This window comes from Streptomyces sp. NPDC040432 (genome assembly GCF_055595445.1).
Window position 1 is genome coordinate 1 of sequence record NZ_JBVIVP010000014.1, and the last position, 55,947, is coordinate 55,947.

The window sequence follows — 55,947 nt, forward strand, 5'->3', positions numbered from 1 at the left end:
AAGCCCGAGTACGTCCAGTACGCGGGCTTCCGCCCGGCACGCCGGGAGCACGCACCGGACACCGCGAGGCCGCCCTCCGGGCGACGACGGGACTTTGACGACAGGCCCAGCACCTAAGGTGTCCCCATGCCCAGCGTCCTCGTCGTGGAAGACGACCCCAGCATCCGCCAGTCACTCATCGAGGTCCTGGCGGAACACGGGTATGCCGTACGGAGCGTGGGCGACGGTTTCGGCGCCCTGCGGGAGATCACCCGAATACCCGTCGACGCGGTGGTCCTCGACCTCGGACTGCCCGACCTGGACGGAGGGGACGCCCTGCGGATGATCCGCGGGATCTCCTCCGTCCCCGTCCTCGTGGCCACCGCCCGCGACGACGAGACGGAGATCATCAAGCTCCTCAACGCGGGCGCCGACGACTACCTCGTCAAGCCGTTCTCCGGCGGTCAGCTCATCGCCCGGCTCTCCGCCGTCCTCCGGCGCACCAGCCACGCCGCCCCGACCCACCCGACCACCGGACCCGGACCGGCCCCGACCGCCGAACCGCTGCGGGCGACCACCGTCGGCGAACTGAGCGTCGATCCCGCCGCCCGCACCGCGCACCTGGCCGGCCTGGAGCTCCACCTGACCCGCAGGGAGTTCGACCTGCTGGCCTTCCTCGCCCACCACACCGGCCAGGTCATCTCCAAACGCCGACTGCTGAGCGAGGTCTGGCGCGAGCCGTACGTCGACGACCAGACCGTCGACGTCCACCTGTCGTCCCTGCGCCGCAAGCTCGGCGAACGGGCCTCGGCCCCGCGCTACCTGCTGACCGTCCGGGGCGTCGGCATCAAACTGGTGGCCCCCCGTTGAGACGCTCCCTGGCCGGAGTCGCGCTCGCCGTGACGTCGATGGTCGCCCTCTCCTTCCTGATCCCGTTGGCCGCACTCGTCATGTCGCTGGTCAAGGAACAGAGCGTCACCGCCGCCGAACAACGCGCCGCAGCCCTCGCCCCCGTACTGACGCTGACCACCGACCCGTCCGCCCTGCGCGAGTCCGTCGCCGGACTCGACGCGTCGGAACACCTGGTGATCCACCTGCCGGACGCCCCGCCCCTCGGCACCTCCCACGCCCCCGCGGAACTGCTGCGCCGCGCCCAACAGGGGCGCGAGTCCATCTCCCGGGAGATCCCCACCGGGTGGACGTCGTTGCAGCCGGTGGTACTGCCCGGTGACCGGGTCGCCGTCATCGAGAACTTCGTCCCCGAGGCGGACCTGACCCGCGGGGTCAAGGCCTCCTGGGCCGTCATGGTCCTCCTCGCCGTCGGTCTCGTCGCAGGGTCGGTCATGGTCGCCGACCGGCTCGGTGCCAAGGTCGTCCGGTCCTCGCGGCGGCTCGCCCAGGCCTCCCGCGCGCTGGGCGCGGGCGACCTCGACGCACGCGTCGACCCGATGGGCCCCCGGGAACTGAGGGACGCGGGAGTCGCCTTCAACGCCATGGCCCACCGGATGACCGAACTGCTCGCCGTCGAACGCGAACTGGTCGCCGACCTGTCGCACCGGCTGCGCACCCCGCTGACCGCCCTGCACCTGGCCTCGGAACGCATGGCCGGTACGCCGGAGTCGGCGAGGGTCGAGGCCGCGGTGGCCGAGCTGGAGACGGAACTCGAAGCCATCATCACGGCCGCCCGCACGCCGCTGGCCGTGGGCCCGATGGCGCAGGGCCTGCTCGGCACGGACAGCCACACCTCGCACGGCGACGCCCCGCGCTGCGAGGCCTCCGACGTGGTCCGGCGCAGGACGTCCTTCTGGGCGATCCTGGCCGAGCAACAGGACCGCCCCTGCGCCGTCGAACTCACCCAGGAACCCACGGCCGTCGGCCTGTCCGACGACGACCTCGCCGCCGTGGTCGACGCGCTCATCGGCAACGTCTTCCGGCACACCGCCTCCGGGACGCCGTTCGGCGTCCGTGTCGCACGGACCGCGCAGGCCGTGGAACTCGTCGTGGAGGACTCCGGTCCGGGCATCCCGGAACCGGACCGGGCGCTGTCCCGCGGCGGCAGCAGCGGCTCCTCGGGGCTCGGCCTCGACATCGCCCGACGGGCCGCCGACGTCACCGGGGGCTCACTGCGCATCACCCGCGGTCCGCGCGGCGGCGCCCACATCACGGTGACCCTCGCCCTCGCCCCGCCGCTCCCCTCCGAACGCGGCCCCCGCGCCTCGCGCAGACGCCCGGGCTGGCTCCGCAGGCGCTGACCGTACGGGGGAACCGGGGGTTCGACGCGGTCCCGCGCCCGCTCCGGCGGCCTCCCCGATCGCCCTCAGACCTGGCCGAGGTCCGAGCTCACCCACCGCTGCGGTCGCATGTGGATGACGATCTGCTCGCCGCGGTCCTTCCACGCGAAGTCGACGTAACCCTCCACCTTCTCCGCCGGCAGGTACCGGGCGGCGATCTCCGTCAACCGCTCGCGCGTCGCGGGTTCCGTCGACAGGACCGGCCCCTCCACGGCGACGTAGCGGATCGACGGCTCGACGCGGTCGACCATCAGGCTGAACCGGCCTGCGGCCGCGATGAGCGAGGCCTTGCGGGAGTCCCGGCCCGTCATGATCCAGATGTCGCCGCCGGGGGAGTACTGGTACCAGGTCGGGACCGTCAGCGGGGCCCGGTCGCCTTCGGAACCGGCGTCCACGGCGAGCGCGGCGATGTGTGCTTCGGCGAGGAACTCCTCGCGTTCGGTGGGGGACAGCGGCACGGAAACGCTCCTTCGGAAGTGAGGAACCTGCGCCCGGACGACCGCCCCGCCCCGGCGCGTTCCGGCGGCGCGCGAGCGGACCGCCCCGGCGGCGGACGGTTCCCAGGATGCCACCCGGAGGAACCGCGCACCCTCACCGCGCCGCCGCCGGCGCGCCGTTCGTCGCGGCCGGGCGCCGCCGGCCCCGGACGGGACGACCCCGCCCGGTACGGCCCCCGCCGCCCACGTGGGGCGGCGGGGGAAGTGGTTCACCGACGTCGGACGGGGAGCTCGTCCACGGTCGCGACGACCGTGCCGAACAGATCGGTGACGGTGGTCAGGGCGGCGACCTGGAGCGCGGCGGCGGGCACCACGGTCCCGTCGGGGGCGGTGAGGGACCGGGTGGCGGTGGTCTCGGCGACGACGGTGGGGCGGTAGCCGAGGTTGAACGCCCCCTGGGCCGTGTGGTTGACGCACATGTGCGTCATGAAGCCGCCGATGACGAGGTCCTTGCCGCTGCCCGGGGCCGCGCCCAGCCCGGTGAGGGTCCGCTCCAGCTCGGTGAGGTGGAAGGCGTTGGGGAACTGCTTGACCACCACCGCCTCGCCGTCCACCGGCGCGACCTCGTCGCTGATGGCGCCGATGTGGGCGCGGATGTCGTACGGGGTGTTCTCGCCGCCATCGTTCAGGACGTGCACGACGGGCGTACCGGCGGCGCGGGCGCGCTCCAGCAGGCGGGCGCCCGCCGCGAGGGCCTCCTCGACGCCGTCGAGGGCCATGACACCGGTCCGGTAGGTGTTCTGGAAGTCCACCATGATCAGGACGGAATCGGCGAGCTCGGGCGGCCGGTTGTCCAGGCCGCTGAGGTCGCGCAGGGTGGTGGAGGGCTTGGGCGTGCTCATGGGATGCCTTTCATGGCGGTTCGGTCAAGGAGTGGTCCGGGGCATGGCGGAGCAGTCCGCCGGGCCCGGGCAGGAGCGTCCGGTCGAAGGGAAAGGACGGGAGGGAGAGGCAGGGGGACGGGTGACCCGTACCGGGTCAGGTACCCGCCCCGGTACGGAACCGGCGGCGATAGGCGGCCGGGGTGGTGGCGAGCTGCCGCCGGAAGGCCCGGTGCAGGGTCTCCGCCGAGCCGAGGCCGGCCGCGGTCGCCACGTGCTCGACCGGGCTGTCGGTGGTTTCCAGCAGGCGCCGGGCCACCTCGACCCGGGCGGCCTCGACGTACGCGGCGGGACTCGCGCCGGTCTCCTGTTTGAACACGCGGGCCAGGTGCCGCTCACTGAGGCACATGCGGGCCGCCAACACCTCCGCGGACAGGTCCTCGTCCAGGTGCTCGGCGATCCACAGCAGCAGCTCGTCGATGTCACGACGCGCGGACGCGGGCCGGCTGAGCGGTACGGAGAACTGACTCTGCCCGCCCTGCCGTTTCAGGTACATCACCAGCTGCCGGGCCACCGCCAACGCCACCTCCTCACCGAGGTCCTCGGCCACCAGCGCGAGCGAGAGGTCCAGGCAGGCGCTGATCCCGGCGCCCGTCCAGAGCCGGCCGCGGTCGGTGCGGACGAAGATCGGATCCGGGTCGACGGTGACCGCCGGATGCTCGGCGGCGAGTTGGGCGGCGGTGGACCAGTGGGTCGTCGCGGTCCGCCCGTCCAGCAACCCGGCCGCCGCCAGCAGGTGCGCCCCCACGCACACCGACGCCACCCGACGCGCGTGCGGGGCGGTGTCCTTCACCCAGGCCACCACATCGGGATCGATGCGGGCCCGGGGTCCGTCGTCGGCCATGTCCACCGCACCGGGCACCAGCAGGGTGTCGACCTGCTCGCCCACCTCGTCGAAGGCCAGGTCGGCGAGCAGTCGGACACCGGCCGAGGTCCGGACCTCGCCCGCCGTGGGACCGGCGAGCCTGACCCGGTAGCCGGCGCGGCCCGCGGTTTCCCGGTTGGCCAGCGCGAAGACCTCGGCCGGGCCGGTGACGTCGAGGAGGTCGACATCGGGGAAGACCGCGATGACGACGCGGTGGGTGAGGGGCATGCACCCATCCTCGGGGCCGCCACCGATGACCGCAATGACGGCTTCCTGTCACATCCGGACATCGGGTGTCCGGCCCCTCCGACGCGGCGACTCGATCCGGTCCCGGTGCGGCGGACCTTCACCACGCAGCGGTGCGCGGCCCCATGCGGGACCGCGCACCGTTCCTCTACGGGGTGGAGTCAGTAGTCGCCGTGACCGTGACCGTGACCGCCGTAGCCGCCCCAGTCGTCGTCATCGTCGTCCCAGCCGCTGTTGTACCAGCCGCCGTGGTCGGAGTCTCCGCCGCAGCCGCCACCGGTGAGGTAGCTGACCGAGTGCGACGGGGTTGCTGCCGAGGCCGTGCTCGCGGTCCCGATCGCGGCGCCACCTGCCATGAGCAGGCCGGCAGCCGAAATCGCGAACAGGCGCTTCGCTCTCTGTGCATGCATGGGAATACCCTTCCTTCCACCCTCCCACCACGCCTTCGGGGCAGGAACGGGTGGCCGCGGCCGCATCCGAACACTCTGCGGCGCGGATCGTGGCGTTGCCTCCGTACGTCGGCACGTCTGCCCCGGCGACGCGTCCCATGCGACGTACCTCCCCGAGACGGGCACGCGACAGAGCCTCGGTCCCCGTCCATGGACGTGCGGGAACTCCGGCCGCCGGGGGCGTGCCCCGTAGGGGCGGCTTTCACCCCACATACGCTAGTACCGCTCGCACCGCTCGGCACCTCGGGAGAACAACCGTCCGAGTGCGTCGGGTCCCTTCGTCGGACTCCGGACGCCGCGCGCCCACGGCCCTCCGGGCGACGACGGGAGATCCGACGGCAGGCCCTAGGCTGACCGCATGACTGTGCTCGTGTATGAAGACTTCGGTACCGGACGCCACCGCGAGGCCTCCCTGATCCGGCACGCCCTGGGGAGCACGCACCCGGAGGAACTGGTCGCGGGCCTGGCCGGAGGCGTCGGCTTCATGTACTTCGTCTTCGAATACGCCGGCCGCAACCCGATCGCCACCATCGTGGCCCAGGCCCACCCCGAACCCTGGGTCCAGGTCGCGCTCGGCCGCCTGGGAGTTCCGTACGACGCCACGCGCGCGATGAAGCCCCGCTGGGGCCGCGTCCGCGCCGCCCTCGACGAGGGGCAGCCCGCCTTCTGCGTCGTCGACCGGTCCTCGCTGCCCTGGCACGAGCCCGACCCGGACGCCGAGATGACCGGCGCCGACCCGTACACCGTCGTCATCGCCGGCTACGACGGCGACGACCTGCTGATCGAGGACGGCGCCGACACCCCGCACCGCATCGACCGCGAGGAGTTCGGGGCCGCCTGGACGGCGCACCGCAAGGGCAGGCACCAACTGATCGTCCCGACCGGTCCTCCCGAGGGCGACCCGGACGTCGAAGGGGCCATCGCCTCCACCGTCACCCACCTCACCGGGCCGGTCCTGGGCAACCAGTTCGACGTCAACTTCGGTTTCAGCGGCATGGAGAAGTTCGCCGCGCAACTGCGCGACAGGACCACGAAGACGGGCTGGGAGCGCCGCTTCGGCAGTTCCCCGGAAGCCTTCCGCGAGGGCACCGGGCGGCTGTACGCCTGCCTGGAGGAGGAGTGGACCGCACCGGGCGCCACCCGCCCGCTCTACGCCGACTTCCTCGACCTCGTCGACCGTCCCGAGGCGGCGGAACTCTTCCGGGAGTCCGCCCGGCACTGGTCCGGTCTGGCGGCCCTCGCCCTCGCCGTCGACCCGAATGCCGGGGCGGAGGAGCGCCGGACCCTGTTCGAGGCCTGCGCCGAGCACGTGGACCGCAGCCTCGAACTCGAAGGGCAGGCGGTCGTAGCGCTCCGCAAGTAGCGCCCCGAACCGCCGCGCCCCCGAGCGGCCCGGCGCCGCGGCCGGACCTCCCGGGTCAGCCGCGGCGCGCCCACTCCTCGGCCAGCAGCCGGTAGGAACGGACCCGGTCCTCGTGGCCGTGCGTGATCGTGGTGATCAGCAACTCATCGGCGCCGGTGGCCTCCTGGAGCCGTTCCAGGTGGTCGGCGACCGTCCGCGCGGACCCCACGAACCGCGTGTCCACCCGGTCGGCGACCAGGTCCCGGTCGGCGTCCGTCCAGGGCAGTCGCCGCGCCTCCTCCGGCGTCGGGTAGGGGATCGCGCCCTCGGCGGTACGGATGCTGCGCACCCAGGGCCCGTAGCCGGCGGCCAGCTCCCGCGCCCGCGCGTCGTCGGAGGCGACCACCACGTCGGCCGACACCGTCAGGTACGGCCGGTCCAGCTCGTCCGACGGTTTGAAGGCTGCCCTGTAGCCCTCCGCCGCCTCCAGCACCGAGGCGGGGCTGACGTGGTAGTTCGCCGCGAAGCGCAGCCCGTTGCGGCCCGCGGTCTCCGCACTGACCCCACCGCTGCTGCCCAGGATCCACACCTGCACCTCGGCCCCCTCGCCCGGCACGGCGTGCGCCTCCACGCCCTCCGGTGAGCGGTACTCGCCGCGCAGCAGCGCCAGCACGTCGGCCACCTGCTCGGCGTAGTCCTGGGGGTGCGCGCCCGGCAGGTTCAACAGCCGCTGCTGGAGGGCCACCCGCGGGTGCCCCAGCAGGTGCGAGAAGGAGAAGCGGGGCGGGATCAGCAGCCCGTTCGGAGTGTGCCCCTCGAAGGGCGGCGGGGCGTCCGGGGCGGGCTGCGGCGGCCGGCCGGCCGAACGGCCCAGACCCAGGTCGAGGCGGCCCGGGTGCAGGGCGTCGATCAGGCCGAACTCCTCGACCGTGGACAGCGCCGTGCGGTGCCCGAGTTGGACGGCCCCGGAGCCGATCCGGATCCTGGTGGTCGCGGAGGCGGTCAACGCGAGCACCACGGCGGGTGAGGTCCCGGCCACACCGGGGTTGAGGTGGTGCTCGGCGAACCAGTAGCGGGCGTACCCGAACCGTTCCGTCCGTCGGGCCAGGTCGACGCTGCGGTGCAGGGCCTCGGCGGCGGTCGAACCGGAGGTGATCGGGACGAGGTCGAGGACCCCCAGGGGTATGCCGGACATGGCCGTGCTCCTTACAGGTCGGGGGAGGCGGGAACAGTGGAGGCGGGGAGGACCGGTCCGGGGGAGCCCACCCCGGGGAGAGCCGCGCCGGGACCGGCCGCATCGGGAAAGGACGGATCGGGGATCGAGCGGCGCAGAGCGGGCGCGACCCGCGCCTGGAACAATTCGAGGGACGCCCGGTGCTCCGCGTCGCTGAGCCCGCCGGGTTCGGCCTGCAGGTGCAGCACCGTGTGGCCGAACTCCTCGTGGTAGCGGTGCACCTTCTCGATCACCTGCTGCGGGCTGCCGATCAGCGCCGAACTGCGCTCGACGAAGTCGTCCAGCGTCGGGAAGACCGGCTCCACGCCCTGCGCCCGGTGGGCCGCCAGGTACCGGGCGAACGCCGGCCGGTAGCCGGCCACCGCCCCCTGCGAGGTGGGCGCCGTGTGGAACCCCGCCGTGCCCGCGCCCACGACCGCGTGCGCCGGATCGTGCCCGTGGTGCTCCCAACGCTCCCGGTAGTGGCGGATCAACTCCGCGTACGGGCCGATCGGGTGGGTGACGTTCGCCGAGAACAGCGGGTCGCCGTGGCGCGCCGCGAGGTCGACGGACTCCCGGCTCGTGGCACTGCCGTGCCAGACCCGCAGCTTCCGCTGGTACGGCCGGGGCAGCACCTCGGCCCTCGTCAGCGCGGGCCTGAACCGGGGCCGCGCGGTCACCTCGTCCTCCTGCCAGATCCGCCGGAACAGTTCGTAGCCCTCGGAATTGCGGTCCCACTGGTCCTCGGGACTCACGTCGAACAGTTCGCGCTGCGCCTTACCGTTCCCCTTGCCGATCATCAACTCCAGTCGGCCGTCGCTGAGGTGGTCGAGCGTCGCGTAGTCCTCGTACGCCCGTACCGGGTCCAGCAGGCTCAGCGTCGTCACCGCCGTGTACAGCCGGATCCGGCGGGTCAGCGCGGCGATGTGCGAGAGCACCACGGGGGGCGACGAGGAGAGGAAGGGGCGCTCGTGGCGCTCGCCCACCCCGAACCCGTCGAAACCGAGCTCCTCCGCCAGCAGCGCGGCGGACACGACCTGGCGGAACCGTTCGCGGGTGGGGGTCGGGGTCTCCGTCAGGGGGTCGGCCGAGTCCGTGATCAGAGTGATGGCCAGGAACTTCACGAGGCGTCGGCCGCCCGTCCGGCCTCCTGCCGCGCGGCGGGTACGGAGATCCCCAGGTGTTCGCGCAGGGTGCTGCCCCCGTACTCGGAGCGGAAGACGCCGCGCTCCTGGAGCAGCGGTACGACCGTGTCGGCGAACACGTCCAGGCCACCGGGGGTGATGTGCGGGACCAGGATGAACCCGTCGGCGGCGTCCTGCTGGACCAGGGAGTCGATCTGCCCGGCCACCGTGGCCGGGGACCCGACGAACGTCTGACGGGCCGTCGTCGCGATCACCAGCTCGCGGATCGACAGGCTCTTCGCCTCGGCGAGCTCCCGCCACCGACGCGCGGTGGCGAGGGGGTCACGGAACTGCCGCACGCTCGCCCGCCCCAGGGCGATCGTGTTCTCCCCGACCTCCGGATCGATGTCGGGCAGCGGGCCGTCGGGGTCGTGGTCGGACAGGTCCCGGTTCCACACGTGCTCCAGGTACTTGATCGCCGTCTGCCCGCTGACCTGGAGACGACGGACCTCGTGGGCGCTCTCGTGGGCCTCGGCGTCGGTATCACCGAGCACGAAGGTGGCGGCGGGCAGGATCTTCAACTGATCGGGCGTGCGACCGTACTTGGCCAGCCGGCCCTTGACGTCGGCGTAGAACGCCCGGCCCTCGTCCAGGGTCCCGTACCGTCCGAAGATCGCGTCGGCCCCGGAGGCCGCGAACTCCCGCCCCTCCTCGGAGTCACCCGCCTGGAAGACCACGGGCCGGCCCTGCGGGCTGCGCGGCACGTTGAACCGGCCCTCGATGTCGAAGTGCTGCCCCCGGTGGGCGAAGGCCCCGGCGCGGGCGTCCCGCAGGAACGTGCCCGTCGCGGGATCCGCCGCGATCTCCGAGCCGTCCCAGGAGTCGAACAGCTCGATCGCCGTCGACAGGAACTCCCGTGCCCGCGAGTACCGTTCCTCGCGCGGCAGGAAGCCGCCGCGCCGGAAGTTCTCCCCGGTGAAGGCGTCCCAGGAGGTCACCACGTTCCACGCGGCCCGCCCCTCGGAGAGGTGGTCCAGGGAAGCGAACTGGCGGGCCACCTCGTACGGCTCGTTGAACGTCGAGTTGATCGTCCCGGTCAGTCCGAGCCGCTCGGTCACGGCCGCCAGCGCCGCCAGCACGGTGAACGTGTCCGGGCGCCCCACCACGTCCAGGTCGTATATCTCACCGCCCTGTTCGCGCAGTCGCAGTCCCTCGGCGAGGAAGAGGAAGTCGAACTTGGCGCGCTCGGCGGTGCGGGCGAAGTGGACGAACGAGTCGAAGTCGATGTGGCTGCCCGCCGCCGGGTCGCTCCAGACGGTGGTGTTGTTGACACCGGGGAAGTGGGCCGCGAGATGGATCTGCTTGAGCGGCTTGGTGCTCATGGTTCGTCCTTCCGATCGTTCGCGTCAGGCTGCGGGGCCGGACGCCGCGTAGCGGTTGGCCGGGTGCCGGTCCAGGCCCAGGAGCCCGCGCAGGGTGTCCGCCCCGTACGCGGTGCGGAACAGGCCGCGCCGTTGCAGCTCGGGGACCAACCCCCGGGTGATGGCGGGCAGGTCGTGCGCGATGACGGCCGGATGGAGCCGGAAGCCGGACAGGCCCGCCGTCCGCCGTTCCTCCAGCAGGTCGGCCAGCCGGCCGGGGCTCCCGGCGAACACCTCGACGGCCCCCTCGTACGGGCCTCCCGCGAGCGCGTCGAGGCGTTCCCGGCGGCCGGTCGCCGCAGGGCCGTCCTCGTCCAGGAACACGATCAGCTCCCCGAACAGGTGCAGGGGCTCCCCGGCGCGCCCGATCTCGTCCTGGGCCCGTCGCACCGCCTCCACGGCGGCCACGGACTCACCGAGGCCGCGGACGGAAAGGTGTCCGATGTCCGCGGACCGGGCCACGAGGCGGTACGCGGCGTCGACGTCGCCCGGCGCCACGACCGCGCTCACCAGGGGCTGCCCCTGCGGCGGGCGCGGGGTGATCGAGGGGCCCCGGACGCGGAAGTGCCGCCCCTCGAAGTCGATGTGGTGCAGCTTGGCGCGGTCCACGAACCGACCGGTGGCCACGTCACGGATCTCCGCGTCGTCCTCCCAGCTGTCCCACAGCCGCCGGACCACCTCGACGTGGTCGGCGGCCTCCTCATACGCCTCCGCCGCGGACGGCGCCGCCGTGCGACGGCCGAAGTGCCGCTCCTCGTGGGGCAGTGCGGAGACCTGGACGTGCACACCGGCCCGGCCCCGGCTGACGTGGTCGAGGGTGGCGACGGCCTTGGAGACGTGGAACGGCTCGGTATGGGTGGCGGTGACGGCCGGCACCAGGCCCACGTGCCGGGTCAGCGGGGCGACACGGGCCGCGGTCAGTACGGCGTCGAGCCGGCCGCGGACGCGGTCGGTCCGCCCGTCGGGTCCGTCGGGTTCGGACGACTGGAGGACGAGTCCGTCCTCGAAGGTGACGAAGTCCAGCAGCCCGGCCTCGGCCTCGGCGACGATTCCGGCCCAGTACCGGGCCGTGAAGAGGGCTCGCGGCCCCGCCCCCGGCTCGCGCCAGGCGGCAGGATGCCGGCCCGCGCCGTCGAGTGCGACGGCGAGGTGAAGGGGTCCGGCGGCGGGGGGAACGGAACGGGACGGGAATGCGGACACGTCGGCATGCGCCTTCCTGATGGGCGTGCGGGAATCGGCGGGACGGGATCTCGAATTCGGCCCGTCGGCAACCTCTCCGAAACGCTACGACCGGCGGAGAGAGCATGCAATTGCCGTCATATGAAAAGAACTTGGCGGCGATGTAACACCTCCCGGAAACACCTCCCGGAAACAATTTCCGGCCGGGCGGCCCGGCCCGCCCGGCCTCAGGAGTTCGTCGTGGGCAGTCCTGGCGGGTTGACCTCGGAGGTGGGCACCGCCTCGTCGGACAGGTTCCACGTGGTGAGCAACTGCCCGTACAGGCCGTTCTTGATCAAGTGGTTGATGGCCTCCGCGATCGGAGCCGCCAGTCCACTGTCCTTCTTCGCCGTCGCGGCGATCAGCCCTTGCAGGGAGTCACCGGCCCCTGAGAACGAACCCGCCTTCCGGGTCGGGGCGTTGGTGCTCGCGGTCTGGGTGATGTGGTAGGCGATCGAGGGGCTCGGGCCGAAGTTGAGGTCGATCTTCCTGCCGCTCAGCGCCAGGTTGGCGCTGTTGGAGTCCGGGAAGTACTTGACCGTCAGGTCCTTGCCCTCGGCGCGGAGCTTGTTCTGCCACTCCAGCAGGATCTTCTCCTGGTTGGTGCCCGAGCTGACCGCCACCGTCCTGCCCGCGAGATTGCGGTGGTCGCCGTCGAAGTTCCAGGTGCTGTCCTTCAACGCCTCGAAGGCCAGGTTGTCCTGCCGGTAGGAGGCGAAATCGTACTTCTTCTTGCGTTCCTCGGTGACCGTGACGTTCGTGAAGGCCACGTCGACCTTGCCGCTGTCGATGCCGACGAAGAGGTTCTCCCACGTGGAGTTCTTCACGACCGGCTTCAGCCCCAGGGTCGAGGCGACGAGGCGGCCGAGGTCCGGCTCCGCACCCGTGAAGGTCTTCTGGTCGGTGCCGACGTAGGCGAGCGGCGGGAATCCGGCGGGGAGGGCGCCGACCCCGATGACCAGCTCGCCGCGTTCCCGTACGTCCTTCGGAAGTCGTGCGCGCAGTGCCTCGACGACCGGCGCGGACACTTCGGCGGGCTGGGCCGCGCCGTTGGAGACGGCACCTATGGTGACCTTGCCCGGCGTCGCACCGGTGGCCTCCGCGTCACCGCCGCAGGCGGTGAGCCCGCCTGCGAGGACGGCGGTGACGGCCGCCGTGCCGACGCTGCGGGTGAAGGCGGTGCGCAGAGTGGATGGGCGTCGCATGGTGATCCTTTTCGAGGGTTCGTCGAGCGGGTGGAAGGACGGTCGGTAGGGGGAGTGACGGCACGGCCGGAGGGGGGAGAGAGCTCAGAGCACCTTGCTGAGGAACTCCCGGGTCCGCGGGTGCGCGGGGTGGTCCAGGACCTTTGCCGGCGGGCCCTGTTCGACGATGCGGCCCTCGTGCAGGAAGACGACCTCGTCGGCGACCTCCCGGGCGAAGCCGATCTCGTGCGTCACGATCACGAGGGTGGTGCCTCCGCCGGCGAGGTCCTTGATGACGGACAGCACCTCGCCGACCAACTCGGGGTCGAGTGCGGAGGTGGGTTCGTCGAAGAGGATGACGCCCGGCCGCAGGGCCAGGGCCCGGGCGATGGCGACCCGCTGCTGCTGCCCGCCGGACAACTGCCGCGGGTAGGCGCCGGTCCGGTCGCCGAGGCCGACGCGTTCCAACAGCTCGCGGGCCTGGGCCCGGGCCTGCGGACGGCGCAGCCTGCCCGTCGCGACCGGGGCGGCGGCGACGTTGTCCAGCACGGTCAGGTGCGGGAAGAGGTTGAAGTTCTGGAAGACGAAACCGATCCGGCTGCGCTGGGCCAGGATCGCCCGCTCGCGCAGTTCCTTGAGCCGGTGCCCGTGCCGCTCCACGCCGATCAGCTCGCCACCGACGCTCACGTGTCCCGACTCGGGCCTCTCCAGGTGGTTCAGGACCCGCAGCAGGGTGGACTTGCCGGAGCCCGAGCGGCCCAGCACCACGGTGACGGTGCCCGGGGCGATGGTCAGGTCCACCCCGTGCAGGACCCGCCGGCCGCCGAACGACTTGTGCACGCCGCGCACCTCGATCGCCGGGGGGCGTTCGGCGGTGGCGATGCTGTCCGTGCTCATCGGGCCGTCTCCTCGCGCAGGCGGGTCCGCAGGTCCGACAGGCCGGCGCGGGCCCGTTGGAGGGGAGTGGGCGGGACGGTGCGCAGCGCCCCGCGGGCGTAGTGGCGCTCCACGTAGAACTGCACGACGGAGACCAGGCTGGTCAGGATCACGTACCAGACCGTCGCCACGAGCAGCAGCGGCACCACGTCCCCCGGATACGTGCTGGACAGGCTCTGCACCGAGCCGAACAGGTCGAGGAGCGACACGTAGAACACCAGCGAGGTGGCCTTGAGCAGGCCGATCAGCTGGTTGACGTACGAGGGCACGATCGAGCGCAGGGCCTGCGGGAACACGATCCGTGCGAACCGGTGGCGCGCGGGCAGGCCCAGGGCCGCCGCCGCCTCGTGCTGCCCCTGGTCCACGGAGAGCACACCGGCCCTGACGATCTCGGCCGCGTAGGCGGCCTCGCACAGGCTGAGTCCGATCACGGCGACGACGAGGTCGGTGGCGAGCCGTGACTCGTCGAAGGTGAGCAAGGCGGGGCCGAAGGGCACCCCGACGCTCAGGGTGGGGTAGAGGGCGCCGAGGTTGTAGAGGAGGAGCAGGACGACGATCAGCGGCACCGAGCGGAACAGCCAGATGTACGTCCAACTCAGCGACCGGAGCACCGGATTGTCCGAGAGCCGACCGAGGGCGAGCAGGACCCCGCCGGCCAGGCCGAGGACCGCGCTGTACGCGGTCACCTGCAAGGTGATGAGCAGCCCGTCCAGGATGACGGGGCGCAGGAACCAGTAGGCGAACCGGTCCCATTGGTAGAAGGGGTTGGCGACCAGTCCGTGCGCGGCCTGCGCGACGAGCACCAGGACGGCGGCGGCCGTGATCCACCGTCCCGGCCGACGCAGCGGGAGGACCCGCTCCGTCGGGCCGGGGGACCCGGACGGGCCGGAGGCCGGCGCGGGGAGGAGCAGCGATTCGGTCAAGGACACTCCAGCAGCTTCGACGGGCGAGTAATCGAAAAGCAGCCGTCATGCCGGACGGGAGAGGCCGCTGATGTCGTTATCTGCGGCGTAAGTCAGCCGGCTTCGAAAAAGGGTGTCAACGGCTCTTGATATCGATGCGCCGACAACGTGTCGCAATTTCATCCGCCGTACACATGAGGCGTGTTGGTGAAACAAAACCCCCGCTCGACGACGTGCCGTCGGCCTGCCGGGAAGGCCGCCGCCCGGGAGCGGACACCCCGTCAGCACGCATCAGGCGGCACCGTGCGGGCACACGCGGGGGCATGAGGAAACGGAAGCGGATCTCGTTGGAGGAAATCGGAGCGCGGCTCGGGCCGGCGCTGCCCGCGTTCCAAGAAGCGGTGCTCGCCTCGGTCCTGCGCAACCGCAGGCCCGCCCCGAAGACCGGGCCGGCCGTACGGAGGCCGGCGTGATGCCGGCCTGGGTCCACGTGGCGGTGATGGCGGCGGCCATGCTCGTCCTGGCCTTCAACCTGTCGAAGGGCCGCCGCTGAGGGCTGTCCCGTAGCGCCCGCCGGGGATTGCGGGACAGCCCTTGGGCCGTGTGGTGAACTCCGGTCAGGCGTCGAGGACCAGGTCGGACGTCGGGACGGACTGGCAGGTCAGGACATCGTCGTCGGGAAGGTCGTCGGACGGGGTGACCAGGTGCGCGGCGGCGCCCGCGAGGACGGTGCGGGCGCAGCTCTCGCACTGTCCGACGCGGCAGCCGGACGGCATGCTCACCCCGGCCGCCTCGCCGAGGCCGAGGAGCGGGCCGTCGCCCTTGCGCCACCGGGCGGTGCGCCCGCTGCGGGCGAAGGTGACGGTGAACTCCGCGCCGTCGGGCAGGGACACCTCCTGCCGGGCCGGCCGGAACGTCTCGCTGAAGATCTCGAAGCGGGGCACCCCGCGCCGCCGGAGGCCCGCCGTGACGGCGGCGAGCATGGCGGTCGGCCCGCACAGGTAGAAGCGGGCACGCCGGGCGAGCAGTTCCGGGGCCACGGCGTCGGCGTCGATGAACCCGGTGCGGTCGTGGTCGCGGCCCGCCACGTCGTCGGGCAGCGGCCGCGCGTAGTGGTCGATGACGGTGAGCTGCGGCAACTGGGCTTCGAGCGCACGGATCCGGTCCCGGAAGTGGTGGTCGCGTGAGTCACGGCTCCCGTGGTGCAGGACCACCTCGGGCACGGTGCCCCCGGTGGCGGCCAGGGTTTCGAGGTAGCCGAGGAACGGGGTGATCCCGATCCCACCCGCGATCAGCACCACCGGGTGGCGGATGTCGACGGGCACGGCGAAGACACCCCGAGGGCTGGTCAGCTCCAGTCGGTCACCGGGCCGGAGCGCGTGGACCAGCGGGGAGAAGGCGCCGCCCGGTACGTTCCGCACGGCGAGCCGGTAGGCGGTGCGGTCGGCTTCGAGCGCCGGGCCGATGAGGGAGTAGCTGCGGGCGGGGCCCGTCCCGCCGGTGCTCACGGTCAGGTGCTGGCCGGGCCGGTGGTCGGGCAGCGGCCCCCCGTCGACGGGTTCCAGCCGCAGGCTCCGTACGCTCTCGCCCGCCTCACCGATCCCGGTGACGACGAACGGGCGGGTGCCGGTCCAGGTGCCGTCGTCCGGGGCGGGGCGGATCTCGCAGACCGCCGCGCGCAGCGGGACAGAACCGCTCAGCGGGTCACTGACGCCGTGATCGACGAGCCGGTTGAAGTTGTGCCCGGAGGGGTCCGTCGCGGGGGCGCCGGGCAGGGCGAGGTCGGTGGCCTCCTGCCACCACCCGTACTCGCCCACCACGACGCCGGGGTGCAGGGACGCGTCGAAACGGGCCCGCAAGCGGATGGAACCGAGCCGGGTGGACAGTTCCACCCACTGTCCCTCGGCGATGTCGCGCTCGGCCGCCGTTCGGGGGTGGAGGTCGACGGCCGGGTCGGGGGCGCGCCGCCGCAGCGAGGTCAGGGAACGCTGCTGGCTGTGCACGAAGTAGCCGTGCTTCGCGCAGGTCAGCACGAGCGGGAAGGCCTCGTCGGGGGCGGCCGGCGCGATGTGTTCGGGCACGGGCGGATACCCGTGCTCCAGCAACCGCTCCGAGTAGAGCTCGACGCGCCGCGTCGGTGTGGCGAACCCGGTCACGGCGCCGTCGCCCGCGCCGCCTCCCGTGTCGGGGTCGGCGTACTTGCGGTACCGCCGTTCGCGGGGGACCCGTACGCCGCCGGGCCGCTCCCGCAACCCGGCGACGGTCAGCCCGAGGGGTTCCAACTGCCAGTTCCAGGCGGCTTCGACGTCCCCGTCGAAGAAGTCACCGCCCAGGCCGAGCCGGTCCGCCAACGCGAAGACGACCTCCGTGTCGGACCGCGTTCCGCCCTGCGGTTCCACCACCCGAGGCCGCAACTGGACGTGCTCCTGGGCGCGGTGGTCGATCTCGAAGCCGAAGCGCAGGGCCTCGTGCTCGTAGGCGCTGTTGACGGGCAGGACGATGTCGGCGCTCGCGCCGGTGGGGTTGTGGAACAGGTCGAGGTGGACCTGGAAGTCAAGTGCGCGCAGGGCGGCGGCCACGCGGTCGGAGTCGGGTTGGGAGACCACCAGGTTCGAACCGAAGCCGATCAGGGCCCGGACCCGGTAGGGCCGCCCCGTCTCGATCGCCGTGCACAGGTCGCCCGCGTTGACGTATCCGGAGGCGGGCGGTCCCAACGGGTGTTTGTCCAGCCCGAGCGCCTTGGCGCGCTGCTCCGGCCTGAACTGCGCGACCGACGTGGCCGGGCGGTACGGGGGCGGTGGAACGACGTGGTTGCCGCCGCGGGTGTCGTAGGAGCCCGTCAGGGCGTGGAGGGTGGCCAGGGCGCGCTCGGTCTGGGACGCGTTGGCGCTCTGCCCCACCCCGGTCCAGCCGTAGTGGGCCACCGATCGGGCGGCGGCGATCCGCCGGGCCAGCGCACGGATCTCCTCCTCGGGGATCCAGGTGGCCGCCGCGACCCGCTCCGAGGTCCACGGGGCGCAGGCCCGCTCGTAGTGCTCGAAGGCCGGGGCGCAATCGACCGGGCCGGTCCGGGTGCGGACCCGGTACGTCCCGCGCAGCGCGAAGCGCTCCGGCCGGTCGGCGGCGCGCGTCGTGTCGTACGGGCGGGGGCCGTGGTCGGATTCGTCCCAGACGACGAACGCCTGCCCGTCGCGGCCGTCCGGCAGGTCGGTGGTCCGCAGGAAGCGGCCGGTGTCGGCCCGGACGAGGAGGGGCGCGTTCGTCCAGGCGCGGACGAACGCCTCGTCGTGACCGCCCGTGGAGATGAGCAGGTGGGCGAGTCCCAGGGCGAGGGCGGCGTCCGTTCCGGGTCGCACGCGCAACCAGTGGTCGGCGCCGAGGGCGGTGGTGGAGCGGCGCGGGTCGATGACGGCCAGTTCCGTACCGCGGGCTTGGGCGGCCGAGAGCGCGGCGGACTGCGACAGCCAGGTCTTCGCCGGGTTGAAGCCCCACAACAGGACGAGGTCGGCGTGCGCGTGGTCCGGCGGGGGGAGCGGGGAGCCGAAGGTGAAGGCGTGCGCGAAGTCCTTGTGCCAGTTGCAGATCTCCGCGCTGTACACGGTGTTCGGGCTGCCGAACCGGCGCACGAACCGTTCGATCCACTCGGTGGCGTCCGATACGGAGGTGCCCGACGGCGTCGCGACGCCGAAGGCCACGGCCTCGGGGCCGTCCTCGGCGGCGATCGCGGACATCCGCGCGGCGATCTCGTCCAGGGCCTCGTCCCAGGAGATGGCCTCCCACCCGGGGTCCGGATCCGTCTTGGGCCGGGTGCGGCGCAGCGGAGTGGTGAGCCGGTTCGTGCCGTGCGCGATTTCGGGGGCCGAGCGTCCCTTGGGGCACATCGCGGAACCCGTGGGGTGCTCCGGGTCCGGCCGGACCCCGGTGATCCGACCGTCCTCGACGGTGAAGACGGCCCCGCACCGCGACTTGCACAGCGTGCAGAACCCGCGCTTCTCCTCGACCTCGGCCATGATCCGGTACCTCCGAACGGGAACGGCGGTCCTGTGGGCCCGTCGTCTCCATGGGACACCCGTCCGTGCGCGTGTTCCAGCGGCCGAAGGGCCTCGACCGCGGGCCTTTCGGCCCGGTCGTGCCCCGTGCCTCCGGGCGCGGCCGTCGTCAGCTCCCGCCGCGGAAGTCCCAGGCCTCGATGTCCCGGTAGTGGATCGGTCCGGGGCCGCGACCGATGTTGCTGCCGACCAGGTGCAGGCGCGCGGCGGGCCAGTCGCGGCCGGTGAAGCCGCCGAGGCCGGCGGCGGCCTCCACCACGCAGGAGGTCTCGTTGCGGCGCGCGCGGGCCAGCGTCAGGTGCGGGCGCAGCGGCCGGTCCTCGAAGGGGATCCCGCACTCCTTGACCACGGCCCGGACGTCGCCCGCGAGCAGGTGCAGCCCTTCGAGGTCCCCGTCGACGCCGCTCCACAGCACCCGGTCGTCGAAGTGGCCGCCGCCGCGCAGGGCCAACCGTACGGGGGCGCGCCGCGCGGCGAGCTCCGCCAGCGGCGGCCGTAGCAGGGGGACGGTCCCGACCGGGAGCTCCCCGAGGAACGCGAGCGTGACGTGCCAGTCCTCGATGCGGTTCCAGCGCATGCGCGGGTACGCCTCGTAGGCGGGCCGCAGCGCCCGCGCGAGCTCGTCCTTCGCGTCGTCGGGCGGGGCGAGCGCGACGAATATCCGAACGGTCGCGGGCTGGGTCTGTGCGTTCACATTGCACTTCGTACAGTGCGGGAGCCCGCCACGTCACCTTCGGCCCCGCACCGGGCGTCCCGGTGTCGGGCAACCGGGCGTTCACCGTTGCGGCCGCGTCGTTCCTCCCTGCCGTCCTGCACGGCCAGGAACACCTCCCGCACGCGGGTCGCCGTGTCGACGAAGCCTTCGTCGGGCGCACGCGGCGAACGCGCGGAGCCGGCCCCGACCTCGATCGCCCCCCGGAGGCGACCGGGCAGGTCACTCGGACGTGAACAGTTCCTGCCGCACGCCGTCCAGGACGAAGCCGTTGTCGAAGCGCACCCGGACCGTGACGAGCGGGCCGCGCTCCTGATGCGCCGTCCACTCCGGCTCCAGGTCGGCGATCTGCTCCTCAAGCCTGCGCCTGCTCTCCGTCGGCATGTCGCGGCCGAAGGAGTCGAGGAGGGAGGTGAGACGCCGGTACTCGCGCACGCCCTCGCTCCCGTCCGGGTCCTCGACCACGCCCTCCACCGTGCCCGCGGTCCCCGCCGCGAGCGACAAGGATCCGAAGGAGGCGCCCTGCGGCGCCGGGGAGCCGTCCGTCGGCGCGAGCGAATCGATCAGCTTCGCATCGGCTGCCAGCCGTACCCGCCGGCCTTCTGTCAGGGTCATCGCTTCGTCATCCCTCGCATCGGTGCGGGCCCCCCGCCGGGGCCCCGGCCGTCAGTATCCCCGCAGGTCCGCCCACCGCCGCGCGGCGGGCCGGATCCCGCCGGGGCGGGGCGTGGCGGCGCGTCATGGCCACGCCCATCAGGACGACCGCCATGCCGACCACGACCCGCGGGCCCAGCTCCTCGTCGAGGAGGACCGCCCCCAGGACCACGGACACCACCGGCAGCAGATAGCCCACCGTCGCCGCGTTCGTCGCGCCCTCGTCGGCGATGATCCTGTACGTCAGGTAGAAGGTGAGACCTGTGGCGAACAGTCCGAGCACGACGACGGCGAGGAGGGCCCGCGGTTCGACCCGCACCGGTGTGAGGCCACCGAAGGGCAAGGTCACGGCGGTGAGCGCGGTCGCCGCGATCAGCTGGGACGCGGCGAGCGACAGGGTGGGGACGCCGCGCCCCACCAGGTGCCGTCCCATGTGGACGAACGCGACCGCGTAGCTCGCGGCGGCCCCCACGATCGCGAGCGCGCCCCACCCGACGAGGGCCGACCGTTCCCACGGCGCGAAGATCAACGCCGTCCCCGCGAACCCGGCCGCCAGACCGATCACGCGCACCGTGTGCAGGGGCCGCTCGGCACCGAGGGCCACGCCGAGCAGCAGCGACCACAGAGGGGTGGTCGCGTTCAGCACCCCGGCCGCCCCGGAGTCGATCGTCCGCTGGCCGATGCCGAACAGGACGAAGGGCAGGGCGTTGCAGAAGAACGCCGCCACCAGGAGGCGGCCCCAGACGGCCCGTTCCCGGGGCAGACGCAGCCCCTTCGCGCGGCACAGGACCAGCAGCAGGGCCGCTCCGAGCGCGCAGCGGACCAGGGCGACCTGAACCGGTGTGAACGCGTCCAGCGCGAGCTCGATCCACAGGAAGGTCGAGCCCCACAGCAGCGAGAGCACGGCCACCCGTACGGCACTGGTCATCCTTCTGTCTCCCCTCGGTCGGTCCCTTTCTCCGCCCTGGAGAAGCAGGCCGGGACGGCCCTGTTGGAACGGGTCGGACGCGGCGTGCGGCCCACGGCGGCCGGCCGGTTGCTCGCCGAACACGCGGAGATCATCAGTCGCGACCTGGCGGCGGCGGAGGCCGCCCTGGCCGACCTGCGGGCGGGGCGCACCGGGCGGCTGGCCGTCCGCTACTTCGCCTCCGCCGGCGCCGCGTTGGTGGCACCCGCCCTGGTCGGCCTGCGCCGCACCCATCCCCGGGTCCCGATCGACCTCCGGCCGGCCGACCCGGCCGCCCCGCTCCACGAGGTGGAACAGGGACGGGCGGACGCGCCCTGGCCGTCGGACCCGATCCCCGCCCCTACGACGGCGTGCGCGTGGTCCACCTGCACGACGACCCGTACGACGCGGTCCTCCCCGCACACCACCCCCTCGCCGAGCGTGAGGAGATCGACCTCATCGACCTCGCCGGAGAACCGTGGGTCGGCAGCGAACCGCCCGGCCCCTGCCTGGACGCCGTGCTCACCGCGTGCGCGGCGGCCGGGTTCAGCCCCGGCTTCGCCGTCGAGAGCGAGGACTACGCCACCGCGCGGGGCTTCGTCGCCGCCGGCCTGGGCGTCGCCCTCATGCCGCGGATGGCGCTGGGCGGAGCCCGTCCGGGAGTGGTCGTCCGCCCGGTGCGCAACCCCCGTCCGCTGCGGAGGATCCATGTGGCCGTCCGCGAGGTCTCGCTCGCCCGGCCCGCCGTGCGCGACCTCCTCGACGCCCTGCGGGCGGCGGTCGGCTGAACCCGGCCCGCCGCCTCGGACCTCGGCGCGGAACCGGTCCAGGTCCTGGCGACCCGGGCCGGGCAGTCGACGCCGGGCCCATGGGTCCGGTCGGGGGAACGGCCGGAACCGGGCGCGCCCCGCACGGTGTCGCGGCGGGGAGCCGCGCCGGGTGCGGTGAGGATCGGGGCATGGGCTTCGTACTGCCGGTCCTCTTCGCGCTGTTCGCGGCGCTCAGCAACGCCCTCGCCACCGTCCTCCAGCGGCGGGCCGCGCTCACCGTGCCGCAGAGCGACGGCTTCCGGTTCGGCCTCGTCCTGGACCTGCTGAAGCGCCCGCTGTGGATCGGCGGGATCCTGGCGGTGATCGCCGCCGGCGTCGGGCAGGCCGTGGCGCTCGCGACCGGCGCGCTGGCCCTCGTGCAGCCCCTGTTCGTCCTGGAACTGCCGCTCGCCCTGCTCATCGGCTCCCTGATGGCGCGCGACCGGCTGCCCCCGGTGGTGTGGCTCGCCGTCGCCGGCGTGGTGGTCGGGCTCGCGGTCGTCCTGCTGGCGGCCTCGCCGGCGGGCAACCGCACGCACGTCCCGGTGGACCGCTGGCTCCTGGCCCTGGCCGCCTGCGCGGCGGCCGTGGCCGCGCTGGCCGTGACCGGGCTGCGCAGACCGCCCGGCCGGATGCGGGCCGGCTGCCTCGGCGCGGCCACCGCCGTCTGCTACGCGCTCACCGCCGCCCTCATGAAGTCGTCCATGCACGTGCTCGACGAACGCGGCCTCGGCGCCTTCCTGACCGCCTGGGAGACGTACGCCTTCGCCGCCTGCGGCGTCTGTGCCCTGCTGCTCCTCGAACACGCGATGCAGGGCGGCCCGCTCGTCGCCTCGCAGCCCGCGCTGACCCTCGGTGACGCGGGAGTCAGTGTCGCCCTCGGGGTGCTGCTGTACGAGGAACACCTGCGGGCCCATTGGTGGCTGCTGCCCCAGCTGCTGGGTCTGGCCCTGATCTGCGCCGGGGTGTTCGTCCTGGCCAGGGCCGGCGCGAAGGCCGAGGCGGACGGCCCCTGAGCCGCCGCCCTGTCGCGAGGACGGGGAAGCTGGTAGCTTGAACGCGTTCAATAATGTTCCGTCGTGAGGGCGGAGCACCGCCGCGCCCGACCAGCGATGCGAGGAACCCGCCCTTGAGCACAGGCCGCCGGCTCCTCGTCGGGCTCTCGCACCATCTCATCACCGCCGCCCTGGGTTGGACGGCCGCCGCCCTCGTCATGCCCCGGGATTCCCGCGCCGCGGTACGGGAGCGGGCGGCCGGGCGGCCCGGCGCGGTCGGCGGCGCGCTGTGAGCGGGACCGGGCCCGAGCCGTCGGAGCGGACGCCCGACCCGGTCACCCCCGACGCCCCGGCCGCGGTACCCAGGCCCCTGTTCACCCAGCAGTGGCTCGACCTCACGTTCATCCACTGGGCCGTCGCGCCCGACGTCGTCGCCGGCCTCATGCCGGGAGGAGCGGTCCCCGACACCCTGGACGGGCTCACCCACGTCGGGCTCGTCGCCTTCCGGATGCACAAGGTGGGGCTGCTGGGACTGCCCGGAGTTCCGTACTTCGGGTCGTTCCCGGAGACCAACGTACGGCTGTACTCCCGCGACGCGCAGGGGCGGCGCGGGGTCGTCTTCCGCTCCATGGACGCGTCCCGGCTGATCCCCGTCATGGCGGGCCGGTTGGGATTCCGACTGCCCTACCTGTGGTCCCGGATGGACCTCCGGGCCGAGGGCGACACCGTCCACTACACGAGCTCCCGGCGGCTGCCCGGCCCGCGCGGCGCGTCCAGCCGGATCACCGTGCGGACCGGTGCCCGCATCGAGGAACCCACCGAGCTGGAGCACTTCCTCACCGCCCGCTGGGGCATGCACAACGCCTTCCCCGGCGGCACCGGGTACCTGTCCAACGACCACCCCCGCTGGCCCCTGTTCCGTGCCGAGCTGGTCACCTGTGAGGAGGACCTCATCGCGGCGGCCGGCATCCCGACGCCCGTGGACGCCCCGGTCAGCGTGCTGTACTCGCCGGGCGTCCCGGTCCGCCTCGGCCGGCCCTCCCGCCGGCCCCGTAGGACCTGACCTCACCTCCCCCAGATCTTCCGGTACGCCTCGCGGTAGCCCGGCGGGTCCCACGACGTCGCACCGCGACTGTTCCCGGCCGTGGAGATGTGGACGGGGGCGACGTAACCGCTGGGGGGCCGACCGGCGAAGGCGCGGTTGAACTCGTCGACGATCTGCCAGCCCTGCTGGGACAACGGCTCGGGCACGGTGGCGGCCTGGAACTGCCCGCTGTCGATCCGCTGGAACGCCGACGGGTCACCGTCCCCCGCACCGATGTTGAGCGGCGGCCCCGAGCCGGGCCTGCCGGCGGCGCGGAAGGCCGGAGCCGCGTCGTCGAAGTACAGGTCGTTGATCGCGACGGAGTGGGTCCACCGGTCCCGGAAGCGCGACAGGAGGGACGACACCTCCTGCGGCGTGCGCGTGCTCGCGTCGGGGATCGGAATGTTCTCGTACGACAGCAGTTCCACACCGGCGCAGGTGGCGAGCTCCTTCTTGATCAGCTCGGACTTGTTCCTGGCGAACGGGATGGAGTCGTCGGTGAAGAGGACGACCCCGGCGTTTCCCCGGTTGCCCGCGATGACCCAGTCCGCGCTGATCCTCGCGACGTCCTCCACCTTCGTGGTGACGTTCGTCAGCAGACCGGCCTCCTCGCTGGGACCGGGTGTGCCCACCGCGTGCCAGCCCACGAGCGGGATGCCCGCCGCCCGGGCCCGCGCGACCTGCTGCGACGTCAGCTCGGGGTCGAAGCCGCCGATGACGATGCCCGACGGCTTGAGGGTGACGGCCTGACTGAGCGCCGCCTGGATGCCCGCCGGGGTCCCCTCCCCGTCGATCACCCGGACCTTCCAACCGATGGTCCGGGCGGCGTCCTGGAGCCCCTTGGCCACGCCCGCGACACCGGGGTTGGTCATCGTCTGCGCGACGTAGATCAGGGTCCTGTCCGCGACGGCGGCGGGACCGTCGGTGGGGCCGTTCCAGGCGGCGTCGCTGTTCTCGGCCTGCCGAACGGCCGCCCGGGCCCGTTCGAGGCTCTCGGGACAGCCGTCCTTCGTCGGGGCGGCGCCGGTGCCGGTGGCCGGGTCGCCGCTCCCGCAACCGGCCACGAGGACGACGGCCGCCGCCAGCAGGGCTGCGGCCTTGGCGCTGGTCTTGCGGTTCGGGTGCACGGTGCTCCTGACGCGGGTGTGCGTTCGAGGGGGGATCAGGGCCGCCCGCCGTCGGCCGGGGACGTGGCTCCCCGTCCGGCGGGCGGGCGGCCGGACGCGGGGGCGTGCGGACGCAGGCGCCGACGGGCGGACCACCCGGCCAGGCCGACGGCGATGAGCAGGGTGGCCCCGTTGAACAAGGGCGTGGCCCAGAACTGGGCGCCGAGCTGGCCGATGCCGGCGAGGCCGATGGCGAGGACCGCGACGGCGACGACGGTGCCGATGGCGTTGGCCCGCCCGGGCCTGATCGTCGTGGATCCGAGCAGGGCGCCGACGAACGCGGGCAGCAGGTAGTCCAGCCCGACGCTGGGGTTGCCGGTCTGCTGCTGTGCGGCCAGGAGGACGCCGGCGAAGCCGACGACCAGACCCGACGCGGAGAACGCGTAGACGCAGTACCGGCGCGTCGGGATGCCGACGATGTCCGCGGCACGCGGATTGGACCCGATGACGTACAGGTACCGGCCGGCCGGCAGTCGGTCCAACACCACCCAGAGGGCGACCGCGACGGCCAGCACGTAGAACGCGGGCAGCGGCAGTCCGAGGAACCGCGAGTCGTACAGGCCCGTGAAGGCACCGGGCAGTCCGCCCGGTCCGGGGACGATCCGCGCCCCGTCCGTGATCCACCCGCTGACGGCGTACATCATGCTGCCGGTGCCCAGGGTCGCGATGAAGGAGTCGATCCGCCCGAATTCGACGATGACCCCGTTGAGGGCACCGACGGCCCCGCCCCCGCACACCACCGCCAGGCAGGCCAGGGGCCATGGCCAGCCCTCGGTGACGACGAGGTCCATCACCATGACGTGGGCCAGCCCGAGGCCGTAGCCGATGGACAGGTCGAACTTGCCCGTCGCGATGGGGATCGTGGCGCCCAGTGCCAGCACGGCGGGGATCGCCTGGTTGGACAGGATCGAGGAGATGTTGTCCCGGGTGGGGAAGGTGCCCGGCAGGACGACCGAGAAGACCACGAACAGCAGGACGGCCAGGGCCAGGAGGCCGTAACTGCCGATGAAGTGCCCGCGCAGCCGCGCCGGGAGGGATCGGGGAGGGAGGAAGGGGGTCATCGGCTCGTCGCAGCTCCGGTGATGGGGGGCATGGCGGAGGCGGTCCCGGTGAGTTCGGCGACGGTCAGGGCCGCGCCCGTCAACTCGGCCGCCACGCCCCCGCGGACGAACACCAGGGCGCGGTGGCACACGCCCGCCACCTCCTCGAAATCGGTGGAGATGAGCAGGACCGCCAGACCGTCGGCCAGCGCTTCGTCGAGCAGGCGGTACAGCGCCGACTTGGCGCCGACGTCCACACCGGCCGTCGGCTCCTCCAGGACGAGCAGGCGCAGGTCGCCCCGGAGCCGGCGGCCGACCATGACCTTCTGCTGGTTGCCACCGGACAGGGTGGCGATCGGCACCTCGCTGTCACGGGGGCGCACCGAGAACCGGTCGATGAGGGCGGTGGCCTCGGCGCGCTCGCGCCGCGGACCCAGCCACCAGGACGCCCGCCCGCCCGTCGACCGTGGGTTCGCGAGGAAGTTCTCCCGGACGGTCAGTTCGGCCGCGCAGCCCTCCTCCTGACGGTTGCCCGTCACGAAGCCGACTCCGCGGTCGAGCGCGGCGGACACCGTCGAGGGGTGGTACGGCTTCCCGTCGAGCAGGGCCCGCCCACCGAGGATCGGCCTTGCGCCGGCCAGGGCGCGGCCCAGGTCCGTGTGGCCGGCTCCGGTCAGGCCCACCATGCCGAGGATCTCGCCGGCCCGCAGCTCCAGGCCGACGTCGTGGGCGAATTCGGTCGTCAGGCCGTCCAGGCGCAGGAGGGGCGGTCCGCCGGCCGGTTCGGTCGAGGGCCGGTGCGGGGTAGACGCGTGGCCCACGATCGCGTGCACCAGCCGGGCGGGGCTGTGCCCGGCCAGGGATCCCCGGTCGACGAGGAGCCCGTCCCGCAGGACGGCGAAGGTGTCGGCGACCTGGTACACCTCGTCGAGCCGGTGGCTGACGTAGAGGATGCCGTGGCCCCGGTCGCGCAGGGCGTGCAGGACGTCGAACAGCCGGGCGCAGTCCGCGGCGGGGAGGGTGGCGGTCGGCTCGTCGAGGACGAGGAGTTCGGCACGTGATGCCAGGGCGCGGGCGATGGCGACCAGCGAGCGTTCCGCGGGGTCGAGGTCGGCGATCCGGGCGTCGGCGTCCAGGTGCCCGGCGACGGTGCGCAGCGCCTCCGCGCAGCGCTCGCGGGTGCGTCGCCAGGAGATCAGCCCGTACCGGCGCGGGTAGCCGTTGCCCAGGGCGATGTTCTCGGCCACCGTCATCCAGTCGACGAGCCCGAGGTCCTGGTGGATGAAGGACATGGTGCGGGTCGCGGCGTGCGAGCCGAGGGGGTGTCCCGCCACCGTCACCTCGCCCGCGTCGGCGTGATGGACTCCGGCGAGCACCTTGATCAGGGTGGACTTCCCCGCGCCGTTGGCTCCCAGCAGGGCCAGGACGGCGCCCCGGTGGACGTCGAGGTCCACCGACTCCAGGGCGCGGGTGCCGCCGAACCGTTTGCCGAGGCCGCGCACGCGGACGAGTGGCTCCCCGCCGGAGCGGGGACGGGGCCCCGTCGAGGTGTCGGGAGCGTCATGCACGGACTTCTCCGGGGGTCGGCCTCCGAGATCTTCCCGACTGCATGCGGGATTCTACGGGGATCATGTGCCGCATTCGTGACATAACGGCCGGTACTGCTGTCCCAATGGGCGAACCCGAGGCGGGTGGGCGCCCCGACCGCGACCCGGGACGGCGGACCCCGGGCCCGGCGCGCGCCGCCGGGCACCCGGTCACGCCGCGTCCAGGGTGCACTCCGCCCAGATGACCTTGCCCCCGGGGGTGTAGCGGGTACCCCAGGCCTGGGCGAGCTGGGCGACGAGGAACAGGCCGCGGCCACCCTCGTCGGTGGTGGCCGCGTGCCGCATCCGGGGGGCGGTGCTGCTGCCGTCGTGGACCTCGCAGATCAACGTCCGGTCGTGGATCAGACGGACCTGGATGGGTGGGGTGCCGTAGCGAACGGCGTTGGTGACGAGCTCGCTGAGCAGCAGCTCCGCGGCGAACGCACACTCGTCGAGACCCCACTCGCCGAGCCGGGCCATGGCCTCGCCCCGGACGCGGGAGACCATCGCCGGGTCGGCGGACAGGTCCCAGGTGGCGATCCGGTCGGCGGGCAGGGCGTGGGTGCGGGCGACGAGCAGGGCGATGTCGTCCCCGGGGTGCTCGGGCGCCACGGTGTCGAGGACGGCCTCGCAGGTGTCCTCCGCGCTGAGGTCCGCGTGGGCCAGGACGCGCCGGAGCTCGTCGAGGGCCGCGTCGATGTCGCGTTCCCGGTCCTCGATCAGGCCGTCGGTGTAGAGGACCAGCCGGCTGTGCTCGGGGAGGTGGATCTCGACCGATTCGAAGGGCAGACCACCGAGGCCCAGCGGGGGACCGGCCGGCAGGTCCACGAACGTCACGGTGCCGTCGGGGCGCACCAGCGCCGGCGGTGGGTGCCCGGCGCGGGCCATCGTGCACAGCTGCGAGGTCGGATCGTAGATCGCGTACAGGAAGGTGGCGCCGACGATGCCGATGCTGCCGGGGCCGCAATGGTCGCCGCCCTCCTCGCGGTCCAGTCGGACCATGAGGTTGTCCAGGTGGGTGAGGAGCTCGTCGGGGGCGAGTTCCAGTTCGGCGAAGTTCCGCGCGGCGGTGCGCAGCCGGCCCATGGTGGCGGCGGCGTGCAGTCCGTGGCCGACGACGTCGCCGACGAGCAGGGCCACGCGGGTGCCGGAGAGCGGGATGACGTCGAACCAGTCGCCGCCCACCCCGGACTCGGCGGGCAGGTAGCGGTGGGCGACCTCGACGGCGTTCTGCTCCGGGAGGCCGCGGGGGAGCAGGCTGTGCTGCAACGACAGGGCGAGGGTGTGTTCGCGGGTGTAGCGGCGGGCGTTGTCGATGCACAGGGCGGCACGGGCCGCGAGCTCCTGCGCGAGGGAACGGTCGTCGTCCCCGAAGGGGGCCGGGTCCTGGGAACGGTAGAACCCGGCGATGCCGAGCAGGACCCCGCGGGCCAGCAACGGCACGGTGATCAGGGAGTGGACGTTGCGGGCGAGGAGCCGGTCGGCGTGCTCGGGGTCCTGGGCGATCCATCCGAACGCGGCCCTCAGGTCGGGTTCCAGCACCGGCCGGCCGGTCGCCAGGCACCGCATGTGGGGGGTGGTCGCGCGCAGTACGACCTGGGTGCCCACCGGGTAGAAGGGGCAGTCCTCGTGGATGCCGTGGACCACCGTGCGGTGCATCTCGGTGGTCGGGCGGGGCGACTCCTCGCCGCGCAGGACCGCCTCGGGCAGGTCGATGGTCACGAAGTCGGCCAGTCGCGGCACCGCCGTCTCGGCGAGTTCCCACGCGGTGCGCGTCACGTCCAAGGTGGTGCCGATGCGGTTGCTGGCCTCGGCCAGCAGCTCCAGGCGCCGACGCGCCGCCACCGCGTACTTGCCCACCTCCGGCTCGCCCACCAGGACGAGCCCCCGGACCCGGCCGTCGGCCCGGTCACCGGTACGCGGGCCGGTCGGCGCGCCCTCGGCGGCGGGCGCGCGGCCCGCGACAGGGGACGGACCGGGTCCGGCCGGGGTCCGGGGGAGGGCACCGGCTCCGGCCGGGGTCCGGGGGAGGGCACCGGCGGTCGGGGTGGTGGGGGCCGGGGCGTGCCGGTCGGTGTCCTCGGGGAGGAGCGCCTCGACGACCAGTCCCTCGACGCCGGACGAACTCGTCACCGACCGGCTCACCAAGGTGACCAGCCGACCGCGGGACAGGGGCACCTCGGAGGCGGCGAGCTGCGCCGAGGACATCAGCTCGGTGGCCTTCTCCTTGAGGATCAGCTGGTCGGCCTGGTCGAGGTCGCTCTGGAGCAGGTCGTCCATGGTGACCGGGCGCCCGTCCAAGGCGCCGACGCCGCTCCGGGAGCGGTCGCCCGCGTCGAGGTAGGCCTGTAGGAGGCCGCGCTCCCGGGCCGAGCTCTGCTCCATCAGGCGCCGCTCGACGGCCTCGGCCGCCCTGCGGACCAGCGGGACCAACGCCGGATCCGCGTCCGTGTACGGGTAGCCGAGGCACAGGACGCCCTCGATGCGTCCGCTGAGCCGGTCGCGCACGGGGATCGCGGTGCAGGCCGCCGATTGGGACCGCTCGGCGAAGTGTTCGGCGCCGTGGACCTGGACGAGCCCGCGCTCCGCGAGTGTGAGGCCGATGCCGTTGGTGCCCGCCACCCGCTCGGCGAACACGAAGCCGGGCAGCACCTGGATCGGGGCGAGGTGTTTGACCATGGCCGCGTCCCCGAAACGACGCTCCAGCACCGTGCCGCGCGCGTCGGCGAGGCAGATGTTCATCCGGCTCCCCGTGAAGATCGACTCCAGCCGGTCGAGCACCGGCCCGGCCGCGCGCACGAGGGGCCCCTCCAGGTCGAGGTCCTCCGTGAAGGGCAACTCCGACTGGTCCGGCGACAGTCCCAGCAACCGGCAGCGCTGCCACGAGCTGAGGATCGCGCCGCGCACGCCCCCGCCGACCGCCTCGCCGTGGAGGAACCGGTCCCGGAGCTGCACGGGGCCGACGCGGTCCTCGACGACCCCCATCTGCACCACTCCCCTCACCGGAGCCCGCTCGATCACCCGATTTGAGTATATTCCTCACGGTGTGGGCGGGGTGGTGCCTCGATGGCGCGCAGGCCGCGGCGGTCCCCGCGCCGGGTGTCAGAGGACGGCGACCGGATTGACGGGTGAGCCGGTCCCGCCGGGTACGTTCAACGGCGCCACGACCAGCATGAACGCGTGGCGAGCCGCACCGGCGCACGCCGCGGACAGCGCTTCGAGGTCGAGGTTGTCCAGCAGGGGCACTCCCATCGCCGTGATGGCAAGGACGTGGACGGGGGAGTGCAGGCCCTCGACCGGCGACGGCCGCACGTCGTTGTCCCCGTCCGAGCCGATCAGCGCGACACCCCGCTCGGCCAGCAACGGCACGGCGTCCACGTGCCAGCCGGCGCTCGCCGCGCCCGTGTCCCAGGGCCCGCTGTCCCGGCGTCGGCGGAATCGCCCGGTGCGCAGCAGTACCGCGTCGCCCTCCCCGAGGGTGACGTCCAGGGCCTCCTCCGCGGCGAGGACGTCCCGCCGGCGCACCGCACGCCCCGGCTCCAACCAGTCGACGCCGAGCACGGCGGGCAGGTCGAGCAGCACGCCCCGCGCGACCAGCGGACCGAGCGCCGCCACGGCTCCGAAGCGGGCCCCACCGGCGCCGATGGCCTGCCGTGCCACCCGGCCGTCGTACAACTGCCCGCGATAGGCGATGTGGGACAGCGCGTCCAGATGGCTCACGGCCTTGGCGTGGTAGTCGACGCCCAGGAAGTCCTTGTAGGCGGCGGGTTCCGGCTCCTCGACGTCGCCGAGGTCGGACATGAAGTGCAGCGCGGGCTTCGTGTTGTCCGGCCCGGGCAGGGTGTCCCAGGGGCGCCCCAACGCCACGACCGTCCCGGCCCGGACCAGGGCCGCGGCCCTCCCGGAGTGGGCCGCCGTCACCCGGTTCCACGCGCCCCGGTCGGCGGCCTCCCAGCGGCCCCACGTACGGACCGCGTCGAACAGCCCGTCGAACTCCGCGCGGGAGACGGGAGCGGCCCCGTCCTGCGGACCGGACGGCGGGGGTGCGGGGTCACCGCCGGGGTCGCTGCTCATCGGGGCTCGACGCTCCAGGGCTCGTACGGAAGGGGCCGGCGTCCCGGGCGGCGCGGGCCGCGCCGCCCCGGACGCACGGGACCGGTGCCGCGGCGGGCCGGGGGACGGACCGGCCGCGACGCCCGGTGGGTCTCAGGCCAGGTCGAACCGGTCGAGGGTCATGACCTTGTCCCACGCGGCCACGAAGTCGCGCACGAACGTCTCCCGCGCGTCCTCGCACGCGTAGACCTCCGCGATGGCCCGCAGCTGGGAGTGCGAACCGAGGACGAGGTCGACGGCGGTCGCCGTCCACTTGACCTCGCCCGTCGCACGGTCCCGGCCCTCGAACACGTTCTCCGCCGACTCCGACGCCTTCCACTGCGTGCCCATGTCGAGCAGGTTCACGAAGAAGTCGTTGGTCAGCGCCCCGGGCCGGTCCGTCAGGAGACCGTGCGCGGATCCCTTGAAGCCGGTGTTCAGCGCCCGCATGCCGCCGATCAGCACCGTCATCTCGGGCGCCGTGAGGGTCAGCATGTTGGCCCGGTCCAGCAGGAGCGTCTCGGGGGACAGCTTCTCCCCCTCGGGGAGGTGGTTGCGGAACCCGTCGGCCCGCGGTTCGAGCACGGCGAACGACTCCACGTCCGTCTGCTCCTGCGAGGCGTCCGTGCGCCCGGGCGCGAACGGGACCGTCACGGTGTGCCCCGCGTCCCTGGCGGCCTGCTCGACGGCCGCGCAACCGCCCAGGACGATCAGGTCGGCGAGCGAAACCCGGCTGCCACCGGCCGAGGCGTTGAAGTCCTGCTGGATCCCCTCCAGGGTCCGCACGGTCGCGGTCACCTCGGGCACGTCGTTCAGTTCCCAGTCGCGTTGCGGCGCGAGCCGGATCCGGGCCCCGTTCGCACCACCGCGCTTGTCGGTGCCGCGGAAGCTGGCCGCCGACGCCCAAGCGGTGGTGACCAGTTGGGGGAGGGACAGCCCCGAGGCGAGGATCCTCTCCTTCAGCGCGGCGACGTCCGCGTCCCCGATCGGCTCGTGGTCCGCCGCGGGCACCGGGTCCTGCCAGAGCTGCGGCTCGGGGATCCAGGGGCCGAGGTAGCGCGAGATCGGCCCCATGTCGCGGTGCAGCAGCTTGTACCAGGCCTTCGCGAAGGCGACCGCGAGCTTGTCCGGGTTCTCGTGGAAGCTCTTCGCGATCGGCGCGTAGATCGGGTCCACCCTCAGCGCCAGGTCCGTCGTCAGCATCATCGGCGCGTGTCGCCTCGACGGATCGTGCGCGTCGGGCACGGTGTCCCGGGCGGCGGGATCCTTCGGGGTCCACTGCTGCGCCCCCGCGGGGCTCCTCGTCAGCTCCCACTCGTAGCGGAACAGGTTGTCCAGGTACCCGTTGTCCCACTTCGTCGGCTCGGAGGTCCAGGCACCCTCCAGGCCGCTGGTGAGCGCGTCGACGCCCGTTCCGCTGCCGCACGTGTTCCGCCAACCGAGACCCTGCGCCTCGATGGGTCCGGCCTCGGGCTCCGGGCCGATGCAATCGGGATCGACGGCGCCGTGGCACTTGCCGAACGTGTGGCCGCCGACGATGAGGGCCAGCGTTTCCTCGTCGTTCATGGCCATGCGCGCGAACGTCTCGCGAATGTCCCGGGCGGCGGCCATCGGATCCGGGTTGCCGTTGGGCCCCTCCGGATTGACGTAGATCAAGCCCATCTGCACGGCGCCGAAAGGCCCCGTGAGTTCCCGGTCACCGCTGTAGCGCTCGTCCCCGAGCCAGGTGTCCTCGGGCCCCCAGAAGATTTCCTCCGGTTCCCAGATGTCCTCCCGGCCGAAACCGAACCCGAACGTCTTGAACCCCATCGATTCCATCGCGCAGTTCCCGGCGAATACCAGCAGGTCGGCCCAGGAGATGCGACGGCCGTACTTCTGCTTGACCGGCCAGAGCAGCCGGCGCGCCTTGTCGAGGCTAGCGTTGTCCGGCCAACTGTTGAGGGGGGCGAAGCGCTGGGCGCCGGAGCCGCCGCCGCCCCGGCCGTCGGCGATGCGGTACGTTCCCGCGGCGTGCCAGCTCATGCGGATGAAGAGCGGCCCGTAGTGCCCGTAGTCGGCCGGCCACCAGTCCTGGGAGGCCGTCATCACGTCGAAGACGTCCCGCTTGAGCGCCTCGACGTCGAGGCTCGCGAATTCCTTCGCGTAGTCGTAGTCATCGGCCATCGGACTGGACAGGGGCGAGTGCTGGTGGAGGACCTGGAGGTCGAGTTGGTTCGGCCACCAGTCCCGGTTCGTCCTGGGGCGCGTCGGACTGGCGGTCGGGGAGGGGATTGCTGGGTTCTCGCTTTCGCTGCCGGACACGTCCGCCCTCTTTCCTGTCTCGGTGTTTCCTGCTGCCGGCTCTCACGACGCCGGAAAGGGTGCCTGGGTCGGCGTCCGTATGGTCGCGCACCGCGGACCGCACCGTCACGAGAACACGCAGGGCACGCCCCCATTACCGGAACGCGAACTCCGCACGGAAAAGGGATTCGGTGACGCGGGCTTATCGCGGGAACAACGGGGCAGGTGCCCCCACGGATGGGTGAACGGCGTGGTGCTCCACCGTCGCGAGCCCCGAACCCAAACCGACCGGATCGGAGATCACCATGGCCGACAAGGGCGCAATGGACAAGGCGAAGGGAAAGGCCAAGGAGGCCGCGGGCAAGGTCACCGGAAATGACCGGATGGCGGCCGAGGGCAAGGCCGATCAGGCCAAGGGCAAGGCCAAGGAAGCCATCGGGGACGCGAAGGAAGCGATGAAGGGCAAGCGCCACAAGATGTGACGGGCGCGAGGTGACGCCTGCGCGCACCTGCACGAACCGCGCGGATCCGTTCGGCCTCGACGCGGAAGCATGCACGGAACGGTGGGCATCCCGCGGGGCCCGGCGACGACCGACGCCGGGGCCCGCGGGCGTGCCGCTCCGGCGGCTCGGCCCGACCCGTCCGTGCCTGCGGATTCCCGCAGGTATCGCAGCCGGTGGTGTGGGCAGGGGCAAGGACATGAAGGCATCGAAAGTCGCCTACAAGCCGGTCGGCCTGGCCCTCGGGGCGGGGGCCGGCATGCTGGCCGGGGCGCTGTTCAAGCAGGTGTGGAAGCTGGCCGGGCACGACGACGACGCCCCGGACGCGATGGACGAGGGGCGCCGGTGGCGCGAGATCCTGCTCGCCGCGGCCGTCCAAGGGGCGATCTTCGCCCTCGTCAAAGCCGCCGTCGAGCGCTCCGGAGCGGTCGCCGTACGACGGGTCTCCGGCACCTGGCCGGGTTGAGCCGTCGACGCCGTCGGGCGGACCCGGTGAGCATCCCAAGGATTCCTTCCCCGCCGGGTGAGCTTTGTTATGTGTGACGGCGCGCTCACCGGGCATTTCCATGGTGAACATGGCGCATCGGCCATGCAAGGGGGAAGGGGTCGCCATGTTGCTCACCCACCTGTTCGACGGGGACGTCCTGCTCGTCCGGCTTCCCGACGACCTCGACGTCGGCACACGCGGCACCGCCGTCTCGGAGTTCGAGTTCCTGCTCAGGAGCTACCGGCCCCGCAGCGTCGTGATGGAGCTCCCGTACCCCTCGGGCGCCGCGGTCGTGAGCACCGTCCTGCGCGCCGAACGGCTGTGTCGGGCCACCGGGGCCTCGTTCGGCACGATCACCTCCCGCGCGACCCCGTCCCTCGCGGACGAGGACGACACGCCTGCGGCGGCCTGAACCCCGTCGGCCCGCATGTTTCGCACACCGGAGACCGGTAAGGCGCACCCCATGGTGCGATTCGGATACACGATGATGACCGAGCAGGCCGGCCCCCGGGAGTTGGTCCAGCACGTCGCCGCGGCCGAACGGGCGGGTTTCGACTTCTCCGTCACCTCGGACCACTACTTCCCGTGGCTCGCCTCCCAGGGCCATGCCTCCTACGCGTGGAGCGTCCTGGGGGCAGCCGCGCAGGCCACGACGACCATCCCCCTCATGACGTACGTGACCTGCCCGACGATGCGCTACCACCCGGCGGTCGTCGCCCAGAAGGCGGCCACGATGCAGCTGCTGTCCGACGGCCGGTTCCGACTGGGCCTGGGCTCGGGGGAGAACCTCAACGAGCACGTCGTCGGGCCGGGCTGGCCGGCCGCGCACGTGCGGCTGGCGATGCTGGAAGAGGCCGTGGAGATCATCCGGGACCTGTTCGACGGGAGTTCCGTGAACCACCACGGCGAGTACTTCGACGTGGAGAACGCCAAGCTGTGGGACCTCCCCGAGGAACCACCGCCCATCGGCATCGCGGTGTCCGGGAAACGCTCCTGCGAGCTGGCCGGCCGGTACGCCGACCTGGCGATCGCCATCGACCCCGAGCGGGAACTCCTGGAATCCTTCGACCGGGCGGGAGGCGTGGGCAAGCCGCGGGTCGGCCAACTGGCCGTCTGCCACGACACCGACCGGGACGCGGCCGTCCGGCGCGCCCACGACCAGTTCCGTTGGTCGGCGGGCGGCTGGCAGGTCAACGCCGAACTCCCCGGCCCGTCCGCGTTCGATCAGGCCACCCGGTACGTCCGCCCCGAGGACATCGCCCGGTCGATGCCCTGCGGCGACGACCCCGACGAATTCGTCGACGCCGTCCGCCCGTTCGTCGAAGCGGGATTCACCGAGATCGCCCTGATCCAGGTCGGCGGCTCACACCAGCATTCCTTCATCGACTGGGCCGAAACGACCCTCCTCCCGGCCCTGCGCGGCATGGCCGCATAGCCCGCACGCGCGCAGACGTCCGGCGTGCGGGGACGGGCCTCAGGCGAGGGCCACCCGCATACCACCCCGGGAGAGGACATCGAGAACCTCGGCGAACAGGTCGTACGGGGTGCCGTCCGGGGCCAGGACGCGGCGCAGGTGCTCGCGCGCGGTCGCGGAGTCGCGCCACAGGAGGGTCGCGGGGCCCGTGTGGCCGAAGCCTCCGCGCAGGCAGTCGGCGACGGCCGCCAGGCAGCTTCCGAAGTAGCCCCCCGGCCCGTTCACGGCCTCGCCCAGGGCCAGGAAGAGACCGGGGACGTCGGTGGCGTGGCGGCCGTCGAGTTCGTACGCGGTACCCGAGCGGTCCGCGTGCGCGCCGCGGCAACCCCGCTCGCGCACGAGGTCCAGCCAGGTATTGCGCTGCGGGGTGCTCAGGCCGGCCCAGACGCCGCGCGTCCCGGGCGGCCCCGCCCGCCACTTCTCCCAGACCGGTCGCGCGTGCTCCGGCACGGATCCGAACGGGCTGCGGCCGAGGTCCAGTTCCAGGTCGATCAGATCCTCCCCGAGCGAGGAGGGACGCCATCCGTCGACGGTGGGCCACGCGAGGCGCTCGGTGAGGCGCTCGCCCCGGTCGTCCCGGATGCCCAGTTCGGCCTCCCCGAGGGTCAACGCCCGCCGGGTTCCCTTCGCGAGAGCCTGCCGCATGTGCTCGCTCGGGGCGAACCCACCCAGCACGAGGCGGGGTTGCGGCTCCTCGGCGCGCAGGATGTGGGCGAACTCACGGCAGGACCCGATCCACCGGTACTCGTCGTGCAGCCGCACCGGGCCCCGGTGTCCGACGGGCGGCTCCTCATGGCCGTCCGTGCCGGTCAGGACGAGACCGTCCGTCCCCGGGTGCGGACCGAGGCTCTCCACGTCCTCCAACAGCCACGGGCCGAGGTCCGTGTCCTGCGGTACGAGCCACACCCGACCGCCGCCCCCGCACGGAACCCCGGGGCTCTCCGGAACCCAGCCGAACAGTTCGTAGGTCTCCCGGACCGGATCGGCGAACAGGCCCTCCACCTCGTAACAGGAGCCCCAGGGACGGCCGTTCTCCGTGTCGGTCAGCGTGTGGCGCATGCCCCCGTACCGGGCGCCGTCGTCCTCCCACATGGCGACGATCATGCCCGAGCGGTCGGTGGGACGGGTGCGGCGGGTCCCCGCAGCGAGTCACCGGGCGCCGGACCCGGGCGGCCCGGTCGACGTCCGCGGGGCCGGGGACGCGGGTAGCCTGCCCCTGTCGGACCGTGCCGGACCAGCCGTTCAGGTACGCAGCCACCAGCGGACGCATCGGACGTGGAGCCCCAAATGACCACACCGCGTGACTTGTTGATCGTCGCCATGGAAACGACGGCCGGGCATCCCGCCGAGAAGGGCGACCTGTCGCTCGCGCTCGCGGGCGCCGAGGCGATCGACCTCCTCGGCACCCGGTCCATCAGGCTGGACGGCGATCTGATCGTCCCCGGCGACGACCGTCCGGCACCGACCGACCGACTGATGGCGGAGGCGGCCTCCTCGGTCGTCCAGGAGGAGCCCTACGAGTCGGTCGCCGACTGGCTGTGGCGCCGGGGACGCGGCCTGTCCGCCGTCTACGAGGCCGCGCTGGAGGAGGACGGGCTGCTCGCCCGGCAGCGCCGGCGCGGGCTCTCCTTCCGGGCCGGCAGCCCGGAACTCGTCGAATCGCCCGCCCGACGCAGGGCCGTGGACCGCTGGGCGTCGGACGACCCGGTCCTCGCCAACCTCGCGGAGACCGTCGGAGTCCGGGGCGACCGGACCGGGGACTCCCCGGACGTCGCCGATGACGCCGTGGCCACGGTGCTGGCCGCCGTCAGCGACGCGGTGGTGGAACTGGCCTCCGTACGGCAACGCCGTGCCATCGACGAGGCCGCCTTCGACAACATCTGGCGGGGCGGGGTCTGACCCGCACCGGACGCACGCACCACCGCCCGGCCGGGTTTCCGTCACGGTGGTCACATGGCGGCGCGCAGCATCCCCGCCGTCCTGGCCATGGCGGCCTTCGTCGCCTCGTCGGAGGCGGTCCGTGCGGCCTCCTCCAACAGGAGGGTCGCCGCCTGGAGGAGCCCGACGTGGACGGGCACCGTTTCGAGTCCCGTGAGCGCGGCCATGGCCTGGTCGGTGGCGCTCTGCGGGATGAGGGTGCTGACGCCGCGGCCGGCGCCGCGCTGGGACTGGGGTGGAGTGCTCACCCGGTGATTCTCGCCGGTCCGACCGCCGAACCGGGCACGATCGCGCGCGGTTTCACCGGTGTGGCCCGGCCGGCGGCCCGCATCGTCCGGCGTGACACCGCGCGCGCCCGGTCGATCCCGCCCGATCGACCCGCGCGACCCCTCACACGATGACGGCGTCGATCTCGACCTCGACCAGCCAGTCGGGATCGATGAAGCGGGACACCTCGACTACCGTCAACGCGGGCCGCACGGCCGCGAACCGCTCACCGTGGGCCCGTGCGGCCTCCTCCCACCGGGTCACGTCGGTCAGCATCAGCCGGGTGCGGGTGACGTCCGACACCGCCGCCCCGGCCGCTTCCAGGGCGCGTACGGCGACGTCGAGGCACCTGACCGTCTGGGCGTAAACGTCCCCCGGTGCGACGGTCGAGCCGTCGTCGCCGATGGGAGCCGTGCCGGCCACCGCCACGTGTCGGCCCGCCCGGACCGCCCGGGAGAAGCCGATCCGCGGTTCCAACGGGGACGCGGAGCCGACGGTCCGTCGCATGGGTTCCATCGCGCCATGCTCGCAGACGGACCCCGGCCTCAGTCCCGCGGGTGGACGTCGCCGTCCTCGGCCGGCGCGAGGTGGATCCGCATCGGTTCCTGGCTGTTGACGTCGGAGGGGCGCGGCCCCTCGGGCCCGTCGGGGCCCCAGCGCAGCAACCTGCGGGTCCGGACGATCCGGTAGACGCAGCCGTCCAGTTCCAGCCGGTTCACCCGGCCCTCCCGCAGGGAGTCCGCGGCTTTGGCGTACGTGGCCAGCCGTGCGGCCCGGGCGACGTCCGGCGTCCCCGTACGGGCGTCGACGTGCGGGCCGGCGACGGGGGAGATGAGGCCGTGCATGCGCGGCCACATCCAGGTCAGGGCGAAGTCCAAGGACTTGCGGGCCTCGTGGGCGGTGGCGTGCGGACCGCTGATCGGGCCCCAGCCGTTCCCGCGTCGCTCCGCGACGGTGAACGTCGCCGGGAGCAACAGCACGTCCGGATGGGTGTCCAGCGCCCGCCGCGCGTCGGCGCGCACGTCGCCGGGAAACCGCGCCCCCGTGTAACACAGGCCTCGCAACGCCGCCTGCTCCAACGCCCGGCTCGGGGTGACCGGCGCGTCGGGGTCGACGACCAGGCCCTGGTCGATCCCGGGGACCTCGGCCGTACGGTCCCAGTCCGGGACGAGGGGCTCCGGGTCCGTCGGCCGGGGCTGCTCGATGCCGCCCGGGCCCGCGCCGGCGTACTCCTCGGCACGCACGATCCGGTACCGGGTCCCGGCGACGGACAGCTCGTCGACCCGCTCGGTCTCCAGCCGGGAGACGGCCGCCAGCAGTTCCCGCCGCTCCACCCCGTCCTGCGCGTGGTCCTTCGCGCGGAGCCACAGCCAGGAGTTCAGCCCGTCACGTGCCTGCTGCGGACAACCGAACGTCACCTCGATCACCACCCGCCACCGCGGCGCGTCCCCGGGCCGCTGTTCGGCGACCCCGAAGAGGGGACCGCGCACCGCCGGATCGCCCGCGCCCACCACGGCGTCGAGCGCGTCGGCCTCCACCACGGCCTCCACCGGTTCCACCGGCACCCGCACCACGATCGGCCGTGATCCGCCCGGCACCACATTCCCAGGATCCATCCACCCATCCTGGCGCCGCCGACCCTCGGCCTGCTCCGGATACGTCGATTCCCGTGCCCGGCACCGCCGTTGCGCGGTACAGTCCGAACGCCCGGACGGAACCGCCGAACGCCGGCCCGGCCGACGGCCGCCGCCCGTCAGGCCTCCTCCGGCTGGCGTCCCTCGCCCGCCATGAAGCGCCAGACCAGGGCGTGCCCGAGGACGATCAGGGCGATGAGCATGATGGCCTCGGCCTGGATGGGGCGCAGACCGGTGTGGCGGCCGAGTTCGGGAAAGGCCCCCACGACCGCGATCAGGGCGTAGAGCACGGCGGCCCCGGCCTGCTGCCACACGAGGAAACGGTTGCCCCGTCCCAGGGAGAGCAGGCGCAGCGTGCACCCGCAGCCGATGACGGCCAGCACGATGAAGGCCCCCCGCCAGATCTGCGGCTGCTCGGTACCGCCGACCTGGGCGAACAGCCCCATCAGGGCGGGGAGCAGGAACGAGAGGTAGATCCCGCCGACGACGCGCCGCAGGGCGGGGTCGCGCATCCAGTCGTGGTGGCTCTGCACGACGTTCCACCACAGCCCGACGAGGGTGAAACAGGTCGCGGAGAACAGGGCGTAGAAGGTGCTGACATCCATGGGTGCCGAGGGTGGCAGTCGGAGCGGCCCGGCCGGGCTGTACACGCCCGGAAGACGTCGCGGGCCCGCCGGTACGGGCTACCGGGGCTGCCCCGGAGCCCCTCCGGCGGCCTGCGACTGCAAGGCTCGCAGGAGGTCGAGGGCGGGGCGGTCCACCGGGCGCGCGGAGTTGGCGAGCGCGATGACGGCGCAGCGCGTCTCCGGGTCGAATCCGACGAAGGAGGAGAAGCCCCCGGTTCCCCCGTTGTGCCAGATCTGGAGGTGGGCGCCCTGCTTCGGGTGGAGGCGGTGCGCCGTCCAGCCGAGGTGCACCCAGCCGAAGGGGCTCGTACGGTGCTGGTCGGCCCGGGTCGTGCGGATCGCGTCGGCGAGCTCCTCGGGACCGCCGTCGAGCTGGGCCCCCACGAAGGCCACCATGTCGTTCGCGGTCGACCACAGGCCGCCCGCCCCCGCCAGGTCGGCGAGGTACCAGGGTCGGACCGGGCGCCCGCTCCGCCCGTGACCTCGTGCGGAGCGGTCCGCCGTGCTGCCGTCCCGTGTCACGAGGGTGTCGCGCATGCCCAGGGGAGCGCAGACCTCCCGGGTCACGAGGCTCTCGTAGTCCGTGCCCGCCCGGCGGGCGAGGGCCAGGCCCAGCAGTCCGGCTCCGAGGTTCGAGTAGTGGAACCTTTCCCCCGGGGTGGTCCTCAGCCGGGTCCGGGCGAGCCCGGTCAGGAGCACTTCGGCGGTGCAGTCGGCGTACGGATCCGGCTTGGAGGGACGCAGCAGGGCCTGGAGCATCATGCCGCGCGGCAGGCGCGGCAGGCCGGACGTGTGGTGCGCGAGGTGACGCAGCGAGATCTGCCGGCCCCCGCGCGACGGCACGGTCACACCGCTCGGCAGGAGATCGCGCAGCGGCTCGTCCAGGTCCACCGAGCCCCGTACCGCCATGCGCGCCAGGGTGAGGGCCGTGAACGACTTCGTCACCGACCCGATCTCGAACAGGGTGTCCGGCCCAGGGGTGCGGCCGAGGTCCCCACCGGTGCTGCCGACGCCCCTCATCACCACGTGGTCCCCGGTCACGGCGGCCACGACCACGCCGACGCGCTGCTGCCCGAGCCGGTCGGCGGTCTGCTGGACGAGGGTGCCGAGTTCTTGATCCATGCTCGACATCATGTCGGGGGCGAGGCGTCAACCGATGGGCCCGGATGATGATTTGCGGGACGACCCCGCTCCGACCTGAGCGGTACACGGATACGCCGCCGGGACGAAGCGCGGCGGCGTCCGACCGCTCCGCCTATTCGGTGGCGATGCCCGTGATGACGGGATCGCCCAAGCGGGCCCCTTCCCCGCCCAGACCGGCGCGTCCCAGCGCCTCGGTCGCCAGATCGCGCGCCTTCTGCTCGGCGGACCCGGTGTCCGCCGCCTCCACCTCCAGGTGAAGGGCGAAGCCGGGCGATTCCGGATAGAGGGAGAGGAGGTGCAGGTCCTCCTCCACGCCGACGTCCGTGGTGCGCGGGTCGGCCGGACGGAGGGCTCGGAGCAGCTCGGCGCGCGCGTCGGGCGTGAGCTCGGTCAGTAGGGTCCCGGGAACGGTGACGACGTATACGGTCATGCCGGTCCGGATGCCCGCCGGCGCCGAAAAAATGCCCCTCCCGCCCGCCCTGCCCACGGACGGCGTCCCGAATCGACCCGACTGGCTCCTCGCGCGGGCCGGCGCGGGGCGGCCCGCACGCGGTTGGCCCGGACATGCCGACTCCCGGCTGTCGGGCCGGGCCATTCCCGTGCGTCGAGTGGTCGTTCTCACGCCCGGACGGCCGGCATGGGCCGTTCGGCCCATGGGCGCCGCCCCACCCGCCGCCTAGCCTGGACGGGCAACGCGAGTCCAGGGGGGCCGAGTGCAAGGGAAGAGCACATTCATGGGCACCACCACCCCCGGAAGCCGCCGCCGTCGTACGGGCATCACCGTGTCGGCGGCCGTCCTCGGCCTCCTGGCCGCAGCCGGCGCACCGGCCCTGGCCGCCGGCGGCACCCCGGGACAGGCCCCGGCGGCGCCCGGTTCCGGTTCCGTCCAGGCGCAGCCGCAGGTCCCCGGGGCGGCGCCCGCGACGACGCCGGACGGGATAGCCCGGCTCGCCCAGGGAACCGGCCGTGACATCGCGATCACGATCGACGACGGCCCGGACCCCCGATGGACCCCGCAGGTGCTGGAGGTCCTGAAGGAGAACCACGTCCAGGCCACGTTCTGCATGATCGGCACACAGGCGCGGGCGCACCCGGACCTGGTCCGTCAGGTCGCCGCCGCCGGGCACCGGCTCTGCGACCACTCCGTCGACCACGACGTGACGATGGACCACAAGCCCGTCGACTACCAGAGCCGTCAGATCCTCGACGGCAAGAAGATGATCGAGGAGGCGGCCCCCGGGGTGTCCGTGGACTACTACCGGGCGCCGGGCGGGGCCTTCACCCCCGCGAGCCGCGCCATCGCCGCCGCGAACGGCATGCGACCCCTCGGTTGGACCGTGGACCCCAAGGACTGGAGCAAGCCCGGTCTCGACGCCATCGTCTCGGCCGTGGAGAAGGACCTGCCCACCCGGCCCACCGTCCTCTTCCACGACGGGGGCGGGGACCGCAGCGAGACCGTCGCCGCCCTGCGCCAGTACCTCCCGTGGCTGTCGTCCGAGGGCTACCGGTTCACCTTCCCGGTCCGGACCACCGGCTGAGCGTGCCGTTCCCGCCCGACGACGGTGAGGTCAGGACACGCGGCACACGTGGAACCGGCCGGAACGCATGGCGTCGAAGTCGGCGGGGAGCCGGGGCACCCCTTGCCCGGGACGGACGGTCAGCTGCTTTCCCGTGTAGCCGACACCGCTGTACACGGTGACGCAGCGCCCCCACGTCCGGCCGGCGCCGTCGCGCCACGTCCGGCCGCCGTTCCACACCGACGCACCGTCGTTGAACCCGACGTACGCGGTCGTCCCGGGATACCGCGGCATGTCGTTCGCCACGAGGCTCGCCACACCCGCGTAGCCGGGGTCCGTCCAGCCGCAGACCCAGCCCGGACTGCACCGGTCGGCGGGTGCCGCCGGGGCCGCGGGGGCGAGTACGAAGGCCAGGGCCAGAGCCATGGCCAGGACGAGCCACGCCGCGCCGGGGGCGGCCCGGAGCGGAGCGGTCCGCCGACGGTGCCGGGGGGCTCGGGCGGGGGCGTCGGGGTGCGGGTCCACGGTGATCACCGCCGATCTCCGGGCGACCGTCCGCCGGTCGCGGGACGGCTCGTCGCCGGGTTTCCATCGCACCCCGGCCCGGGGTTGATCGCACCCCGGGCCGCACCCGCGCGGCCCGCCCGACCGTCGTGGGACCGGCGAAGGGCCGTCCCGGCACCTCTCGGTGCCGGGACGGCCCTTCGCGTGACGCGTTCCGTCGGAGTGCCGGGCACCGGGCCCGGCGCGCCGGGTCAGTCCGTGCCGGACTCCATGGCGGCGCGGTCCAGGACTTCCTCGTCGGCGGAGACCTCACCGCGGGAGGCGATGGCTTCGGCGCCGCCTTCCTGGAGGCTGCCGATGAGACCGGTCGCGGCGGCCTGCGCGGCCCCGATCGCGGGGTTGTCGCTGCCGATCAGGCCGAGAACGGCGTACTGCTCCAGCTTGGCGCGCGAGTCGGCGATGTCGAGGTTGCGCATCGTGAGCTGGCCGATCCGGTCCACCGGACCGAACGCGGAGTCCTCGGTGCGCTCCATGGACAGCTTGTCCGGGTGGTAGCTGAACGCCGGGCCCGTGGTGTCGAGGAGCGAGTAGTCCTCACCGCGCCGCAGCCGCAGCGTGACCTCGCCGGTGACGGCGGCGCCGACCCAGCGCTGGAGCGACTCGCGGACCATCAGCGCCTGCGGGTCCAGCCAGCGGCCCTCGTACATCAGGCGGCCGAGCCGGCGGCCCTCGTTGTAGTACTGGGCGAGGGTGTCCTCGTTGTGGATCGCGTTGACCAGCCGCTCGTACGCGGTGTGCAGCAGCGCCATACCGGGCGCCTCGTAGATGCCGCGGCTCTTGGCCTCGATGATCCGGTTCTCGATCTGGTCCGACATGCCCATGCCGTGCCGGCCGCCGATGGCGTTCGCTTCCATCACCAGGTCGACGGGCGAGCCGAAGGTCTTGCCGTTGATCGTCACCGGGCGGCCCTGGTTGAAGCCGATGGTCACGTCCTCGGTGGCGATCTCGACCGAGGGGTCCCAGAACCGGACGCCCATGATCGGCTGGACGGTCTCCACGCCGGTGTCCAGGTGTTCGAGGGTCTTGGCCTCGTGGGTGGCACCCCAGATGTTGGCGTCGGTGGAGTACGCCTTCTCGGCGCTGTCGCGGTACGGGAGGTCGTGGGCCAGCAGCCACTCCGACATCTCCTTGCGGCCGCCGAGCTCCGTCACGAAGTCGGCGTCGAGCCACGGCTTGTAGATGCGCAGGTGCGGGTTGGCGAGCAGGCCGTAGCGGTAGAACCGCTCGATGTCGTTGCCCTTGAAGGTCGAGCCGTCGCCCCAGATCTGGACGTCGTCCTCCAGCATCGCCCGGACGAGGAGCGTCCCCGTGACGGCGCGGCCGAGCGGCGTGGTGTTGAAGTAGGCGCGGCCGCCCGAGCGGATGTGGAACGCCCCGCACGTCAGCGCGGCCAGGCCTTCTTCCACGAGCGCCGCCCGGCAGTCGACCAGGCGCGCGACCTCGGCGCCGTAGGTCTTCGCGCGGCCGGGCACCGAGGCGATGTCGGGCTCGTCGTACTGGCCGATGTCGGCGGTGTAGGTGCACGGGATGGCGCCCTTGTCGCGCATCCAAGCGACCGCGACGGAGGTGTCGAGGCCGCCGGAGAAGGCGATGCCGACGCGCTCGCCGGCGGGAAGGGAGGTGAGAACCTTAGACATAGGAAGAGTATGCGCATTAATGCATGGTCATGCAAAACCGAATCTCGGACCGATCCCGGATCGGACCCCGATCACGATCCGATCCGAGGTCCGAACCGGCTCCTGTCCGGAGCGGATCCGGGGCCGATCCCGGGCCGATCGGGGGCCGATCCGGTCCCGACGGCCGTGGTGTAGACCGCCGAGGGGCTCACGCCGTCAGCTCGGTCAGGCCCCCGACACCGGGGGTGAGATCGTGCCGCACGAAGTGTTCCGTCCCCAGGATCCGCTCCCGGGCCGCCGCGGGCACCCCGGACAGGAGCCCGGGCAGCGAGCGCGCCCGGGCCGCCTCCGAGCGGTGCGCCCGGATCGCCGCCCACTTCTGCTCGATCCAGGGGCGGACGTCGACGGACGCGCCGATCGTGTCGTCCGCGACGGTGTGCACCCGTTTGTCGACCCCGGCGAGCAGTTCGGCCAGTTCGCCCGAGGCGGAGCGGGGATGAGCGGACAGGTGGAGGGCGCCGGGCCGCCACGGGCGACCCGCCTCGGGGCAGAACCCTTCGAGTCCGGCGGCGTGCACGGCCAACAGCGTCACGCGGTGGGTGTGGACGTGGTCGGGGTGGCCGGACGAGCCCCGGGCGTCATGGGTGACGACGATGTCCGGCCGGAAGGCCCGCACGTGGGCGACCACCCGCCCGATGGTCTCGTCGAGCGGCGCGTCGCACCAGCGCGGCCGCCCGGGGGCCGATGACGGAACCCGGTGGTCGGCGTAGCCGAGCATGCGGGGCTCTCCGGCCCCCAGGATCCGCAGGGCGTCGGCGAGCTCACCGGCGCGGTCGCTGTCGGGCGCCCAGGTCGCCGTCACGACGGCGGTGCGCGCGCCCGCCGCCGCGTGCCGGGCGAGGATGCCACCCGCGGACAGGGACTCGTCGTCGGGATGGGCGTAGACCGCGAGGAGGTCGGCACGGGGCATGTCGGATCGGTCCTTCCGTGGGCGCTTCACCGTGGGACGGTGCGGAACGGGGGTCGACGTGGCGGGCCCTGTCGGTCCGGATCACGCCTGCGACCGTCGCGGTACTCGACGTGGTCCCACGGGGGGTCGCCCGGGACGCCGTCGCTGGAGTGGAACGAGGTGCGGAAGCGCGGACGGCTCGGCTGGACGGCGACGCGTCCGGGGCCGTGGCGGGCCCGTCGGCGGGCTCGGCGTCGGGCAGCCGCGGTCACCGTCGAAGCCCTTCGCTGCGGGGGTCGGTGGGGAGGGTGGCGTGGTCGATCGCGGCGGAAGAGCGGCCGGGGCGGTCGACGCGCGGGGGCAGGTCCGTCAGTCCGGTGTCGGTCATGACGAGGTCGATCGTCTCGCTCAGGGTGCTGTCCGCTCCGATGACGGTCTCCGAACCGTCGGGGAGGAGGTCGTGTTCGCGGTACCAGGCGCGCAAATCCCGCTCGGTGACCCGGATCAGGTAGTCGTGATCGGACTTCGAGGCATGACGGGTCAGCGTCTCCTCGATCGGGATGTCGAGGTAGTAGCAGCGTGAGACCCCGCGGTGATCGCCGAGCAGGCGGGCGAGCATGTCTCCGTAACGATCGGCGTACAGGATGCCTTCGACCACCACGTGGTAGCCCGCGTCCAAGGCGTAGCGGGCGACGGTGTCGATCAGTCCGATGTTGGCGCCGCCGGGCACGTCGTGCTCCCTCAGGACGACCCGCCGCAGGTTGTCCTGGCCGACGAGGGCCACGCCGCGACCGAATCGGTCACGGATCCCGGCCGCGACCGAGGATTTGCCCGAGGCGGAGTTGCCCCGAAGGACCACGAGTCGGGTCTCCGCGCTCCCCACGCTCGCGCGGGCCACGTCACCGACCTCCGAGGAGGCGGCGACGCAGGGTTCGGGCCGGGTCGGTGGTCATGGTGACGCCCGCGGCGTCGGTCCGCCCCCGGGCCGGCGACGGAGCACCGCCCGCGCGGGTGGGGCCGTCCAGGAGGCGGGTGCGTACCGGTCCGCCGGGCTCATGCGGCACCGGGTCGCCCGGCTGCTGGAAGTGCAGGGCGCCGGGGTGGCCGCCGCGGTAGGCGTCCAGTCCGGCGCGGCAGTACGCCACCATCGGTTCGGGCAGCGCGTCGAGGGCGTACCAGCCCATGGCGTCGCAGAGCTCCGGCTCCATGATGTCGGGCTCGCCGGTGAAGCGTCGGACCTCGAAGAAGAAGCCGACGCGGGCACGGCCGTGGGGGCTCCGGTGGTGGACGGTGGTGGCGAGGGCCACGGCCGTCCGGTCGATGGCCACGCCGGTCTCCTCGGACGCCTCGCGGATCAGCCCGTCGACCACGTCCTCGTGGGGCCCGTCCAGATGCCCCGACGGCAGGTGCCACAATCCGGAGGCGTACACGGCGCCGGACCTCCGGGACAACAGCACTTCCGGGCCGGTCGCCCCGTCGCGGGCCAGGATCAGGTGCACGTCGACCGTCAGCGCGTAGCGCTCGCGGCGGCTCACCGGCCGGTCCCGGGGCGGGCCGGTGAGCAGAGGTGCCGGCCCCCGACGGCGTCCTGTGCGATGTCCCCATCCGTGGAGCGGTGGTCGAACGCAGTCTGCAAGGGTCCTCCCTGGTCGACGCGGAGCCGAGCGGCGCTCGAACGATCCGTCACCGCAGGGCACCGTAACGGGCTTTCGAGGACGAGCATTTCGAACAGGATTGCGGACTCGCGGTGCCGGGCGCTCCCCCTCGGGCGCGACGGATCCCGAACTCACACGTTCGAGTGGACAGGCCTCCGAAGCACTCGATCGGGGACTTGCGGGGCTCGTCGCGCACACCGTTCCCGCCCATCGGCGGCTCGGCGCGGCCGTCGGCGGGGGGAGCGGTTTCCGCCATGTTCGTGATTCTCCGCACGCCGTCGGGTGCGCTCAGTAGCGTGAGTTTCGAAATCGGTCCGACTTCGTGCACGCGAGCGTCGGACCCCGGTGGAGAACGGCACGTGAGGGAGCTGGACCGATGGCGAACGTGGAAGTGTCCTTGAAGGAGACGATGACCTCGATCGAGGGGGCGTTGGGAGCGGCGCTGGTGGACTACACCAGCGGCATGGCGCTGGGAACTCTCGGCGGCGGAAAGGACCTTGACCTGGTCGTCGCCGCCGCGGGCAACACCGATGTGATCCGCGCGAAGGTGCGCACCCTGGAGATGCTGGGCCTCCGCGACGAGATCGAGGACCTGCTGATCACGCTCGGCAGCCAGTACCACCTGATCCGGCTGCTCAGGGGACGCGGTACGGACGGCCTCTTCCTGTACGTCGTGCTGGACAAGGGCAATTCCAACCTGGCCATGGCCCGCCACCAGCTGAAGCGCGTCGAGGCGGCCCTGGAGGTGTAGCGCGGCCTTCTCGGGCCCACGCATGCCCACGAGTTGAAGGATTCTTCAACTCGGCACATCTGAAACCGGTCAACCTCGGCCTTGCGTGGGCCCGCGGAACGGGAAGATGGGTTCCGACAGCTGTCCGACTCCGAACCCCCGGAACGGCAAGCACCGTTCCACGCACACGGCGGGAGCATGCGTGGGAATGCAGGTACCCCTGTACCAGGCGAAGGCCGAGTTCTTCCGAATGCTGGGCCACCCCGTCCGCATCCGTGTGCTGGAACTGCTTCAGAACGGTCCCGTGCCCGTACGGGAGCTCCTCGCGGAGATCGACATCGAACCGTCCAACCTCTCGCAGCAGTTGGCGGTGCTGCGTCGGTCCGGCATCGTCGTCTCCATTCGCGACGGCGCGACCGTCAGCTACGCGCTGGCGGGCGGAGACGTCGCCGAACTGCTGCGCGCCGCCCGCCGGATCCTGACCGAGCTCCTGGTGGGCCAGCACGAACTCCTGGAGGAACTCCGCCAGGGGGAGCCGGCGCCCACCCCCGCGAGCACGCTACGGAGCACGGGCGTGCACGCGGACTGAAACCGCCGCCGGCGTCCTCGATCCCGGCTACGGGAGCGCGCTGGTCACACCGTCGACGACCATCATCCACATGGGCTGGGCGCCCGTACCGAACGCCGACGCCAGCACGTAGCCGATGGAGGCGTCGACCGGCCGGACCTCGACGTCCTCCTGCCACTCGACGATGACCATCTCGTCACCGTCGCTGGAGAAGTCACCCAGGTGCGTACCGTCGCGGGTCAGCCTGCTGCTGGGCACGGAGTCGGGGACCAGCCGGTAGACGGCTCCGTCGTACGTCACGTCCACCCGGTACGAGCGCCTGGTCAGCCCGCCCTTCGCCGGCATCAGCCCGGCCTCACGGCCGTCGACGCTCAGGGCGAGGAGCGCCGGGTCACGCGTGCCGATCGCGATGTGGGGGTCCACCTCCGTACCGGGAGAACGCTCCAGGACCGCGCGGGGTATACCCGGGCCCTCCACCTCGATGCGGTCCTGGCCTTCCTGGCGAACCGTGACGTCACCGAACAGCGTGTCGTCGATGGGTGCTCGGTCCATGTCGTTCACAGTCATGAGTCGTTTCGCTCGGAGGGGACGGATCGGTCGGATCCGTCGCAGCGGACGGGTCGGTCGGAGTGGACGGTCGGTCGACCGGACACCCCGTACCCGGACGTGGCGACATGCCTACGTGGCAGGGGACATGACGCCCGCCCGGCTCACCGTACTGGCCGCCCGACCCCTCCCGATGCCCGGGGGCCGGGGGTGCCCCCGCCCGGTGCGCGGTCGTCGCCTGGCGCCCGCGGCGGGCCCGCGTTTCACTGGAAGGTGCCGCACACGCGCGCCCGCGGAGGACCCGTCGCGTCGGTAGGGGCCCTCCGGCCGCGGACGCATGCCGGGAGGTCCCGTGAACACGCACACACCACCCCGCTTCGACCCCACACGGGTCGCCCACCTGCAGGGTTCGTTCGCGCCGGTGACCGAGGAGGTCGAGACGGCCGACCTGGAGGTTACGGGGGCACTGCCGGACGCACTGGACGGCCTCTACCTGCGCAACGGGCCCAACCCGCGCTTCACGCCGATCGGCTCCTTCCTGTACCCCATCGACGGGGACGGCATGCTGCACGGCGTGTGGCTCTCCGGGGGCCGGGCCCGGTACCGGAACCGTTTCGTTCGCACCCCGGCGCTGCTCGCCGAGGAGCGGGCGGGCCGCGCGCTCTGGGGCGGACTCGAATCGATGATCATGCCGGACGCCGACCAGGTCGGACCGGAACTCGCGGGCACCTTCCGGGACCTTCCCGACGTCAACGTCGTCCGCCACGGCGGACGCCTGCTGGCGCTCGCCGAGTCGGCCTGCCCCTTCCGCATGGGCGCCGACCTGGAGACCCTGGGCAAGGAGGACTTCGGCGGCGCACTCCCCGCGGGCATCACCGCCCACCCCAAGATCGACCCGGTCACGGGCGAGATGGTCGTCTTCTGCTACGGCCTGGAGCCGCCCTACCTGACCTGGTCGGTCATCGACCGCGACGGCACGGTGACGCGCGGTCCCACCCCGGTCGACGGGGTGGACGAGCCCATGATGATCCACGACATGGCCCTCACCGCCCGCTACGCCGTCCTCGTCCTCGCCCCCGTCTTCTTCGACCTCGGCGCCGCCATGGCGGGCGGCTCCGTCCTGGCCTGGCGGCCCGACCGGGGCACCCGCGTGGCATTGATCCCGCGCGACGGCGGACCGCCGCGCTGGGCCACCGACGAGGCCTTCTGGATGTGGCACACCGTGAACGCGTACGACGACGGTCCGGGCGCGGACGCCCCGGTGGTCCTCGACTACGTGCAGTGGAGCCGGCTGACCGTCGGCGGGGGCCCCGAGGACGCGGCGGACCCGGTGACCGGCGGCCTCGTACGGGCACGCATCGATCCGGTCGCGGGCAGCATGGCCCGCACCATGCTCGACGACACCCGGGTGGAGTTCCCCCGGATCGACGACCGGCGCATCGGACAGCACCACCGGTACGTCGCGCTGGCGACCGACACCGGCCGGACCGACCTGCTGCCCGGCGAGTACGACGCCGTGCGCTGGTACGACACCGAGACCGGCACCAGCCGGGTCTGGGCGGCCGGGAACCTGTCCGTCGGCGAGCCGGTCTTCGCCCCCGAGCCCGGACACGACGCGGACGGACCCGGATCCGGCGGCCCCGGCGCGGACGGACACGGCTACTGGCTGACCTTCGCCACCGACCGCACCGACGGGGCGAGTTGGTTCCTGGTCATCCCGGCCGAGGACCCCGCCTCCGGCCCGGTGGCCCGCGCACGCGTTCCCGTACGCGTCCCGCTCGGCCTGCACGGATGCTGGCTACCGACGGTGGGCGCCCACGGGGCCGGACGCTGACCCGGCGGGGAGTGTCGTCCCGCACGTCGAGGCACGCCGTGGCCCGTGCCTTCCTCGGCGGCCGGGGCGGGCGGACGCCGTTCGCGGTGTCCTGACGGCACGTCCTACGAGCCGGCCCGAACGTCCCTCAGCCATCGCCGTACTTCCCTGGCGTTGCGCAGTCGGACGGCGACGAGGTGGGGATGGGCCGCGAGTCGTTCCCCGATCGCCTTGCGCCTCACCGCGTGATGGGTCCAGGCCCAGCGCATCGGATGCTCGGGATCGGACAGGAACTCCCGCAGCGTCTCCCGGTTCCCGTTCCACAACTCTCGGCGGGTGACGACCCGGAGGACCGATCGACGCACGACCCGGTGCATCACCGTCCTTCGCGGGAGGTCGAGCCAGACCAAGGTATCCGCCCTGGTCCACAACAGGCCGCCGAGCGTGGAGTGGTACTGCTCCTCGCACACCCATCGGGGCTCGGCGGTGAACCTGGCCACGTCGTCCTCGAACTCGGGGCGCTTCACCCACTGCGGACCGTGGTAGAGGGCGTCCAGCTCGGTCCGGGGCAACCCGAGGCGAGCGGCGAGCGCCGTCGCCATCGTGGTTTTGCCCGCCCCCGAGATCCCGGCGACGATCACACGTTCCATACCCATGTGCCGCAGGCTATCCGAGCCGGAACCGAGCGGTTCGGGCCTGGGATCGCCCGGGTGCCCGACGCCGGAGCTCCAGGTCGCGGGCCGCTTCCGCCTCGTGTCCCGGTCGTGCGACGATCCGGAACAGTGAACCGGAAGAACGGGCAGGTGAAGGGCGCATGGTCAGGATGCACGCGGACGAAGCGGATACCGACGCGGGCCTGGTGCGACGGTTGTTGCGCGCCCAGTTCCCCCGGTGGGCGGACCTCCCGATCGGTCGGCTCGCCTCCGGAGGCACCGTCAACGCGATCTACCGGCTCGGCGACGACCTGACCGTGCGACTGCCGCTGCGGCCCGGCGGCGGCGAATCCATCGCCATGGAAGCGCGGCTGCTGCCCCGGCTCGCCCCGCTCCTGCCGTTGCCGATCCCGGAGGTGGTGGCCACCGGGGTCCCGGGGGAGGGGTACCCCCTGCCCTGGTCGGTGTACCGGTGGATCGACGGCAGCAACCCCGTCGAGGGCGCTCTCGCGGATCCCGGCCCGGTGGCCCGCGCCCTCGCGGACTTCGCCGTGGCCTTCCGCAAGGTCGACCTGACGGGTGGTCCGCCCGCACACCGCGGCGAGCCGTTGATCACCGAGGACCGGGAGGTACGGGCGGCCATCGAGGCGCTGCGCCACACCGACGAGCCCTTCGACGTCGACGAGATCGTCGCGGCCTGGGACGAAGCACTCGACGCCCGGCCCTGGAGCGGCCCGGCCTGCTGGACGCACTCCGACCTCATGCCGAGCAACCTGCTGCTCATGGGTGACCGCGTCTCGGCGGTCATCGACTTCGGCACCGTGGGCAGGGGAGAACCCGCCACCGACCTCATCCCCGCCTGGAACCTGCTGCCCGCCCCGGCGCGGCACGCCTACCGCGAGGCGGTGGACGTGGACGACGCGACGTGGGCCCGCGGCCGGGGCTGGGCGCTCTCCATGGCGGTCATCCAACTGCCGTACTACCGGGCGACCAATGCCATCATCTCGGCCAACGCCCGTCACGTGATCCGCGAGATCCTCGGGAGCTGAACACGCGGCGGGCGGGGTCCGCCGGGGCGGCGATCGGCGGTCCCGTGGGCGCGGCAGTCCCGCACGAGGGTGGGGGTGGTGCGGGGCCCGCGCACTCCCACCCGTCCGTTTTGTCTCTCGACAGTCGTAAAAGATCAGCTTAGCCTTGCCTAAGTCCTGCACGCGACTGCATTCCTGTGCGCCCCGTTCCTCCTGTTTCGAGTACCAGCCGCACTCCGTTCGGCATCGGGCGACATCCATCCGCGCCGCCGCCGGTGATGAGGCCCGCCGATCCGGGTTCACCCGGTGCATCGAAGGGATAACGTACAGCGACATGGGCACGACCATGATGGAGCGCTCGGCACACAAAGGCACAACCGACCTTCAGAACCGAAGAGTTACCGGCCTGTTCGTGCTCTCACTGGTCCTCCTGGCCGCAGCGGTCGTGTCGTTGGCGGTCGGCGCTCGGGCGCTGAGTCCCGGCGAAGTGTGGCAGGGCCTGCTCGGGGCGCCGGACCCGGACCGGCGGCTCACCGAGATCAGACTCATCGTGCAGACCGTACGGGTGCCCCGGACGGTGCTCGCGGTGGTGGCGGGCATCGCCCTCGGGGTCGGCGGGGCACTGATCCAGGGCTACACCCGCAACCCGATCGCCGACACGGGGCTGTTGGGGGTGAACTCCGGCGCCTCCTTCGCGGTGGTGACGGCGATCGCCGTGTTCGGGTTCGTCAACCCGTTCCAGTACGTGTGGTTCGCCTTTCTGGGCGCCGCGGTCTCCGGCGTCCTCGTGTTCGGCCTGGCGAGCATGGGGCGCGGGGCGGGGAACCCGTTGACGCTGGCCCTCGCCGGGCAGGGGGTGACGGTGTTCCTCGCGGCGATGACGACGGCGGTCGCGCTCTCGGACAAGGCGTCGCTGAACGCGCTGCGCTTGTGGAACGCCGGCTCCGTCGCCGGGGTCGGGTTCGACGTGATCCGGCCCGTGACCGCCTTCATCGGGGCCGGGCTGCTGCTGGCGGCGACCACGCTGCCGGCCGTCAACCTCCTCAACCTGGGCGACGACGTGGCACGGGGGCTGGGGGTGAACGTCGCGCTGACCCGCACCACCGGCATCGTCGCGATCACCCTGTTGGCCGGGGCGGCCACCGCGGCCTGCGGGCCCATCGCGTTCCTGGGCCTGATGGTGGCGCACGTGGCCCGGTACCTGACCGGCCCCGACTACCGTTGGCTGGTTCCCTACGCCGGTCTGCTCGGCGCCATCGTGCTCCTGGTCTGCGACATCGTGGGGCGGCTGCTGGTGCGCCCCGGCGAACTGGACGCGGGCGTCGTCGTGGCCCTGCTGGGCGCCCCCTTCTTCGCGTTCCTGGTGTGGCGCGGAAAGTTCAGGAGCGCGTGAACGGGGCCGGCGCCGCGCCACCGGGCGCGAGGGGATCCGACGTGAGGGCCTCCGGCGCGAAGGTGTCCGGCGCCGAGGCGTCGGGTGTGAAACCGTCGGGCGGGGAGCCGGTGGACGCGAACACATCGGAGGTGGGGGCGCAGTCATGAAGGCATCCGATGTGAAGTCGTCCGGGACGGGGTCGTCCGGGACCGGGTGGTCCGATCCGCGGTCGTCGGACCCGCGTGCGCCGAGCGCCGGGTCGTCGGGCGCGGCGCCGGCCGTGGCCCCGGGCGTGCGGCTCGGCAGGGTGTCGTTCGTCTGGCGGCCGTGGATGCTGGCCGTCACCGTGGTGCTGGCCGCGGCCACCTTCCTCGTGTTCTGCCTGTCCATCGCCGTCGGGGACTTCCCCATCGGCCTGCCCCGGGTGATCGGTACGATCCTGGGCGGGGGCGAGCAGGTCGACGAGTTCGTGATCATGGATTTGCGGATGCCGCGCGCCCTGGCCGGATGCGTCGTCGGCGTCGCGCTCGGCGTGTCCGGGGCCATCACCCAGTCCATCGCGCGCAATCCGCTGGCGAGCCCGGACATCCTCGGCATCACCGGGGGCGCCGGTGCGGTCGCCGTGTTCCTGGTGACGGTGTCGGGCGGTACCGCGACGGCCGTCGTCAACTCCGTGGGCCTGTCCGGAGCGGCCCTCGCGGGAGGTCTCGGTACGGGGCTCCTCGTCTACTTCCTCGCGTGGCGGCGCGGGGTCGACGGCTTCCGGCTCATCCTCATCGGGATCTCCGTGAGCGCCGTCATGGAGGCCGTCACGACCTGGCTGCTGGTCAGCGCCGACATCCGGGACGTGGCCAGGGCGCAGGCATGGCTGATCGGCTCGCTGGACAACCGCTCCTGGGACGA

54 protein-coding genes and 1 pseudogene (1 of these 55 only partly in view) are annotated in these 55,947 nt (G+C 72.9%); 20 read left to right on the top strand and 35 right to left on the bottom strand.

The genetic code is table 11. The features are described 5' to 3' along the window. Positions 1-126: 126 nt before the first annotated feature. The gene (locus ACZ58N_RS25295; protein WP_471164027.1) at positions 127-849 is read left to right on the top strand and encodes a response regulator transcription factor; all 723 of its coding nucleotides are present in this window, start codon (positions 127-129) and stop codon (positions 847-849) included. Beyond that, the gene (locus ACZ58N_RS25300; RefSeq protein WP_471164030.1) at positions 846-2,231 is read left to right on the top strand and encodes a sensor histidine kinase; all 1,386 of its coding nucleotides are present in this window, start codon (positions 846-848) and stop codon (positions 2,229-2,231) included. The genes ACZ58N_RS25295 and ACZ58N_RS25300 overlap by 4 nt, the downstream gene beginning before the upstream one ends. Before the next feature lie 65 nt (positions 2,232-2,296). On the opposite strand, the gene ACZ58N_RS25305 is transcribed toward ACZ58N_RS25300, so the two are convergent. The 4 genes from ACZ58N_RS25305 to ACZ58N_RS25320 all read right to left on the bottom strand — a co-directional run bounded on the left by ACZ58N_RS25305 (position 2,297) and on the right by ACZ58N_RS25320 (position 5,169). After that, the gene (locus tag ACZ58N_RS25305) at positions 2,297-2,728 is read right to left on the bottom strand and encodes a pyridoxamine 5'-phosphate oxidase family protein (protein WP_471164033.1); all 432 of its coding nucleotides are present in this window, start codon (positions 2,726-2,728) and stop codon (positions 2,297-2,299) included. Positions 2,729-2,976: 248 nt separating this feature from the next. Beyond that, on the bottom strand, positions 2,977-3,609 hold the full coding sequence (locus ACZ58N_RS25310; protein ID WP_471164036.1) for a cysteine hydrolase family protein: 633 nt from the start codon (positions 3,607-3,609) through the stop codon (positions 2,977-2,979). 136 nt (positions 3,610-3,745) lie between these two features. Continuing rightward, positions 3,746-4,741, bottom strand: coding sequence for a GlxA family transcriptional regulator (locus ACZ58N_RS25315; protein WP_471164039.1), 996 nt, complete (start codon positions 4,739-4,741; stop codon positions 3,746-3,748). Between the two features lie 179 nt (positions 4,742-4,920). After that, positions 4,921-5,169, bottom strand: coding sequence for a hypothetical protein (locus ACZ58N_RS25320; RefSeq protein WP_471164040.1), 249 nt, complete (start codon positions 5,167-5,169; stop codon positions 4,921-4,923). A gap of 397 nt (positions 5,170-5,566) precedes the next feature. Between ACZ58N_RS25320 and ACZ58N_RS25325 the strand changes: the two genes are divergently transcribed. Further along, a complete protein-coding gene (locus tag ACZ58N_RS25325) occupies positions 5,567-6,571 on the top strand; it encodes a BtrH N-terminal domain-containing protein (RefSeq protein ID WP_471164043.1) in 1,005 nt (334 codons plus the stop codon). Positions 6,572-6,626: 55 nt separating this feature from the next. Here ACZ58N_RS25325 and ACZ58N_RS25330 read toward each other — a convergent pair whose 3' ends face one another. The 7 genes from ACZ58N_RS25330 to ACZ58N_RS25360 form a co-directional block, all read right to left on the bottom strand. Next, positions 6,627-7,745: an LLM class flavin-dependent oxidoreductase gene (locus ACZ58N_RS25330; protein ID WP_471164045.1), complete on the bottom strand. Its 1,119-nt coding sequence runs from the start codon at positions 7,743-7,745 to the stop codon at positions 6,627-6,629. Positions 7,746-7,756: 11 nt separating this feature from the next. Then, positions 7,757-8,887, bottom strand: coding sequence for an LLM class flavin-dependent oxidoreductase (locus ACZ58N_RS25335; protein WP_471164047.1), 1,131 nt, complete (start codon positions 8,885-8,887; stop codon positions 7,757-7,759). Beyond that, positions 8,884-10,269 carry an NtaA/DmoA family FMN-dependent monooxygenase gene (locus ACZ58N_RS25340; protein WP_471164050.1) on the bottom strand — a complete coding sequence of 462 codons (1,386 nt, stop codon included), beginning with the start codon at positions 10,267-10,269 and terminating at the stop codon, positions 8,884-8,886. Before ACZ58N_RS25340 ends, ACZ58N_RS25335 begins: the two co-directional genes overlap by 4 nt. Positions 10,270-10,293: 24 nt before the next feature. After that, positions 10,294-11,508: an LLM class flavin-dependent oxidoreductase gene (locus ACZ58N_RS25345; RefSeq protein WP_471164052.1), complete on the bottom strand. Its 1,215-nt coding sequence runs from the start codon at positions 11,506-11,508 to the stop codon at positions 10,294-10,296. Positions 11,509-11,714: 206 nt separating this feature from the next. Beyond that, entirely contained in the window at positions 11,715-12,731 is a 1,017-nt protein-coding gene (locus ACZ58N_RS25350) for a transporter substrate-binding domain-containing protein (protein ID WP_471164054.1), read from the bottom strand. Between the two features lie 84 nt (positions 12,732-12,815). Then, on the bottom strand, positions 12,816-13,607 hold the full coding sequence (locus ACZ58N_RS25355; protein WP_471164057.1) for an amino acid ABC transporter ATP-binding protein: 792 nt from the start codon (positions 13,605-13,607) through the stop codon (positions 12,816-12,818). Then, complete coding sequence (locus ACZ58N_RS25360) at positions 13,604-14,569, bottom strand: amino acid ABC transporter permease (protein WP_471164059.1); 966 nt, start codon at positions 14,567-14,569, stop codon at positions 13,604-13,606. The genes ACZ58N_RS25355 and ACZ58N_RS25360 overlap by 4 nt, the downstream gene beginning before the upstream one ends. A gap of 302 nt (positions 14,570-14,871) precedes the next feature. On the opposite strand from ACZ58N_RS25360, the gene ACZ58N_RS25365 reads away from it, so the two are divergent. After that, positions 14,872-15,021, top strand: coding sequence for a hypothetical protein (locus ACZ58N_RS25365; RefSeq protein WP_471164062.1), 150 nt, complete (start codon positions 14,872-14,874; stop codon positions 15,019-15,021). Positions 15,022-15,165: 144 nt separating this feature from the next. Here ACZ58N_RS25365 and ACZ58N_RS25370 read toward each other — a convergent pair whose 3' ends face one another. The 4 genes from ACZ58N_RS25370 to ACZ58N_RS25385 form a co-directional block, all read right to left on the bottom strand. Beyond that, positions 15,166-18,558 (bottom strand): molybdopterin-dependent oxidoreductase, encoded by a 3,393-nt coding sequence (locus ACZ58N_RS25370; RefSeq protein ID WP_471164065.1) that lies wholly within the window; start codon positions 18,556-18,558, stop codon positions 15,166-15,168. 148 nt (positions 18,559-18,706) lie between these two features. Beyond that, positions 18,707-19,291, bottom strand: a complete 585-nt coding sequence (gene thpR, locus ACZ58N_RS25375) for an RNA 2',3'-cyclic phosphodiesterase (RefSeq protein WP_471164067.1) — start codon at positions 19,289-19,291, stop codon at positions 18,707-18,709. A 240-nt stretch (positions 19,292-19,531) separates the two neighbouring features. Further along, positions 19,532-19,924 carry a hypothetical protein gene (locus tag ACZ58N_RS25380; protein WP_471164070.1) on the bottom strand — a complete coding sequence of 131 codons (393 nt, stop codon included), beginning with the start codon at positions 19,922-19,924 and terminating at the stop codon, positions 19,532-19,534. Positions 19,925-19,931: 7 nt separating this feature from the next. Beyond that, the gene (locus ACZ58N_RS25385; RefSeq protein WP_471164071.1) at positions 19,932-20,891 is read right to left on the bottom strand and encodes a DMT family transporter; all 960 of its coding nucleotides are present in this window, start codon (positions 20,889-20,891) and stop codon (positions 19,932-19,934) included. Between the two features lie 30 nt (positions 20,892-20,921). On the opposite strand from ACZ58N_RS25385, the pseudogene ACZ58N_RS25390 reads away from it, so the two are divergent. The 4 genes and pseudogenes from ACZ58N_RS25390 to ACZ58N_RS25405 form a co-directional block, all read left to right on the top strand. Further along, positions 20,922-21,697: pseudogene (locus ACZ58N_RS25390) on the top strand (LysR family transcriptional regulator); the annotation flags it as partial. 170 nt (positions 21,698-21,867) lie between these two features. Beyond that, a complete protein-coding gene (locus tag ACZ58N_RS25395; RefSeq protein ID WP_471164073.1) occupies positions 21,868-22,734 on the top strand; it encodes a DMT family transporter in 867 nt (288 codons plus the stop codon). A gap of 113 nt (positions 22,735-22,847) precedes the next feature. After that, positions 22,848-23,006, top strand: coding sequence for a hypothetical protein (locus tag ACZ58N_RS25400; RefSeq protein ID WP_471164075.1), 159 nt, complete (start codon positions 22,848-22,850; stop codon positions 23,004-23,006). Beyond that, on the top strand, positions 23,003-23,776 hold the full coding sequence (locus ACZ58N_RS25405; protein ID WP_471164077.1) for a YqjF family protein: 774 nt from the start codon (positions 23,003-23,005) through the stop codon (positions 23,774-23,776). Before ACZ58N_RS25400 ends, ACZ58N_RS25405 begins: the two co-directional genes overlap by 4 nt. A gap of 2 nt (positions 23,777-23,778) precedes the next feature. Here ACZ58N_RS25405 and ACZ58N_RS25410 read toward each other — a convergent pair whose 3' ends face one another. From ACZ58N_RS25410 to katG, 6 genes are all read right to left on the bottom strand, one after another. Further along, on the bottom strand, positions 23,779-24,924 hold the full coding sequence (locus ACZ58N_RS25410; RefSeq protein WP_471164079.1) for a substrate-binding domain-containing protein: 1,146 nt from the start codon (positions 24,922-24,924) through the stop codon (positions 23,779-23,781). A 35-nt stretch (positions 24,925-24,959) separates the two neighbouring features. Beyond that, entirely contained in the window at positions 24,960-26,024 is a 1,065-nt protein-coding gene (locus ACZ58N_RS25415) for an ABC transporter permease (protein WP_471164082.1), read from the bottom strand. Beyond that, complete coding sequence (locus ACZ58N_RS25420) at positions 26,021-27,571, bottom strand: sugar ABC transporter ATP-binding protein (RefSeq protein ID WP_471164084.1); 1,551 nt, start codon at positions 27,569-27,571, stop codon at positions 26,021-26,023. Before ACZ58N_RS25420 ends, ACZ58N_RS25415 begins: the two co-directional genes overlap by 4 nt. A 189-nt stretch (positions 27,572-27,760) precedes the next feature. Further along, positions 27,761-30,574: a SpoIIE family protein phosphatase gene (locus ACZ58N_RS25425; protein WP_471164390.1), complete on the bottom strand. Its 2,814-nt coding sequence runs from the start codon at positions 30,572-30,574 to the stop codon at positions 27,761-27,763. Positions 30,575-30,691: 117 nt separating this feature from the next. Further along, positions 30,692-31,663, bottom strand: a complete 972-nt coding sequence (locus tag ACZ58N_RS25430; protein ID WP_471164087.1) for a cyclase family protein — start codon at positions 31,661-31,663, stop codon at positions 30,692-30,694. Positions 31,664-31,795: 132 nt separating this feature from the next. Beyond that, positions 31,796-33,982, bottom strand: coding sequence for a catalase/peroxidase HPI (gene katG / locus ACZ58N_RS25435; RefSeq protein WP_471164089.1), 2,187 nt, complete (start codon positions 33,980-33,982; stop codon positions 31,796-31,798). 284 nt (positions 33,983-34,266) lie between these two features. Here katG and ACZ58N_RS25440 point away from each other — a divergent pair, with 284 nt between their 5' ends. The 4 genes from ACZ58N_RS25440 (at position 34,267) to ACZ58N_RS25455 (ending at position 36,383) form a co-directional block, all read left to right on the top strand. Next, positions 34,267-34,443 carry a CsbD family protein gene (locus ACZ58N_RS25440; protein WP_389700168.1) on the top strand — a complete coding sequence of 59 codons (177 nt, stop codon included), beginning with the start codon at positions 34,267-34,269 and terminating at the stop codon, positions 34,441-34,443. A gap of 217 nt (positions 34,444-34,660) precedes the next feature. After that, a complete protein-coding gene (locus tag ACZ58N_RS25445) occupies positions 34,661-34,927 on the top strand; it encodes a DUF4235 domain-containing protein (protein WP_471164092.1) in 267 nt (88 codons plus the stop codon). 145 nt (positions 34,928-35,072) lie between these two features. Next, positions 35,073-35,360: a hypothetical protein gene (locus tag ACZ58N_RS25450; RefSeq protein ID WP_471164095.1), complete on the top strand. Its 288-nt coding sequence runs from the start codon at positions 35,073-35,075 to the stop codon at positions 35,358-35,360. Positions 35,361-35,411: 51 nt separating this feature from the next. Then, complete coding sequence (locus tag ACZ58N_RS25455) at positions 35,412-36,383, top strand: LLM class F420-dependent oxidoreductase (protein ID WP_471164097.1); 972 nt, start codon at positions 35,412-35,414, stop codon at positions 36,381-36,383. Between the two features lie 39 nt (positions 36,384-36,422). Here the strand turns inward: ACZ58N_RS25455 and ACZ58N_RS25460 are convergent, their stop codons facing one another. After that, positions 36,423-37,526, bottom strand: a complete 1,104-nt coding sequence (locus ACZ58N_RS25460) for a barstar family protein (protein ID WP_471164100.1) — start codon at positions 37,524-37,526, stop codon at positions 36,423-36,425. A 183-nt stretch (positions 37,527-37,709) separates the two neighbouring features. Here ACZ58N_RS25460 and ACZ58N_RS25465 point away from each other — a divergent pair, with 183 nt between their 5' ends. After that, complete coding sequence (locus ACZ58N_RS25465) at positions 37,710-38,321, top strand: GOLPH3/VPS74 family protein (protein ID WP_471164103.1); 612 nt, start codon at positions 37,710-37,712, stop codon at positions 38,319-38,321. A 50-nt stretch (positions 38,322-38,371) separates the two neighbouring features. On the opposite strand, the gene ACZ58N_RS25470 is transcribed toward ACZ58N_RS25465, so the two are convergent. The 6 genes from ACZ58N_RS25470 to ACZ58N_RS25495 form a co-directional block, all read right to left on the bottom strand. Continuing rightward, positions 38,372-38,608 carry a hypothetical protein gene (locus tag ACZ58N_RS25470; protein ID WP_471164105.1) on the bottom strand — a complete coding sequence of 79 codons (237 nt, stop codon included), beginning with the start codon at positions 38,606-38,608 and terminating at the stop codon, positions 38,372-38,374. Between the two features lie 142 nt (positions 38,609-38,750). Further along, positions 38,751-39,143 carry a RidA family protein gene (locus tag ACZ58N_RS25475; protein ID WP_471164108.1) on the bottom strand — a complete coding sequence of 131 codons (393 nt, stop codon included), beginning with the start codon at positions 39,141-39,143 and terminating at the stop codon, positions 38,751-38,753. A 29-nt stretch (positions 39,144-39,172) separates the two neighbouring features. After that, entirely contained in the window at positions 39,173-40,243 is a 1,071-nt protein-coding gene (locus tag ACZ58N_RS25480) for a DUF5954 family protein (protein ID WP_471164110.1), read from the bottom strand. A 137-nt stretch (positions 40,244-40,380) separates the two neighbouring features. Then, complete coding sequence (locus ACZ58N_RS25485) at positions 40,381-40,866, bottom strand: hypothetical protein (protein ID WP_471164111.1); 486 nt, start codon at positions 40,864-40,866, stop codon at positions 40,381-40,383. Between the two features lie 78 nt (positions 40,867-40,944). Further along, positions 40,945-42,009, bottom strand: coding sequence for a serine hydrolase domain-containing protein (locus ACZ58N_RS25490; RefSeq protein ID WP_471164113.1), 1,065 nt, complete (start codon positions 42,007-42,009; stop codon positions 40,945-40,947). 133 nt (positions 42,010-42,142) lie between these two features. Beyond that, a complete protein-coding gene (locus ACZ58N_RS25495; RefSeq protein ID WP_389700158.1) occupies positions 42,143-42,460 on the bottom strand; it encodes a hypothetical protein in 318 nt (105 codons plus the stop codon). Positions 42,461-42,764: 304 nt separating this feature from the next. Here ACZ58N_RS25495 and ACZ58N_RS25500 point away from each other — a divergent pair, with 304 nt between their 5' ends. Beyond that, positions 42,765-43,568, top strand: coding sequence for a polysaccharide deacetylase family protein (locus tag ACZ58N_RS25500; RefSeq protein ID WP_471164115.1), 804 nt, complete (start codon positions 42,765-42,767; stop codon positions 43,566-43,568). Between the two features lie 30 nt (positions 43,569-43,598). Here ACZ58N_RS25500 and ACZ58N_RS25505 read toward each other — a convergent pair whose 3' ends face one another. The 5 genes from ACZ58N_RS25505 to ACZ58N_RS25525 form a co-directional block, all read right to left on the bottom strand. Beyond that, positions 43,599-44,081, bottom strand: a complete 483-nt coding sequence (locus ACZ58N_RS25505; RefSeq protein WP_471164118.1) for a peptidase inhibitor family I36 protein — start codon at positions 44,079-44,081, stop codon at positions 43,599-43,601. A gap of 221 nt (positions 44,082-44,302) precedes the next feature. Then, positions 44,303-45,748 (bottom strand): argininosuccinate synthase, encoded by a 1,446-nt coding sequence (argG, locus tag ACZ58N_RS25510; protein ID WP_385574231.1) that lies wholly within the window; start codon positions 45,746-45,748, stop codon positions 44,303-44,305. A gap of 187 nt (positions 45,749-45,935) precedes the next feature. Beyond that, complete coding sequence (locus ACZ58N_RS25515) at positions 45,936-46,697, bottom strand: PIG-L deacetylase family protein (protein WP_471164122.1); 762 nt, start codon at positions 46,695-46,697, stop codon at positions 45,936-45,938. Positions 46,698-46,944: 247 nt separating this feature from the next. Then, positions 46,945-47,574 (bottom strand): P-loop NTPase family protein, encoded by a 630-nt coding sequence (locus tag ACZ58N_RS25520; protein ID WP_471164125.1) that lies wholly within the window; start codon positions 47,572-47,574, stop codon positions 46,945-46,947. Between the two features lies 1 nt (position 47,575). Further along, complete coding sequence (locus ACZ58N_RS25525) at positions 47,576-48,211, bottom strand: NUDIX hydrolase (RefSeq protein ID WP_471164128.1); 636 nt, start codon at positions 48,209-48,211, stop codon at positions 47,576-47,578. Positions 48,212-48,707: 496 nt separating this feature from the next. Here ACZ58N_RS25525 and ACZ58N_RS25530 point away from each other — a divergent pair, with 496 nt between their 5' ends. Further along, positions 48,708-49,082, top strand: a complete 375-nt coding sequence (locus ACZ58N_RS25530) for a hypothetical protein (protein WP_471164130.1) — start codon at positions 48,708-48,710, stop codon at positions 49,080-49,082. Positions 49,083-49,269: 187 nt separating this feature from the next. Beyond that, a complete protein-coding gene (locus ACZ58N_RS25535; RefSeq protein WP_471164133.1) occupies positions 49,270-49,650 on the top strand; it encodes an ArsR/SmtB family transcription factor in 381 nt (126 codons plus the stop codon). A gap of 27 nt (positions 49,651-49,677) precedes the next feature. On the opposite strand, the gene ACZ58N_RS25540 is transcribed toward ACZ58N_RS25535, so the two are convergent. Next, a complete protein-coding gene (locus ACZ58N_RS25540; protein ID WP_471164136.1) occupies positions 49,678-50,181 on the bottom strand; it encodes a hypothetical protein in 504 nt (167 codons plus the stop codon). Positions 50,182-50,527: 346 nt separating this feature from the next. Here ACZ58N_RS25540 and ACZ58N_RS25545 point away from each other — a divergent pair, with 346 nt between their 5' ends. Next, positions 50,528-52,009, top strand: coding sequence for a carotenoid oxygenase family protein (locus tag ACZ58N_RS25545; protein ID WP_471164138.1), 1,482 nt, complete (start codon positions 50,528-50,530; stop codon positions 52,007-52,009). Positions 52,010-52,113: 104 nt separating this feature from the next. Here ACZ58N_RS25545 and ACZ58N_RS25550 read toward each other — a convergent pair whose 3' ends face one another. Then, on the bottom strand, positions 52,114-52,644 hold the full coding sequence (locus ACZ58N_RS25550) for a P-loop NTPase family protein (protein ID WP_471164140.1): 531 nt from the start codon (positions 52,642-52,644) through the stop codon (positions 52,114-52,116). Positions 52,645-52,811: 167 nt separating this feature from the next. Here ACZ58N_RS25550 and ACZ58N_RS25555 point away from each other — a divergent pair, with 167 nt between their 5' ends. The 3 genes from ACZ58N_RS25555 to ACZ58N_RS25565 all read left to right on the top strand — a co-directional run. Then, on the top strand, positions 52,812-53,690 hold the full coding sequence (locus ACZ58N_RS25555; RefSeq protein ID WP_471164392.1) for an aminoglycoside phosphotransferase family protein: 879 nt from the start codon (positions 52,812-52,814) through the stop codon (positions 53,688-53,690). Positions 53,691-54,003: 313 nt separating this feature from the next. Then, complete coding sequence (locus ACZ58N_RS25560) at positions 54,004-55,062, top strand: FecCD family ABC transporter permease (protein WP_471164143.1); 1,059 nt, start codon at positions 54,004-54,006, stop codon at positions 55,060-55,062. Between the two features lie 145 nt (positions 55,063-55,207). Beyond that, a protein-coding gene (locus tag ACZ58N_RS25565) for a FecCD family ABC transporter permease (protein WP_471164145.1) crosses the window boundary here: on the top strand, positions 55,208-55,947 show its 5' portion. It continues 412 nt past the right edge of the window; the window shows 740 of its 1,152 coding nt (coding positions 1-740); its start codon is at positions 55,208-55,210; the stop codon falls past the right edge of the window.

Excerpts from the sequence above, each read along its gene's own strand:
- ACZ58N_RS25535 (WP_471164133.1), top strand. The coding sequence starts at position 49,270 with ATGCAGGTACCCCTGTACCAGGCGAAGGCCGAGTTCTTCCGAATGCTG.
- ACZ58N_RS25460 (WP_471164100.1), bottom strand. The coding sequence starts at position 37,526 with ATGATCGTCGCCATGTGGGAGGACGACGGCGCCCGGTACGGGGGCATG.
- ACZ58N_RS25380 (WP_471164070.1), bottom strand. The coding sequence starts at position 19,924 with ATGACCCTGACAGAAGGCCGGCGGGTACGGCTGGCAGCCGATGCGAAG.
- ACZ58N_RS25475 (WP_471164108.1), bottom strand. The coding sequence starts at position 39,143 with ATGGAACCCATGCGACGGACCGTCGGCTCCGCGTCCCCGTTGGAACCG.
- ACZ58N_RS25325 (WP_471164043.1), top strand. The coding sequence starts at position 5,567 with ATGACTGTGCTCGTGTATGAAGACTTCGGTACCGGACGCCACCGCGAG.
- ACZ58N_RS25365 (WP_471164062.1), top strand. The coding sequence starts at position 14,872 with ATGAGGAAACGGAAGCGGATCTCGTTGGAGGAAATCGGAGCGCGGCTC.
- ACZ58N_RS25550 (WP_471164140.1), bottom strand. The coding sequence starts at position 52,644 with ATGGGTATGGAACGTGTGATCGTCGCCGGGATCTCGGGGGCGGGCAAA.
- ACZ58N_RS25440 (WP_389700168.1), top strand. The coding sequence starts at position 34,267 with ATGGCCGACAAGGGCGCAATGGACAAGGCGAAGGGAAAGGCCAAGGAG.
- ACZ58N_RS25415 (WP_471164082.1), bottom strand. The coding sequence starts at position 26,024 with ATGACCCCCTTCCTCCCTCCCCGATCCCTCCCGGCGCGGCTGCGCGGG.
- ACZ58N_RS25490 (WP_471164113.1), bottom strand. The coding sequence starts at position 42,009 with ATGGATCAAGAACTCGGCACCCTCGTCCAGCAGACCGCCGACCGGCTC.
- ACZ58N_RS25330 (WP_471164045.1), bottom strand. The coding sequence starts at position 7,745 with ATGTCCGGCATACCCCTGGGGGTCCTCGACCTCGTCCCGATCACCTCC.
- ACZ58N_RS25385 (WP_471164071.1), bottom strand. The coding sequence starts at position 20,891 with ATGACCAGTGCCGTACGGGTGGCCGTGCTCTCGCTGCTGTGGGGCTCG.
- ACZ58N_RS25480 (WP_471164110.1), bottom strand. The coding sequence starts at position 40,243 with ATGGATCCTGGGAATGTGGTGCCGGGCGGATCACGGCCGATCGTGGTG.
- ACZ58N_RS25370 (WP_471164065.1), bottom strand. The coding sequence starts at position 18,558 with ATGGCCGAGGTCGAGGAGAAGCGCGGGTTCTGCACGCTGTGCAAGTCG.
- ACZ58N_RS25430 (WP_471164087.1), bottom strand. The coding sequence starts at position 31,663 with ATGAGCAGCGACCCCGGCGGTGACCCCGCACCCCCGCCGTCCGGTCCG.
- ACZ58N_RS25560 (WP_471164143.1), top strand. The coding sequence starts at position 54,004 with ATGGGCACGACCATGATGGAGCGCTCGGCACACAAAGGCACAACCGAC.
- ACZ58N_RS25450 (WP_471164095.1), top strand. The coding sequence starts at position 35,073 with ATGTTGCTCACCCACCTGTTCGACGGGGACGTCCTGCTCGTCCGGCTT.
- ACZ58N_RS25315 (WP_471164039.1), bottom strand. The coding sequence starts at position 4,741 with ATGCCCCTCACCCACCGCGTCGTCATCGCGGTCTTCCCCGATGTCGAC.
- ACZ58N_RS25425 (WP_471164390.1), bottom strand. The coding sequence starts at position 30,574 with ATGGGGGTCGTCGAGGACCGCGTCGGCCCCGTGCAGCTCCGGGACCGG.
- ACZ58N_RS25355 (WP_471164057.1), bottom strand. The coding sequence starts at position 13,607 with ATGAGCACGGACAGCATCGCCACCGCCGAACGCCCCCCGGCGATCGAG.
- ACZ58N_RS25555 (WP_471164392.1), top strand. The coding sequence starts at position 52,812 with ATGCACGCGGACGAAGCGGATACCGACGCGGGCCTGGTGCGACGGTTG.
- ACZ58N_RS25515 (WP_471164122.1), bottom strand. The coding sequence starts at position 46,697 with ATGCCCCGTGCCGACCTCCTCGCGGTCTACGCCCATCCCGACGACGAG.
- ACZ58N_RS25485 (WP_471164111.1), bottom strand. The coding sequence starts at position 40,866 with ATGGATGTCAGCACCTTCTACGCCCTGTTCTCCGCGACCTGTTTCACC.
- ACZ58N_RS25320 (WP_471164040.1), bottom strand. The coding sequence starts at position 5,169 with ATGCATGCACAGAGAGCGAAGCGCCTGTTCGCGATTTCGGCTGCCGGC.
- ACZ58N_RS25530 (WP_471164130.1), top strand. The coding sequence starts at position 48,708 with ATGGCGAACGTGGAAGTGTCCTTGAAGGAGACGATGACCTCGATCGAG.
- ACZ58N_RS25500 (WP_471164115.1), top strand. The coding sequence starts at position 42,765 with ATGGGCACCACCACCCCCGGAAGCCGCCGCCGTCGTACGGGCATCACC.
- ACZ58N_RS25395 (WP_471164073.1), top strand. The coding sequence starts at position 21,868 with ATGGGCTTCGTACTGCCGGTCCTCTTCGCGCTGTTCGCGGCGCTCAGC.
- ACZ58N_RS25295 (WP_471164027.1), top strand. The coding sequence starts at position 127 with ATGCCCAGCGTCCTCGTCGTGGAAGACGACCCCAGCATCCGCCAGTCA.
- ACZ58N_RS25495 (WP_389700158.1), bottom strand. The coding sequence starts at position 42,460 with ATGACCGTATACGTCGTCACCGTTCCCGGGACCCTACTGACCGAGCTC.
- ACZ58N_RS25350 (WP_471164054.1), bottom strand. The coding sequence starts at position 12,731 with ATGCGACGCCCATCCACTCTGCGCACCGCCTTCACCCGCAGCGTCGGC.
- ACZ58N_RS25340 (WP_471164050.1), bottom strand. The coding sequence starts at position 10,269 with ATGAGCACCAAGCCGCTCAAGCAGATCCATCTCGCGGCCCACTTCCCC.
- ACZ58N_RS25445 (WP_471164092.1), top strand. The coding sequence starts at position 34,661 with ATGAAGGCATCGAAAGTCGCCTACAAGCCGGTCGGCCTGGCCCTCGGG.
- ACZ58N_RS25465 (WP_471164103.1), top strand. The coding sequence starts at position 37,710 with ATGACCACACCGCGTGACTTGTTGATCGTCGCCATGGAAACGACGGCC.
- ACZ58N_RS25455 (WP_471164097.1), top strand. The coding sequence starts at position 35,412 with ATGGTGCGATTCGGATACACGATGATGACCGAGCAGGCCGGCCCCCGG.
- argG (WP_385574231.1), bottom strand. The coding sequence starts at position 45,748 with ATGTCTAAGGTTCTCACCTCCCTTCCCGCCGGCGAGCGCGTCGGCATC.
- ACZ58N_RS25310 (WP_471164036.1), bottom strand. The coding sequence starts at position 3,609 with ATGAGCACGCCCAAGCCCTCCACCACCCTGCGCGACCTCAGCGGCCTG.
- ACZ58N_RS25540 (WP_471164136.1), bottom strand. The coding sequence starts at position 50,181 with ATGGACCGAGCACCCATCGACGACACGCTGTTCGGTGACGTCACGGTT.